Origin of the sequence: Streptomyces sp. NPDC048644 (assembly GCF_043199105.1) — a bacterium.
Classification (GTDB): domain Bacteria; phylum Actinomycetota; class Actinomycetes; order Streptomycetales; family Streptomycetaceae; genus Streptomyces.
Genome location: NZ_JBICVO010000001.1, coordinates 693,661 through 749,426 on the forward strand (window position 1 = coordinate 693,661; position 55,766 = coordinate 749,426).

The following is a 55,766-nucleotide window of genomic DNA, read 5'->3' on the forward strand; positions in this document are numbered from 1 at the left end:
TGCTGTGCGCCCTGACCGTCGCGCTGATCGCGCTGGCCGGGTACGGCGGCGAGCTGGGCGGCCCGCTGCACGGTGTGTGGCAGGAGTGGCTGAACGGATGGCTGCGCCCGTTCCGCAACATCTACAAGTTCACGCCCGGCCTCGCCCTGGCGATCGTTCTGGGACTTGCCCATCTCCTGGGCACGGCACGGCCGTTCGTCGCCAAGGGGACGGGAATCGGGCACGCCCGCGGCGACACGCGGGCCACCCCGCGCCGCCCCCGGATGCCCCGCCTCCTCACCCTCCTCGTCGCCGTCCTCACCCTGCCGGCCCTCGCCCTCCCCTTCCTCAGCGGCAACATCCTCCAGCCCGGCGCCTTCACCAAGCTCCCGGCGTACTGGCAGCAGACCGCCGACTGGCTCAAGACCCACAGCCCCGAAAGCCGCGCGCTCGTCGTGCCCGCGACCGCGCACGGCATCTACACCTGGGGCTCGCCCATCGACCAGCCGCTCGACATCCTGGCCGCGTCCCCCTGGGCCCAGCGCGACTTCGTCCCGTTCGGCACGGCCGGCGTCCGGCGCGCCATGGACGCCGTGGAGCAGGCCCTGATGACCGGCTCCGAAGTGCCGGGTCTGCGGGACTACTTGGGGCGGGCCGGCATCCACGACGTGGTCGTGCGCAACGACCTCGACCCGGACCAGATGGGCTACGTGCCGCCGCAGACCGTCACCCGCACCCTGGAGGCGTCCGGCTACCGCAGGACGGCGTCCTTCGGTCCGCTGATCACCGGCGGCCGGATCCACTCCGACACCCCCGTACAGATCCAGGGCCTCTACCCGCGGCTGCACTCCGTCGAGATCTACCGGCCCCGCGACACGGCGCCGCCAGGACCCGTCACCACCCGGGCCGTCGCGGACACCGCGCAGCTCAGCGGCGGCCCCGAGGCGCTGCTCCAGCTCTCCGCCGACCCGGCGCTCCGCAACCGCCCCACCGTCCTCACCGGTGACCGGCACCCGGGCACCGGCACCCCGCCCCGCCAACTGACCGCCGACGGACTGCGCCGCGCCGACACCCGCTTCGGCCTGGTCAACAGCAACACGTCCTACACGTACACCGCCGACGAGAGAAACCACCCCGACAGCGTCCAGGACCCCGGGCGGCCACCCCGGCAGATCCTGCCCACCCCCGGCATCGGCCACCAGACCACCGCCGTGCTCCGCGGCGCGTCCTCGGTCACCGCGTCCAGCAGCGGCAACTGGCTCTTCCAACTGCCGCAGTACGACCCGGCGAACGCCTTCGACGGCAACCCGGACACCGCGTGGGCCGAGGGCAGCGCCGCCGCCCCCGTGGGCCAGTGGATCCGCATCGCCTTCACCGAGCCCACCGCCATCCCCGCCACCCTCTCCCTCACCCCGCTCCCCGGCGACGGCATGCGCGCCGCCCCCACCTCCGTACGGATCCGGACCGACCGCGGCAGCGCCGACAGCCAGTTGCGCCCCGACGGCACGCGGCAGCAGGTCAAGGCGCCGCCCGGCAGGGCGAGGTGGCTGAAGGTCACCATCCTCGGCTCGCAGACCCCGCGCGCCGGCCTCTCCGGCGCGGGCTTCACCGAGATCGGCATCCCGCACGTCCAGGTGACCCGGCTGCTGCAACTGCCCACCGACGCCGAGAAGTCGAAGGCACCCGACGAGACCGTCTCGCTGCACCGTGGCAGCGACCCCGGCGGCCTGTCGCCGGTCTCCGCCGAGGTCGGTCTGCACCGCCAGTTCCACACCGGCACGGGCGCCCGCTACGCCGTGTCCGGCACCGCGCTGGCCGTCCCCGGCACGGAACTCGACCAGCTGCTGGACCGGGTCGCCCCCGAACAGAAGGACCGCATCACCGCCACCGCCGACTCCACCAGCTTCGGCTTCGGCCAGTCGCTCAGCCCCCGCAACCTCGTCGACGGCGACCTGACCACCGCCTGGATCGCCGGCGACCGGCCCACCCTGCACCTGCGCTGGCCGGGCAAGAAGAAGGTCGACCAGATCGTGCTGGCCGCGGCGGGCGGCATCTCCACCCGCCCCGAGCAGATCCTCATCAACTCACCCGACGGCGCGGCCACCGCCGGTGTCGACGAGAACGGCCAGGCCCGCTTCGACCCGATCACCACCGACCGGCTCGACATCACCATCAGCAAGGTCAAACCGCTGACCCTGCACAACCCGGTCGCCGGACAGGCCCTGCAACTGCCGGTCGGCCTTAGCGAGGTCTATCTTCCGGCGCTGGACGCGTACCGCACCCCGCGCCCGGACGCAGGCAAGCGCTTCACGCTCCCCTGCGGCAAGGGCCCGATGCTGGCCGTCGACGGCACCTTGCACGCCACCAAGGCGTCAGGATCCGTCCGCGACCTGACCGAACGCCGCCCGGTCACCGTGCAGTTGTGCGCGGGCCCGGCCCGCGACGGACACCTCGACCTGCCCGCAGGGCGCCACCGCGTGGAGGCCGGCGACCAGGGCCCGCTGGCCCTGACGGACGTCACCCTCCACAAGGGGGACGACCCGGCGGCCGGCCCGGGTACCGCGGCCCCCGCCGCCGACCACTCCGCCACCCCCTCCCGCAAGGTCGCGGCGAACGACTGGTCGGGGGACCGCCGCACCGTCGCCGTCGGCCCCGGCAAGGCCGCCTACCTCCAGATGTACGAGAACGCCAACGACGGCTGGCATGCCACCCTCAACGGCCGCCCGCTGTCCCCGCTCCGCCTCGACGGCTGGCAACAGGGCTTCCTCGTCCCCGCCGGAGCGGGCGGCACCGTCCACCTGACCTACGAGCCGGCCACCACCTACGATCTCGGCCTGCTGGGCGGGGTGTTGGGCGTGCTGCTGCTGTTGGTATCGGCGCTGGTCGTTGCCGGACGGGGGCGCCGGGGAGCGCCTGCGGCCTCGGCGTCGCCGACCTCGGTGACCTCGGTGACCTCGGTGACCTCGCTGACGCCTGAGTCGTCCGAGCCGTCTGTGGCGCCCGGCCCGCCCGCGCCGTCCTGGCTTCTGGGCTGCGTGGCCGCCACCGTGGTGGTGGCCATGGCGGCCGGCCCGTACGCGCTGATCGTGCCGCTGCTCGCACTCCTGGCCCACTACCGCGGCCAACTGCTCGCGCCTCTGGCCTTCGTGACCATGCTGGCCGCCGGCGTGATCGCCGCATTCGGCGCGGGCGAACCGATCGCCGCCGACCAGGGCGCCTTCAGCGGCACCGCCCAGGCCCTGGCCCTGCTGTCCCTGTCGGCAGCGGTGGTCAGCGTACGGCCGGGACGACGCAACTCGGCTGCTGGAGATGACCAGTTGGGCGAAACGGATGAGGCAGGAGAGGGCGCGACGACAAGCGACGGAACGGCTGACGTCGGCACGCATGCTGAGAGCGCCCCTGGCGACACCGCGCCTGACGACAGCACGCCCGACGAGAGCGCATCTGACGACAGCGCACCTGACGACAGCGCTCCTGATGGCGGTGGCGGTGGACGCCATGGGTAACGAATCGCCCGCAACGGGCACGCCCACCGGCGAAACCCCTCCCGCCTCCCTCTCCCCCTCACTCCCCCTCCCTCTCCCCCGTCTCCCCTTCCCCGTCGTCGACGAGATCGCCCGGCACTGCCTGCGGGACGACGAACCGGAGACCGTCCACATCGAGGTGCATCTGCCGAGACGCCTGGATCACACCCGGCTGCGCGCCGCCTTCCACCAGGCACTCACCCGGCACCCCCGCGCCCTGGTGCGCCAGGCCACCGCCCGCTGGTGGCACCGCCACTACACCTGGCAGCTCACCGACGCCCCCGATGTGGACCCGGTCGCCTTCCCCCCACCCGCACACGACACCCTCGCCCGCGCCAGGCAACGCGCCCTCGCCGACTGCCCGCCCCTGCACGCCTCCCCGCCCGTGCGTCTGGAGGTGCTCGAATCCCCTGACCCGTCGGACGGCACCGTCCTGCTGGCCACCCTCAACCACACGGCCCTGGACGCCCCGGCCGGCCTCCGCATCCTGGCGACGACCGCCGCGCTGTACGACGGCGCGGACAACTCCCCCGCCCCGCCGCCCGCCCGACCCTCCGCCCCCATGGATTCCCGCCCCCTCCGCACCCTCACCGGAACCCCCGCACTCTCCCGCCCCACCCACATCGCCCCCAGCCACGGCCCCGGCCACAACAACCGCAGCGGCAGCGGCAACGTCGCCGACGACTCCAGCACCACCGCCCCCCACGCCCCCCACCACCACACCGACCTCATCAGCGACCCCGGCACCGCCAACGGCATGCTGCTCGCCGACCTGCCGGTACCGGCCCGCCCGCCACGCATCGACGGCCGGCCGCCCTGGACCGTCAACGACCAACTCCTCGTCGCCACCTGGCTGATGGCCACCCGCTGGAACCGTCTCCACGGCCGCCCCGGCTCCCCCGTCGTCATCACCATGCCCGTCGACGACCGCCCGCGCGGCGACGAGATGCCCATCGGCAACGGCACCCGGCTGGTCCCGGTCGGCTTCGGCCCACAGGAGCGGCGGGACGCCGACACTCTCGCCACCGACCCGCCCGCCCCCGAGGCCATGGCCCGGCTGCTGCGCGGCACCGCGGCCCGCACCCGTGCGCTGAAGTCCGCCCCCGGCGCCCCGCTCGGCCCGGTCGGCACCGTGCTGACCACTCCGGCACTCCCCGTAGGGGTACGCCGCGCCCTGACCCGGGCGCTGCGCACCGCCGCCGTGCCCTGGACGTCCACCACCCTGCTCTCCAACATCGGCCGGGTGCCCTACCCGCTGGACTTCGGTGCGGGCGGCCGTCCGACCGCGGTGTGGTTCTCGGCACCGGCCCGGATGCCGCGCGGGCTGACCGTCACCACGGTCTCGGTCGGCGACCGCATCCAGCTGACCCTGCGCTGGTCACACACCCTCCTCGACGCCGCCGCCGGCGCCCGGCTCGGCGCCCTGTTCGCGCGCTGCCTGGCCGCCACGTCCTGGCCCCACCCCCCTCCCGGCCCGCCGCCCGCACCGCAGGCCCAGGAAGGAGACGCCCGATGACCCGCCCCCGGACCCCTCCCCGCCCCCCGGCCACACCCCCGTCACCGTCACCGTCATCCCCCTCCCCCTCCCCCTCCCTCTCCCCCTCGCCCCCACCTCCCCATCTGCCCCGCCAACGCCCGCCCTCCCTACGGGACTTCTACGAGAACCCGGACGTGCCCATCGCCTCCGGTGAGGCCCGCAGCCTGCGGCAGGCACGACTGCTGGCCCGCGCGCTGGGGCCGGCGCGCGGGACCGCGGCGGCCACCGTCCTGGACGTCGGCTGCGGCGACGGCACCGCGGCAGCCGCCGCCACAAAGGTGCTGGCCGGCCACCGCCTCATCGGCGTCGACTGGTCGCAGGACGCGCTGCGCCGCGCCGCGCCCCGCATCCCCCATGCCGTACGCGGCGAACTGACCGACGGCGGCCTGCCGTTCGCGACCGGCTCCGCCGACGCGGTGCTCTTCAGTGAAGTCGTGGAACACCTCGTCGACCCCGACGCGGCCCTGGACGAACTGCACCGGGTACTGCGCCCCGGCGGCCACCTGATGCTCTCCACCCCCAACCTCGCCGCCTGGTACAACCGCGGACTGCTGCTCGCCGGAGTCCAGCCCGTCTTCTCCGAGGTGAGCCTGCGCGGCATCCACGGCAGGCCGGGCAGCCAGGTGGTCGGCCATCTGCGTCTCTACACCGCCCGCGCGCTCCGCGGCTTCCTCACCTCATCCGGTTTCGACGTCGTACGGATCGCCGGGGCGCCGTACCACGACGTGCCGCGCCCGCTGCGCCCCCTCGACCGCGCCGCCTGTCACCTCCCGTCCCTGTCGTCGATCCTGCTCGCCCATGCCCGGCGGAGAAGGGAGTAGCGCGGTGCCGTGGTGGGGCGTGGCGTCCGCGCTGCTCGCCAACGTCCTGTACAGCACCGGCTTCGTGCTGGAGAAGCGCGCCCTGTCCGCGCTGCCCGCCCTGAGCGCCCGGCAACCCGCCCGGGTCGTACGCCACCTCATCGGCAGTCCCCTGTGGATCGGCGGCGCTCTCTCCCTGGCCGCCGGCTTCGCCGCCCAACTCGCCGTCTACCGCGCCCTCCCCCTTGCCGCGGCCCAGGGCCTCTTCGTCTCCGGGCTCGTCCTGCTGCTTCTGCTGTCGTCCGTGGTGCTGGGCGAACGGACCAGCGGGCGCGAGCGGCAGGGCATCGTGGCGATCCTCGTCGCGCTGGTGATGGTCGTCGCCTCGCTGCGGGGCGGCGACGCCGAAGCAATCGCCCGCACCGCGCCGCCCGGCACCCTGCTGGCCCTCGCCGTGCCGTCCCTGGCGGCCGGACTGCTGCTCTACCGCTCGGCGGAACGACGCGCCAGGCGCCGCCACCGGCTGCCCACCGCCGGTGTCCCCTACGGCGTGGCCGTCGGCCTCCTCTACGGCGTCAGCTCACTGGCCATCAAGGGCGTCTCCGGCCTGCTGACCTCCGGCGATCTGCTGGGTGCCGCCGCCGGGCTGCTGCGCTCGCCCTATCCGTATCTCCTCCTGTTCACCGGAGCCACCGGTCTCGTGCTGTCCCAGACCGCGTTGCAACGCTGTCGCGCCTCCCTCATCGTCCCCGTCTGCACCACCGTCACCTGCGTGTTCACCGTGGCCTGCGGAACCGTCGCGTTCGGCGAACCGCTGCCGTCCGATCCCGTACGGCTCGCGCTGCGCCTGGGCGGCACCGCCGTCGCCCTGTCCGTCCTGCTCGCCCTGCCCCGTCACGACACCCCCGCCCCGCACCCCCAGGCCACACCGACCGAACACCAACCCCCCACCGGATTACCGGAGTTGACCCATGACACCCGATGACCCGCTGCTACCCCTCCTCGCCTGCCCGCTCGACAAGGGCCCGCTGTCCCTGCTCTCCGACGGCGCCGCCCTCTACAACCCCCGGCTGCGCCGCCGCTACCCGATCCTGGACGGCATCCCCCAGCTCCTCCCCGTATCGGGTGAGGAGGTCACCGAAGCGGAACACACCGGTATCCTCCGGCGCCTGGCGCCCACACCAGGCACGCCACCGGCCCCCGCCGCCGACCAGGAGGCGCGGTCGTGACGCTCGCCGCCCGGCTGGGCCCGCGGCTGCCGCCCCGACTCGTGTCGGCCGTGGCCGCCGGTCTCTATCCCCGTTTCGAACCCGAGCTGCGGCGGCTGGCCGACTTCTGCCCCCGCGGCGGCACCGCCGTCGACGTCGGCGGCTGGTACGGCCCCTGGACACGGCGGCTGGCACGGCGCGCGCAGCGGGTCGTGACCCTTGAGCCCGTCCCCCACCTCGCCCGGCTGATCGCCTCCGTCACCCCGCCGCACGTCGATGTCGTGCCCGCTGCCGCCACCGACCACGCGGGCTGCGCCACGCTCTGGCTGCCGCCCGGCGGGCGCGGCGACCGCGGGGTCTCCTCGCTGGTACGCCGCGAGCTGCACCGCACCACCCTGGACGTGCCCTGCCTCCCCCTCGACGCGCTGGAACTCTCCGAGGTCACCGTCATCAAGATCGATGTGGACGGCGCGGAACTCGCGGTGCTGCGCGGGGCCGAGGAGACCATCGCGCGGGAACACCCGGCGCTGTTCGTCGAGTTGGAGTCCCGCATCCAGCCGCTGACGCCGGTCCTGGACTGGACGGCGGCCCGCGGCTATCGCGGCTGGGTCCTGCCGCACGACCACTGGACCCCACTGGCCGACTTCGATCTGCCCGCTCATCAGTCCCGCACCTCCCACCTCGCCGAACACGGCCTGCTGCGCCGCTCCCTCGCCCCGCACCGCCGCTACGTCAACTCCGTGCTGTTCCTCCCCGACGGCGACCGCCCCGGACCTCCCGGCGCCCCCACCGTCCACGACCATGTCCATCATGAACCCCACCACTGACAACGACCCTCCGCACGACCCCGGCACCCCCGCCGACCTGCCAGGACCTCTCGCCTTCCAGCTCGTTCTGCTGCGCCGGATGGCCGACCACCAGCCCGGCGCCGTCGAGGACGCGCTGCGCGAACTGGGGGCATCCCGCGCGGATCTGCGCGAGGCCAACCGCCGCTGGCAGGCCCGGATGCACGCGCCCCGGGCCCGCGGCGGCGTCCAGCCCTACCGCGCCCTGCTCGGCGCCCCCGAATCCGTCGGCGCCCGCCGGATCGGCGACCTGACCTGCGAGGCGCTGCTCTGGCCCGTGCCGCTCTGGCCCGACCTGCGCTTCGAGGTCCTCACCGCACCGGGCGGCACCGTCTGGAACGCCTGGCTCGTGCGGGCCCCCGGCGCCGCGGCCCCCGACCTGCGCACCACCGCCGACCTCGCGCCCTGGTCGTGCACGGTCGACGAGGCGGCCCGCGCCTTCGCCCCGGCCCGTCCGATGGAGGGCAGCGCGCCCACCCGGTGGCGTCTGGGCTGTACGGTCCCCGACCCGGCGGGCGAACTCCGCGACATCGTGCTGGAGTTCACCTGGGGACTGCTCCAGCGTCACATCGACTGACCGGCGGCCCGCCCCCGCCGACCCACCGGACACGCCCGAATCCCCGGAGCCGCCTGCCGGTTGTACCCCGCACCCGTCCCCCGACCGGACCTCCCCAACGGGCACCTGCGCAGGCGCCCCCACAGGATGGCGATGAGTGGTCCTTGCGAACGCTCCACCCATACCGGCCCACAGGGGAGGAAACTTCCATGACCATAAGCCTCGCCCAACTGCGCCGTTGCTCGGTGGCCGTCGACCTCGGATCGGCCAGGACGCGGGTGTACGTCAAGAACCAGGGGCTGATCGTCGACGAGCCGACCGTCGCCGCCGTGAACATCCGTACCGGCGCGCTGCTGGCCGTCGGCGCCGACGCCGCCGTGATGGACGGGCGTACGCCGGACTACATCCGCGTGGTGCACCCGGTGGCCAACGGCACGGTGGTGGACATCGACATGGCCCAGCGGCTGCTGCGGCAACTGGTCGGCGACAAGCTGCGCAGGACCTGGCGGCGCCGGCCCACGATGCGGGCCGCGGTCTGCCAGCCGTACGGCAGTGAGCCGCTGGCGCAGCGGGCCGCCGTGGAGACGCTGAGCGGTCTCGGGGCGCGGCGGGTCGAGCTGGTGGACACGCTGGTCGCCGCCGCGGTCGGCTGCGGTCTGCCGGTGGAACAGCCCGAGGCGACCATGGTGGTGGTGTGCGGCGCGGGCACCACACAGATCGCGGTGCTCTCGCTCGGCTCGATCGTGGCGGCCGAATCGGTCCCGGTCGGCGGCAATGCCATCGATCACGCGGTGCTGCAGCATCTGCGTCTGCACCACGAGTTGACGCTCCCCGGGCAGTCCGTCCGCCCGCTGCACCTGATGCTCTCCGGTACCGGCGGGCTCACCCAGGGCTCGACGGAGGTGCACGGCCGCGACGTGGTGAGCGGCCTGGCGCGGTCCGTTCAGGTGGACACGGAGCGGGTACGGCACGCCATCGCCACCCCGCTCACCGCCATTCTCGACGCCATCGGAGCGGTGCTGCGGCGCTGCCCGCCGGATCTGGTCGCCGACCTCGGGGAGCGCGGCATCGTGCTCGCCGGCGGCAGTGCCCTCATCCCCGGTCTGGAGCCGATGATCCAGCAGGCCACCACGATGCCTGTGCACATCGCCGACCGCCCCGACACCTGTGCCGTGCAGGGGCTCGGCGCCATGATCGAGGGCAAGGTGGAACCCCTGCACCTCGATTCGATGGCTCCGTAGCCACACGGGCGGGCGCGGCCCGCCCGGGGCCCCTACAGCGTCCGGGCGTTCCAGGCCACCACGGCGGGGCGGCCGTGTTCGGTCCCCAGGACGCCGACCGCCCCGGTTCCGAACGTGAACAGCGCGCCGCCGGAGGCCGGGAGTCCCAGCCTGCGGGCGGTCAGCACCCGCAGGAAGTGGGCGTGCGCCACCAGCGCCACGTCCCCTTCCTCCGCGGCCAGCTGCGGCGCGATCCGCTCCAGCACCCCGTCGGCGCGGGCGCCGACCTGATCGGGTGACTCCCCGGGGTGGCCGGCGGGTCCGGGGACGGCGCCGTGCGTGAACAGGAACCAGTCGGGCCGTTCACGGTGGATGTCGGGGGTGGAGATGCCTTCGTAGCCGCCGTAGTCCCATTCCCGCAGACCGTCGTCGATCTCGGGTGTGACGAGGCCGGCCAGTTCGGCGGTGCGCAGCGCCCGCGCCATCGGGCTGGCGTAGACGTGCGCGATCTTCCGGCCGGCGAGGAGTGGCCGCAGGGCGCGGGCCTGCTCCTCGCCGTCGGCGGTGAGCGGCAGGTCGGTCCAGCTGGTGTGACGTCCCGTCCGGCTCCACTCGGTCTCGCCGTGCCGGATCAGCAGCAGCTCACTCACTCGCCCTGCGCCTGCTGCCCCTGCTCGTCCTTCTGGGCCTCGGCGACCGATGCGCGGACCTCGTCCATGTCCAGGCCGCGGGCCTGGCCGATGACGTCCTCCAGGGCGGCCTCCGGCAGGGCACCCGGCTGGGCGAACACGGCGATGTTGTCGCGGACGATCATCAGCGTCGGGATCGACTGGATCTGGAACGCGGAGGCCAGCTCGGGCTGCGCCTCGGTGTCGACCTTGGCGAAGACCAGGTCGTCGTGCTTGTCGGACGACCGCTCGAAGACCGGCCCGAACTGCTTGCACGGGCCGCACCACTCGGCCCAGAAATCGATCAGGACGAAATCGTTGCCGGAGACGATGTCGTCGAAGTTTTCCTTGGTGAGCTCAACCGTGCTCATACGTGCTTCCCTGCTTCCGGTCTGTCGTGGATGTCCAGTCGGTATCCAGCTGCGGCAACGGGATCAACCCGTGACGTATTCCGCGCACCGGAACCGTCCCGCTCCCCTGCCCACCGAACGCCGTCCTAGACATCCCGATCGAGTGCGAAAACACACGTCCTGAAACACCCGCCCGACCGCCCGCCCGCGCCCCTGGCCGGCCCTCGGGTCCGGTACGCAGCCCCGGGAATCCCCGCGGGGCCGGACGACTCCAGGAACCGCCCGGCCGGCCGTCGAGCACGGCGGCTCACTCCTCCGCGGACTCCGAAGCCCAGCTGCCCAGGGTGATCTCGGCCGTGATGCCGGGCCCGAAGCCCGCCATCAGCCCGCGGTCGCCGTCGAACGACGATGCCTCGTCGAACAGCCGGCCCATGGCGTCGAGCACCACCGCGCTGGCTATGTTGCCGTACTCGGTGAGCGTGGCCCGGCTGAAGCGGAACGCCTCCGGAGGCACGTCGAGGAAGAAGCTGAGGTCGTCCAGGATGCGCGGACCGCCTGCGTGGATGATGTAGAAGTCCATCTTCCCGGCGTTCCACTGGTGGTCTTCCGCCGCGGTCTGCAGCGCCGGAGCGAGCGGCTCCATGGTCCCTGGCACCCGCTTGTCGAGCTGGAAGTGGAACCCCGTGGAACGGACCGCGTAGGAGATCCACTCCTCGGTGTTGGGGATGATGTACGAGCTGCTGCGTTCCAGGCGGATTCCGGTGCCACCGTTGCCCCGCAGCACCGCGGCGGCGATCCCGTCACCGAACAGGCCGTTGGACAGCAGGGATCCCACTCCCAGGTCGGTGGGCTGGTAGCACAGCGAACAGAATTCGCAGGCGACGATCAGCACGTTGGCGTCCGGGTACGCACGGCAGAAGTCGTGGGCCCGGTTGACGGCCGCACCGCCCGCGGCGCACCCGAGTTGGGCGATCGGCAACTGGCGCGTATCCGGCCGGAACCCCATCGCGTTGATGAGCCACGAGGTCGGCGGCGGCATCATGAAGCCGGTGCAGGAGACGTAGATGATCAAGTCGATCTGATCCGCCTCCACTTGCGCCTGGTCGAGCGCCTGCCGTACCACCGCCGGTACCCGTTCCTTGGTGTGCTCCTCGTAGATGATGCTGCGGGCGTCGAACCCGGGGTGCCGCAGCGTCTCTTCGATCGGCTGGATCAGGTGCCGCTTCTGCACCCCGGTGTGTTCGATCAGCCGGAGTACCAGGCCGAGTTGCGGGTGATCGGCGTGCAACCGCCGCGCCAGTTCGAGGGTTTCCTCGTTGGTGATGACGTGCTCGGGGACTGCGATGGCCGGCTTGCAGAGAACCGCCATGGAACTCCTCCTAGCGGACGGTGCTCCACACGGCTGAGCCCCAGGAGTGGCATGCGGGGTGTGCGCCGGCCGAAGGTCGCTTCGGCGGCGTACGCGCGAAATGGCGCGAGACGGCCCGTTGGCGCTTTCCGCGCCGCGTTCGACGTCCCTGTAGGGCGGGGACGGGCCGACCGTCGAAAGGCTGAGTTCTCGCCGTATGGGCAATTGGTGTGGCTTTGGTTGGCCCTCGCCTCACGTTACGGCAGTCAGGTGATGGCTGCATGTCGGACGGCATGCAGCCGCCGTATGGCGGTGCGGCCCGTTCCGGTTGCCGTCTTCCGGGGGCTGACGCGTCATCCGTGGCGGCCGTTTCCCCGGGCACCCCGAGGCCGCTCGCGGGAGCGGGCCGCCCGGAGCCGGATGCCGGTCGGCATACGCACGACCGCCACCGGCTCACGGCTGCGGAGATCCCGATGACCTGCCGCGGCTACCCGCCGTCCGGCCGGCGGGCCTGGCACACCGGTGTCGCCGGGGATTCCGCGGTCACCAGATGACGGGCAGGGCGAGCGGGTAGCGCCAGATCGACGTCTTGTTCCACTGCACGTCCGCGGCCGGCTTCGCCAGCTCCAGGTCGGGGAATCGCTCCAGGAGGGTGCCGAGCGCCACTTGGAGTTCGGTGGCGGCGAGCGGCGCGCCGAGACAGTGATGGCCGCCCCACCCGAAGGTCATGTGGTTCGGGCCGACGCGCTCCAGATCCAGCTCGTCGGGCCGCTCGAACTTCCTGGCGTCCCGGTTGGCCGTCAGGTAGGAGACGTGCACGACGTCCCCCTCCCGGATCTGGACCCCGCTCAGTTCCACGTCCTCCAGGGCGATGCGGGGGATGCCGACGCCCTTACGGAAGGGGATGAAGCGCAGCAGCTCCTCAAGGGCCTGCGGGAGCATCTCGGGCCTGGCGCGCAGCATGGCCAGTTCCTTGGGCCGGGTGAGCAGCGCGTAGGCGATGTTCCCGATCTGGTACGTGGTGGTGTCCTGGCCGGTGATGAGCAGCACCATGGCCATCACGGTCAGTTCCCGGTCGTTGAGCAGTTCGTCGCCGTCGCGGGCCGTGGCCAGCGCGCTGATCAGGTCGTCGCCCGGGTTCGCGCGCCGCTCGGCGGTCAGCTTCGCGAAGTAGGCGCGCATGTCGGCCTTGGACCGTACGGCGTTGTCCCGGTTGTCGACGCTGGTGTTCATCATGGTCCGCGCGTGTGCGCGCAGTTGCGCCCGGTCGCCCTCGGGGATGTCGAGGACCTCGCAGATCGTGGTCAGCGGCAGCGGCGCGGCCAGGTGCTCGAACAGGTCGGCGGGGGAACCGTGCTCCTCCATCCGGTCCAGCAGTTCGTCCACGACGTGCTGGGTACGGACCTTCATGCGGTCCATGTGGCGCGGTGCGAAGCCCTTGGAGATGAGGCTGCGCAGGCGGCTGCTGGCCGGCGGGTCCATCACGTTGATCGCCTCGTCCTGAACGATGGGCTCAGGAGTCATGCGCGGGAAGTTCCGGCCGATGACGGCGCTGCGGCTGAAGCGCCGGTCGGTGGTCACCGTGCGCACGTCGTCGTAGCCGGTGACGAGCCAGGCTTCCCCGTCGCCGTGCGGCAGCCGGATGCGGGAGACGGGCGCTTCGTTCTGGAGCTCTCTGAGCTGCGGATCGAATTCGAGGGCCTCGGCGTAGTCGAACGGACAGTTCCGCGGGGTGGACGCTGGTTCCATACGGGGCTCCAGATATGGGATCTGATGGGTGGTTCGCCACCTACTGGGACGGACGGGGCAGAGGTACCCGATCGCCCCTTGGGGCACGCACCGTATCGACCCAATTGCCCCATATGAAGTGAACCGCCCCACAAAGGGGCGGTTCACCGGAAATCCACTTTTCCCCTTCGTCTTGTTCAGCCGGCCGGCACGACGTTGGTGAGATCCACCGCGGGCCGCAGGGCACGGGCGAGTTCGACAGCGTCACCCACGGCCCACACGTGCGTGAAGAACAGCCGGGGGTATTCCGACAGGTGGTGGTTGTGCAGCTCGACGAGCTTGATCCCGCCGCGCAGCAGCGTCCTCAGTACGTCCTGGACCTCATCGGCGACCATGGCGAAGTCGCCGCTGAGCGCGGCCCGGCCGCCGCCCAGCGGCTGGAAGTTGAACGCGCTGGTCGACCCGAGGCCGGAGGGCAGGGCCAGATGGCCGTCGACGATGGTCTCGCGGCGGAGGAAGAGGCACTTGAAAAGCCCGTCCTCGATGGACCCCTTGATGCCCAGCACGGCTTCGATGGCGGCGGTGTCCAGGTCGACGGGGACGTGCTCGGGCGGCCTCGCGGGCGGCGTTCCGGTCCGGTCGAATCCCGCGCGCAGGCCGCGCGCCAGGGCCACCGGGTCGTGGCCGTGCGCGTGGACGTGGGTCCACCAGAGGTCAGGGGTCTGGGCGAGCAGATGCTTGTGGAGCGCGGTCTGCTCGATGCCGTGCTCCTGCCAGGCTTCGCTGACCTGCTGGATTTCGTCCTCGGTGACCACCACATCGCCCATCAGCATCGTGCTGCCGTCGGCGTAGCGGACGAAGGCCACGTGCGTCCCCAGTGCGAGGCCCGGTGTGACGTGGACGCCGTCGGAGAACACGTAGAGGTCCCGGCGCGGGAAGCCCGTGTGGTAGATCAACCCCCGCAGCATGTTGCCGCCGCGGCCCAGCGCGTGCGCCACGCCGCCCCAGTCCGTTTCTCTGGTGTGCACCGGTTCGACCGCCCAGCGGTCCGCACCTGCCGTCCTGGCGGGCCGTGCCTGCGCGGCGGCCGGTCCCGCCCCGGCCAGCACCGGCGCCGCCGCCGCTGCGGCCAGCAACCGCCGCCGTGAGGTGCCCGCCTGAGTGCGCGTGCCCTGTTGCCGTTCTCCAGCCGTCATCCGATCTCCTCCATGGCCAGATGAAAACATGGGATAACGGCGGAAAAGGGGATTTTTTGACCGAGTGGGCCGTAGTTGGTCACTCCGGTGGTGTCGCGTTCCGCTTCCGGCGGCGGAGCAGGAGTGGCGGCGCGTGCCGGGGCGGGGGACGCTCGGAACGCCGTCCCGACCGGCGTGGCAGGTGTCCGACACCGGGCAGGTGGCGTGCGCAATCCCTTCCCCGGAGGAGACGCGAACCATGGCCGACACCTCGACGATGCGCGATGACGGACGGGCCGGCCGGCGTTCCTGGCAGGTCATCGACGGTTCGCTGGAGCCGCTCGACTACCCGGGTCCGACGGATATGCGGTTTCCGGAAACCCTGGCCGCGCACGCGATCGAGAACTTCTCCCGCCCCGGGGACTGGGTTCTCGATCCGTTCTGCGGCTTCGGCACCACGCTCACCGTGGCCGACCGGCTGGGCCGCGAGGCCGTCGGCTTTGAACGCGACGGCGGGCGCGCCGCCTTCACCAAGACGCGCCTGCCCGACCCGTCACGCCTGCTCGTCACGGACGCCGAGCACGCGACCGCAGGGGCCTGGCCCCCGTTCTCGCTGCTGCTGACCAGCCCGCCCTTCACCAGCTTCCGCACGTCCCGGGGGCGGGACGACCGCGAGACCCATCTCGGCGACGCGCGCCGGATCTTCGCGGGGCTGCGGCGCTTCCTCGCCCCGGGTGCGACGGTGGCCGTCGAGGTGTCCCAGTTGCGTCGCCCGGAGTGGCGCTGGACCCGCCCGCTGGTGTGGGAGTTCGGCATGCTCCTGGGCGAGCTGTTCCACTTCAGCGAGGACATCGTCTTTGTGCAGACGGGTCCTGACCATGCGGCTCCCGGCTATCACCACACCCACGTCCTGGTGTTCCGCCACGAGCCGTGACCGCTTCCAGGAGGTCGCCCGCGATGCGGGACGCCCCGTCCGCGGGGTCGGGCGGGGCCGGCGGACGGGGGCCTGTTCCGGTACGCAGCACGGCTGTGAGGCCCTGTGCGACGGAGTGCGCGTCCGCATCGGCCACCGCCGCGTTCAGCCGTGCGGCGGCGGCCTCCAGGTGCACCCGTTGATCGTCGAAGTCGCGGACGCCGGGCACGACCACGGTCGGCACCCGGGACCGCACCAGTTCCTGGACGGTGTTGTACCCGGCGTGGGTGATCGCGGCGGTGGCGTGCCGGTAGATGTCGAAGCCGGGGCCCAGGTAGGGAGCGACCCGTACGGGTCCTGGCAGTCCGGGCGGCACGAGGACCTGTCCGTCGAAGTGCGGGCCGGTGAGCACCAGGACGTCGACGCCCTCGGGGACGCCGCGACGCGCGAACTCCCGTACCCCGTTCAGCGCGGCGTTGAGGAAGCCGGGGGCGTCCGCGTGCCCGCCGCCGCCGGCCACCACGGCGATCTTCATCGCTGACGTGTCCGTGGGCCAGGGGGAGCGGGTGCCGAGCAGGCGGCGCACCACGTTGGGTACCCCTACCAGGCGGACCCCGTGTGCCACGTCGTGCCGTCCGGGATCGCCCAGCAGGTAGATGCGGCCGATGGCGGGCGTGTGGCGGGCGACCCACGCGGCGGGGTCGGGCCGGTTGCGCTGGAAGCGGTGGACCAGGAACTGGGGGCAGCTCAAGTGGGCGGCGCGCTCGTACAGTTCGCGCTGCACCGTCACGTCGTGCAGTACCGCGTCCTCCGCCCGCAGCGCCTGCGCCACCAGTGCCTGGGCGAGGCGGTGGTCGACGGCGGGGCCGGTGCCGTGCAGCGGCTCGCCTACGAGGCTCTCGGCGTCGGTGGGCAGGACGGTCTGGGGGAAGCCGTGATCGTCGATGAGCCGCTGGTGGCGCTCGGTGAGCAGCAGGGAATCCCAGCCCCGGGCGCGGAGTTCGGTGTGGACGGCGATGAGGCGTGACACGTGGCCGAGGCCCCGGCCCCAGGTGAAGGAGACGACGCGGCGGGTCACGGCAGCTCCCCTGCGAGTGTGGCCGGCGCCCGGTGTGCGGCAGCCAGGTGGCGGAGGGCTTCGGTGTCCTCGCCGACGGGGCGCAGTGGCGTCACGGTCGCGTAGCCGGCGGCCAGGAGAGGCGCCTCCCCCGCGTCGTGGTACGCGGCGGGGTGGTGGGTGGCGCGGAGGAGTTCCGGGCCGAGGCGCTGGATGCTGAAGCGGGTGTCCCCGTGTGCGCCGAGGCCGGCGCGTACCACTCCGGCCAGCCGGTGCGCGGGCACGTTCGGCACGTTGAGGTTGCACAGCAGCGGTGTCCGCTGCCGGTCCCGCGCGCCGGGCAGGACGGCGGGCAACAGGACCGCGAGGGCGTGGAGCGCGGTGTCCCAGTGGTAGGGCGCGCCGTGGCCGAGGGAGACGGCGACGGCCGGCCGCCGGTGGCAGGCGGCGGTGAGCGCGGCGCCCACCGTGCCGGAGTGCACCACGGCAGGTCCGGTGTTGGCTCCGGGGTTGATGCCGGCCAGGACCAGGTCGGGTGCGGGACCGAAGGCACCTTGGCAGGCGGCGGCCACGATCAGCCCCGGCGGGGCTGCCACCGCGTGGACGGGAACCCCCGCCAGTCCTGCCAAGGTGCTCGTACGGGTGGGCACCAGCCCGTCCGGGGCGACCGCGCGGCTGGTCCCGCAGCCGCTCTCGTCCCCTTCCGGGGCCGCCACGACCACGTCGAAGTGCTGGTCGCGGAGGTACCGGGCCAGGCGGCGCAGGCCCTCGCCCGTCACCCCGTCGTCGTTGGTCACCAGGACTCTGGTGCCTGCCGTCATGGGGTGCTCCTCCCCCGCTGCCGCCGGGATGGCCGGTGCATGCGGATCAGCCGCCGATCATGGACATGCTGCGGTCGGGGCGGACGAAGTCGGGGTGGTTGATCTTGTGTCCAGGCCACTTGTGCCAGAGAGCTTCGCGGATCAGCCGCTCCAGTGCCGCGTCGTCGGCGCCCGAGCGCAGCGCGGCGCGCAGGTCGGTCTCCTCCAGGGCGAACAGGCAGACGCGGAAGGCGCCTTCAGCGGTGGTCCGCATGCGGTTGCAGCTGCCGCAGAAGGGGCTGGTCACCGAGGGGATGAAGCCCAGGGCTCCGGGGGCGCCGTCGGCGAACCTGAAGGAGGTGGCCGGCTGGGGGGAGTCCTGCTCGACGGGGGTGAGGTCGAAGGCGGCGGAGACGGCCGCCAGCGTCTCCTCCGCCGGCACCACCTTGTCCCGCTCCCAGGTCTTTTCGGCGTCGAGCGGCATGTACTCGATGAAGCGCACGTCGTAGCCGCCCTCCCGGGCCAGCCGCGCGAAGTCGACCGCTTCGTCGTCGTTGGTGCCGCGGATGACCACGCAGTTGATCTTGACGGGGTCGAGTCCTGCTTCCTTGGCTGCCTTCAGGCCCGCCGACACCTTGGCGAAGGCGTCCCGCCGGGTCATCTCGGCGTAGCGGTGGCTCAGCAGCGAGTCGCAGGAGACGGTGATGCGGCGCAGCCCTGCCTCGCGCAGCGGCGCAGCCAGCCTGTCCAGCAGCAGTCCGTTGGTGGTGATGGACACGTCCACCCCCTCCAGCGCGCACACCCGCCGCACGATCTCGGGAAGCTCGCGGCGTACCGTCGGCTCCCCGCCGGTGATCTTGAACTCGCGCACGCCCAGGGAATGGAAGAGGCGGGCCAGGCGGTCGATCTCCTCGACGGTGAGGATCTCGTCCTTGTCCAGCCAGGGCAGCCCCTCGGCCGGCATGCAGTAGGTGCAGCGCAGGTTGCACTTGTCGATGACCGATATCCGCAGGTCGCCTGCGATGCGGCCGAAGGTGTCGATGAGCGGGCCCTGTGTGGGGGCGGGGCCCGGGTTACGCCAGTCGGGCTTCTGCGACGTCATGGCTGCTCCTTTTCGGTGCGGGGGCGGATGCTGCGTCCGTGACCACTTCCCTGAAGCGCTCCAGTACGTGGTCGGGGGACATCTCGGAGGCGTCGAGGTGGTGCACCGGTACGCGCGACGACAGTTCGGCGGCCACGTCCTCGAAGCACTGCGACACCAGGGACACGTAGGAACTGGTGAAGGAGCGCTCCAGGACGCGGTTGCGGCGCCGCATCCGGCGCATCAGCACGTCCGTGCGGGCCGTCAGGTGCACCACGGCGGCCGGCGGCGGCAGCGCCGAGGTGATCAGGTGGTGGTAGCGGTAGTAGGTCTCGTACTGCTGGGCGCTCAGCGCGCCGCTCAGCCGCATCGCCTTGGCGTAGGCCAGCGAGCTGTGGACGTCCTGGTCCAGCACGCTGCCGCTGCCGGTGCGCAGGTTCTGGAGCACCCGCAGCAGCAGGGTCTCCATCTGGCAGAGCAGCGCCGAGCCGCTGTCGCCGCGCAGATAGCGGGTCAGGTAGTTGTCCCGGCCCCTGCCGCGGCTGACCGGGACGATGTCCCGCACGTGTTCGGTCTGCGGGGCGCGGGCGGCATGCCGCTTGAGCAGCGTGCTCTTGCCCACGGCCGGCGGGCCCAGGACCACGATCGAGGCCGGCGGGCTCTCCCGCCACAGGGCGGGGACCGGATCGATCAGGCGCCGTGCCGCGCGCTCGGCCTCGGCGACGGGCATGGCCTCTTCGGCCGCCAGACCGGTGAGCCGGGGCAGCTCCTTTCTGAGGCAGTGGGCGGTGGCCGCCTCCAGCTCGTCGTCCGTGAGGCTCGCCGGCGCCCGCCACCGCATGTGCGGGCCGGGTTCCCGGTAGGTGCCCGCGCCGCGCCGCCACGTGAAGACCCGGAGGTCGTAGGGGCCGTCGCCGCGGGGTCCTGCCGGGAGGTACAGCTCGGTGAGGTAGTCGAGGCGGGCGGCGGGCACGTGGTGCCGGCAGGCGCGGCCCGCTGCCGCCGCGGCGGCCTGCCGTGCGGTGCTGCCGGGAGCGACCACGGCCCAGGGGAGGCGGGCGCGTTCGGCAGCCGTGGGCGGGCCGGTGAGCAGGACCCGGTCCCGGCCGTCGAGGATCAGGCATGCGGCGCGGCGGTGGGTGGGGCGGTGCCCCGGTGGCAGGTGGGTGAGCATCGCGGTCCTCACGACTCGGTCGGCAGCAGGCGGGGATCGGGGTGGTGCGGTGCGGCGCCCGGCGGGCCCGGCTCCCCGTCCGGCGGCCGGGTGCGGGCCCAGTGCGCCAGGGACAGCAGGGCCACCCGCTCGGCGAAGGCGACCGGGTCCGCCTCCCGCCCGGCGCGTACACAGGTCTCGCGGGGTGGCAGCAGCCAGGAAAAGCGCACGTCCCCGCAGGTCAGCGCGGTCCGTACGGCGGCTTCCCGGTACGGCGGCGAGCCGGGCAGGCGGGCCCTGATCCGGAAGTCCGGCCGCTGCGGCGGCTCTCCGCCGGGGAGGTCGGCGGCTTCAGGACCGGCCTCGACCAACCCGTGCAGCAGGCAGCCTGGCGACTCCTCCACCTGGAGGGGACGGCCTGACCTGCCCGCCCCCGCCATCGGCGGCACCCCGAGCCACCAGCACCTTTCGGCCGCGAGACGCCCGTCGGCCGCCGGTGGGGGCGGGGCGTCGATGATCTCCCCGCGCCACCCCCGGCGCGCCAGGTCGGCGCGCAGGCGGGCGGCCGATACGGGAAACAGCGAGGCCGCGCGCCATCGGGGTACCCGCGTCCCGTCGGGCAGTCCGGGCAGCACGCGCCACCGGCGGATGGGCGAGGCTTCGATGTTGGCCAGCAGCCCGCGGTAGGAAGCGGCGGGGAACCGCACACCGCCGCCGAGGTGCGGCTGCGCCTCGACCAGGCTGGTCAGCAGCAGGAGCCCGGTGCCGTCGTCCGGCTGGATCTGCGGCGCCGGCCACGGGGCACGGCCGAACACGCCGACGTAGCAGGACAGGCCCCCGTCGGTGAGGGTGCCGGAGGCGCGGCCCGGGTCGTCGCCGCTGGCCAGACACCGGTCGATGCGGGTCCACACGGTGTGCTGCCCCGGCACGTCACGGCGTGGCTGTCCGGAGGGTTCGGGAGCGGTCCTGGGGCCGTGGGCGCGGGTGGTGGCGGGCGGCCGGACGGGGTGCCCCCGCAGGCAGGCGTCGATCTCGCGGTCCAGCTCCACCAGCGGGGATCCGACGCGGGCGCGGAGCAGCAGGGCGAACAGGCCGATGCCGGACGGCGTCACCGCGCCGTCGGCGGGCAGCGGATCGTGGCGGCTGGTGATCAGCGCGGGGCCGGGGGCGGGGTCGGCGGCGAGTCCTGGCCTGATCTCGCGCAGCCGGCCGCCGTACTGCGCCGCGGAATAGCCGAGACGGCCGGTGAGGAGGTCGTCCAGGTCACTGGCTGCCACCGCCACCTCGATGTCCGGCACGTCCCCCGGCGGTTCCGCGCCGAGGGTGCCGTCCGGCCGCAGCCGCACGCTCCGTTCGGCCACAGGCAGCGCGCACGGATCCACCACGACGAAGCGGTAGACGGTCTCGCGCAACCGGCCTCCGGCGCCGTCGGCCAGTTCGCCGAGCGCGGGCACCGGTGCGGGGGAAGCGCCGGTGTCGTCACCGGGCGGGAGGCCCAGCAGCCGGTCGAGCAGAGGTTCTGGCGGGACGGAGCGGTGCTCCGCGGCGAGCGGACCTGTCCAGGCGCCGGGGCGGTAGGTGCGGTCCCGCCGCTCGCCCGTGGCCAGGACCCAGGGCAGTGCGTTCCTCTCCCGCCGCACGACCGCACCTGACGTCACGCTGATCCGGTCCCCCGGGGCGACGCGCAGCACCTTCCGCGCCGGATCACCGGCGCGCAGCGCCTGGTCCACGAGGCCGGGCGGTACGGGGAACTTGTGGCCGTTGAGCCACGCCGCATCGCCGAGCCCGTACTGGCCCTCGGGCAGCGGGACCACATGCGCAGGACGGGCCAGGTCAAGCAGCGCCGTCAGCGGATCCGCCCAGTCCGCGTCCGCTCCCGGCACCTCCCCCTCCACACTGCGGGTCTCCATGATCGGCTGACATGGCGTCAGGAGCAGGTCCGGTGCCCCGGAGGCGAGCAGCCGCTCCACCCAGGCAGGGGTGACCAGGCTGTCGACCATGTGCCACACGAAGCAGTCCGGCGTACGGACCGCCAGGCCGTGCTCGGGACCGGCGAACGTGGAGGGCGTCCACATCAGCTCAAGCCCCGGGCGCGGGTGCAGCGTCATCCAGTCGTGCACCACGGTCGTGTCGGTGAAGCCGAGCCGCCACAGGGTGTGGGCGATCCGCGGATCGTCGGGGTGCAGCACCGGCAGCGTCCGGTCCAGGCAGTGGAGGGAGGCGATGTCGAAGTGGTCGCGGTGGGAGTGGGAGATCCACACCGCGTCGGGCCGCGGCAGGGCCCGGGGCGGCAGCCGCCGGGCGGGGGCGAATCCCATCAGGCCACCGCGGTAGCTGTCGTGCAGGTGCGGATCGCACAGCAGGGTGAAACCGCACGCGCGCACCAGCACCGTGGCGTGCCCCGCGACCTCGATCGTGACGGACATACCGGCGCTCACCCGTTCCGCAGCGGCCGGCCGGGGCCGCTCGCGGCGCCCCGGCCCTCACCGGCGGCGAACTGCGGTGCGCCGAGCCGCAGTTGCGCCGCCAGACCGCGGAACGCGCGCCCCCGGCAGTACAGCGCGGCCTTCTCACCGGCCGTCATCTGCGCGAGCGTGCGCCCGTCCCCCTCGTCCGGTACGAACACGGCGTCGTAGCCGAACCCGGCGTCACCGCGCGGCCATTCGGTGACCTGCCCCCTGGCCATGCCCTCGCCGACCACCCGCCGGCCGTCCGGATGGCACAGCAGGGCCACCGTCCGCACCCGTGCGCCGCGCCGCGCCGCTGCCACGTCCGCCAGCTGCGCCAGCACCTTCGCCATGTTCTCGGTGTCGGACGCGCCGTCGCCCGCGTAACGGGCGGAGCGCAGCCCTGGCGCGCCGCCGAGGGCGTCCACCTCCATCACGGTGTCGTCGGCGATCGCGGCGATCCCGGTGGCGAAGGCCACCGCGGCGGCCTTGAGATAGGCGTTCTCCTCGGCCGTCGCCCCGTTCTCGACGACGTCGGGGAGCCATGCGGGCCTGGGCAGCAGATCCAGGCGGCCGTCCAGCAAGGCGTGGATCTCTGCGGCTTTGGCCGGGTTGGCGGTGGCCAGCACTGCTTGCAGCATGCGGAGCTCCCTCTCTGGAACAGAAGGTGGGGTTACGGGGCGTCCTGCCGTCCCGGCAACGTCGCCGGTTCCGACCTGCTGTGCCCCATGGCGAGGTATCCGCCGTCGACGGGGAGATCGGTGCCGGTGATGAAGGTCGCGCCGGAGCCGCACAGGAACAGCACGGCGGCGGCGACTTCCTCGGGCTCCCCCACCCGCCGCAGCATGTGGTGCGCGCCGAGCACCGGCCCCCAGCCGGCCCGGTCGCCGCCCGTCATCCGCTCGACCTCGGGGGTCCACACCAGCCCCGGGGAGACGCTGTTGACCCGGATGCCGTCATCGGCGAGATCGAGTGCCTGACAGCGGGTCAGCGCCAGCAGCGCTCCCTTGCCCGCGCTGTAGGTCCACTGCCCCGGCTGCGCGATGTGCCCCGAGATCGACGCGACGTTGACGACCGACGCGCCATGGGCCGCGCGCAGCAGCGGCGCCAGCGCGGCCGTCATCAGGGCGCTGCCCTTGACGTTGGTCCCCAGACTCAGGTCCCACTCGTCGGGTCTGGCCCGCTCGCTGCGGGCCAGGAACGTGGCCGCGCAGTTGACCAGGGCCCGCACCGGCAGCCCGGCGGCCCCGGCGGCCCCAGCCGCCGCGCGGCAGTCCGCCTGGAGCGAGATGTCGCCCACCACCGCGGTCGCCGCGCCCTCCAGCTCCTTGGCCGTGCGGCGGAGCGTCCCGGCGTCCAGGTCCACCACGACGACGTGTGCCCCGGCCGCGGCGAAGGCGTGCGCCGTGGCCCGTCCGATGCCGGACGCCCCTCCGGTGACCACACAGGTCGTGCCGGCGAAGTCCCGCACCGGTCGCTGTGCGGCGGGCGATGCGCGGTCAGGGGTAGGTGGCGCTGTCATGGCCTCTGTCCAAAGCTCGACGGTGCGGCGCTCCGACATGAGCGAGTCGCCCACACGTACTCATGGTGATTGGATCGACACACACCGCAACTTATGGGGGGCGCAGGGCCAGGACCCGCTGGACGAGGGAGACGGAGATGAGCAGGCATGCGGCACCCCCGCCCCGTCTCGCACTGCCCCCGGAAGACCGCCTTCGCTCCCCTCGTACAGGGTGGACGCGGGCGCACTGGGAGGCCGTCGCCGACCATCTGCTGGACTCCCTGCGGCCGTACGTCAGCCCGCACGGAGCGGCCGTGCACCTTCCCGGACCCGCCAGTTGGTCCGGTCGGCGGACCGACGGCCTCGAAGGGTTCGCCCGCAGCTTCCTCCTGGCCGCCATCCGCCTGGCCGGCGCCGGAGGCGCGGACCCGGCCGACCGGGCCGGGCGCTGGGCACGGGGACTGGTCGCCGGAACCCGCCCCGGTGGCCCGGAGGCGTGGCCGGCCCTCACCGACGGCAGCCAGCAGATCGTGGAAGCCGCCGGGATCACCCTCGCCCTGCACCTGTCCAGGCCATGGCTGTGGGACCGGCTCGCCCCCGCCGAGCAGGACCGCGTCGCGCACTGGCTCTCCGGCGTGGTCGGCCGCCGCACCCGGGACAACAACCACGTGCTCTTCCAGGTCGTCACGGAGGAGTTCCTGCACTCCATCGGCGCCATCGGCGACCGCGGCGGCATCGAGTCGGGGCTCGCGCGGGTCGAGGAGTGGTACCGCGGCGACGGCTGGTACCAGGACGGACCACGCCACCGCAGCGACTACCGCGACACCCGTGACGGAAAGATCCGCTCAGGGCCAGGACCCGGCTACGACGCCGGTGACCGCTTCGACTACTACAACGCCTGGGGATTCCACCTCTACACCCTGCTGTGGGCACGCATGGCCGGCGCCCGCGGTGCCCAACGCGCCGCCGTCTACCGGGAACGGCTCCGCCTGTTCCTGCGGCAGTACGTCCACCTCTTCGGCGCGGACGGCGCCCCGGTCCACCACGGCCGGTCACTCGCCTACCGGTTCGCCTCGCTCGCCCCCGTCTGGCTCGGCTCCTGGGAAGCGGACGAGCCGCCGCTGCCGCCCGGACTCACCCGCCGTCTGGCGAGCGAGACCCTGCGCCACTTCGTCAGACACGGCGCGCCTGACACCCGGGGGCTGCTGCCGCTGGGCTGGTACGGGCGGTTTCCGCCGGCCACGCAGGCGTACAGCGGCCCCGGAGCGCCGTACGCCGCGAGCAAGGGCTTCCTGGGACTGCTCATCCCGCCCGACCACGCGGTGTGGACCGCGACCGAACGCCAACTGCCCATCGAGGAAGGCGACTTCACTCTCCCCATGCCCACCCCCGGCTTCCTCGTCCACGGCACCCGCAGGGACGGCCTGGTGCGGCTGCTCAACCACGGCAGCCACTATCTGACGGCCCCGCCGTCCGCACACCGGGACGATCCGCACTACGCCAAGCTGGCCTACTCCTCACGCACAGGACCGGAAGTCGGCGAAGCCGCACCCGAGCGGTTCGACAACCACATCGCCCTGATCTCCCCCACCGGGGCCGTCTCGCGGCGGGAACGCATCCACCGCGTGCCCGTGCCCGGCACCTGCATCGCGTCCTGGCACCACCCGCGGACCGACGGCACCGCACCGCCCGGCGCATGCCGCATCGACAGCGTGTCCGTCGTGTGCGGCCGGTGGGAGGTCCGCGTGCACCGCGTCACCGCGCCCGCAGGCTGGACGGTCCGCGAGGGCGGCTACGCGCTCGCCGACCGCACACCCCCCACCCCCCACACCGCGGGAACACACGCCACGGCACGGCGCACCGACGGCCTCACCAGCGCCGTACTCGGCCTGCACGGCTGGAGTTCGGCACACGTACGGAGCGGGACCGGCACCAACGCCTTCGGCCCCCATTCAGCGGTCCCGTACGTCTGCGGAGCCACGAGGCCGACGGGCGACGGCCTCTACGTGTCAGCCGTCCTGCTGGGCGAATGCCCCAAAACCACCCTCGCCGAGGTGCTCCCGCAGCGATGCGCGGTAACCGTCGACGGCCTCACGGCCCGCCTCCGAGCCCCCGGACAAGGACAGTTGCTGATCAGCCCCGGCGCACCGCAACCGGTCGTCGCCGACTCCGGCGGCCACCGCTCCGCCGCCGACACCTGGCTGGACGAGTGAGTCCGACGGACCGGAGGGGGGCACCCGTGTCACATTGCTCCGAGCTGTTCCGTCAGAGGGGGGCAGGCATCAACAACAAGGAGTCGCCATGCATGCTCGCTTGAACCTCCTCGGCAACACCATCGCAGCCCGGTCCCTGCGCCACATCATCTCCGCGGACAAGGTGCTCGCGGACTCGACGCTGCCGACCGCGACGCAGGAGCTGGTGAAGCTCCGCGCCAGCCAGATCAACGGCTGTGGCTTCTGCACCGACATGCACACCAAGGACGCCACGCACGCCGGGGAGACCTCGACACGCCTCAACCTGGTCGCGGCCTGGCGCGAGGCGAAGGTGTTCACCGACGCCGAGCGCGCCGCCCTGGAACTGACGGAGCAGGGCACCCGCACCGCCGACGCGGCCGGCGGCGTCACGGACGACGTCTGGGCGAATGCCGCCAAGCACTACGACGAGGACCAACTCGCCGCCCTGGTGCTGGGGATCGCCATCATCAACGCCTTCAACCGCGTGAACGTCATCGTCCAGCAGCCCGCCGGCGACTACCAGCCCGGCCAGTTCGGGTAAGCGCCCGACGGGCGACCCCACGCTCGGCCCGTAGCCGTCAGCCTGCGGCCAGGACCTCCACCCCGAGCGCCTTGAGCCGCTCGACGACCGGGTCGTGGAGGTCGGCGTCGGTGATCAGCCCACTGACCTTCTCCCAGGGCAGGACACGGAACCGCGATGCCGTGCCGATCTTCTCGGACGAGGCGAGGACGTAAGTCTCCGCGGCCCGCGCGGACAAGGCTCGCTTCATCGCCGCTTCATCGGCGTCTCCGGTGGTCAGCCCCACATCGGGGTGCACACCGGTGACGCCGAGCAGGCAGAGGTCGGCGGAGACGTTCTGCGCCGCCTCGACCGCGGCGGCACCGCAGGTGACCGCCGAGTGCTTGAAGACGCGACCCCCGAGCAGGAAAAGCTCCGCGTGCGGATGGTCGAGCAGGGCCGCGGCGATCGTCGGACTGTGGGTGATCACGGTGCAGGCAAGATCCTGCGGGAGCGCGTGGGCGACGGCGAGTGCGGTGGTTCCGCCGTCGAGAATCAGCGCACCGCCCGGCCGCACCAGTCCGGCGGCCACCGAGGCGACCTTCCGCTTGCCGCCCGGGGCCACGGTCTGCCGGGCGGCATAGCCGACCACCGCCGGCGAAACGGGCAGCGCGCCACCGTAGACCCGCTGGCACAGCCCTTCGGAGGCGAGATCGCGCAGGTCGCGCCGCACGCTGTCCTCGGAGATCCCCAGTGCGACGGCGACATCCTTGGCGACGATCTTGCCCTCGCGAGCGAGCAGACCCAGCAGGTGATCGCGCCGTTCAGCAGCCAGCATGCACATTCACTCCCGTTCTTGCACGTTTCTGCATGTACGGTAACACCCACGACCGACGAAGCAGAGACCCCGCCGCACCCCGCAGGAGACCGCGTGACGAGCCGCCCCGGCATCGACATCCCCGACCACCGTGGCCGCACCGGCCTCGACCGGGCCGGACGCGGCCTGGACCGCAACCCCGACGTCGTGATCCGCGACGTCGAACTCACCTCCCAGGGCTGGCACGTCCTGCGCCGCACCACCTTCAACTACCGCCGCCGCGACGGACGTTGGGAAACCCAGCAGCGCGAGACCTACGACCGCGGCGACGGCGCCGTCGTCCTGCCCTACGACACCGAACGCGGCCTCGTCCTGCTCACCCGCCAGTTCCGCTACCCGGCCTACGTCAACGGCCACCCCGACGGCATGCTCATCGAAGCCGCCGCAGGACTGCTCGACGCGGACGACCCGCCCGCCGCCATCCGACGCGAGAGCGCCGAAGAACTCGGCGTCACCCTCGGCCCGCTCACCCACGTCCTCGACGCCTACATGAGCCCCGGCTCCGTCACCGAACGCCTCCACTTCTTCGCCGCCCCGTACACCCCGGCCGACCGGACCGGAACCGGCGGCGGACTCGAAGAGGAAGGCGAGGACATCGAGGTCATCGAACTCCCCTTCACCGAGGCCCTCACCATGACCCGCGACAGACGCATCACCGACGGCAAAACCGTCCTGCTCCTCCAATGGGCAGCCCTGAACGGCCCTTTCACCGCCACAGCGCCCCCGCATGACAAAGCGAACGAGGAACAGCAAAGGAACCTCAGCACCCAATAACGCAGGCCACCACCCATAGGCCGGCATTCAGCAGCGGGACTTCCCGCTCGCGCGCTCCGCCGTCGCCCGCTCCAAGTCCCAGGACCTGGACGGCTGGGCGCTGCGGACGGGACTGCCACCGGTGGCGGCGAGGGCCGCCCCCCGGCCGTCGCGCAGGCCGCGGAAGTCGGCGTCCCCCCTGACGCGCCCTCGCGTCCACTGTGCGTCCACCGGATCTTGGTCTGAACGAATGAACGAGGGCCGCCACTTCGCAGTGGCGGCCCTCGTTTCACGTTTCCGCAGGTAGAAAGGTTCTTCGCCCTGAGTGCCGCGGTGGGGCGGGTGGGACTCGAACCCACGACCGACGGATTATGAGTCCGCTGCTCTAACCGGCTGAGCTACCGCCCCCGTCACGGCGCGTCGCGCACATTTGTGCGCGCCGTCTGCCGCAGCATAGCCGCTCATACGATCTGTTGCCCGTGTGGGTCGTCGTCCGGTGACCATGCACGCTCAAGAGGACTTCGATCACGGGGTGTTCGGTTCCATGGCGCACGAAAAAGGACCCCTTCCGGGGTCCTCTTCCTTACTGCTCCCCCGACTGGACTCGAACCAGTAACCCTCCGGTTAACAGCCGAATGCTCTGCCAATTGAGCTACAGGGGACCGAGCTCCCCCGACTGGACTCGAACCAGTAACCTGCCGGTTAACAGCCGGCTGCTCTGCCAATTGAGCTACAGGGGAATGCTCTGTGTGCCTCGAATGCACCGCTGTCCGGGCTTCCGGACGGCGCGCGTTCGCTGCGACACATACATTAGCGCAAGCAGGGGGGTGCTCCGCCAATCGGTATCGCCACGGGTGATCATCAGGCCCGCAGGGCAGGCGCGGCACAGCCCAGTGATCCGGTGCGCCCGGCACCGGACGGGATCGAGCGTCATCGGTACGCGGCGCCGTGGCAGGGGTGGCACGGGGCGGCTGCGGCGGGTGCGCGCCGGTGAGAGGAAAGGGTGGAGCGATGCGCTACCGGCTCACGTTCATCGCGGGACTGGCCGTCGGATACGTGCTCGGCACGCGGGCGGGCCGGGAGCGGTACGAGCAGCTGCGCAAGGGGGCCCGGCGGATCTCGCAGAATCCCGCGGTCCGCAACACCGCGGAGTCCGCGGCGATGGGCGGCAGGGAGGCGGCGTCCAAGGCGTTCGACAGGGTTTCGGCCAAGGTCGGCGACCGGCTGCCGCACTCGGTCACCGACCGGGTCAGGTCGCTGCGGGAGCAGCGCACCCCTGACCCCGACGACTGGGGCACCAGCAACACCTGAGGCGCCCGGCGCGTCCCGGCCGTCCCCGGGGTATGCCCTGGCGCCCCCGCCGTCCGCCGGATGGGGCATCATCTGGGGCCATGGGGAAAGTCGCCGGGTTGGACAGTTCGTCCGAGAGCACACGGATCGTCGTCTGCGATACGGACACGGGTGCCGTCATCAGGCAGGGGTACGCGCCACACCCTGCCGAGAAGGGGCCTGAGGTCGACCCGCAGGCGTGGTTGATGTCACTCGGCGAGGCCGCGGGCAACGGGCTGCTGGAGGGTGTGCAGGCGATCGGCGTCTCCGCGCAGCAGCACGGTCTGGTGCCGTTGGACGCCGAGGGCAATCTCGTGCGGCCCGCGCTGCTGGGCAACGACAAGCGGGGGCAGAGCGCCGCGGCCGATCTCGTCGACTCGCTGGGCGGGCGGACCGCGTGGGCGCAGGCGATCGGGGCGGTGCCGCAGGCCACGCATCCGGTGACGAAGCTGCGCTGGCTGGCGCGCACCGAGCCGGCGAACGCGGCCAGGATCGCCGAGGTCATGCAGCCGCACGACTGGCTGGCGTGGCAGCTGCTGGGGCGCCCGGCGCGGCGTACGACGGACCGTGGCGGCGCATCGGCCACCGGGTTCTGGTCGGCGGCCGACGAGGCGTACCGGCCTGACCTGGTGGAACTGGCGCTGGGCCATCAGGTGCGGCTGCCCGAGGTGCTCGGCCCGTCCGGGACGGCCGGGTTCACGCCCGAGGGGCTGCTGATCTCGGCAGGTACGGGCGACACCATGGCGGCGGCGTTCGGGCTCGGTGTCGGGGTCGGCGACGCGGTGGTGTCGCTGGGCGCGTCGGGGTCGGTGTTCGGCATCCACCACGAGGCGCTGGTCGATCCGGACGGCACGATCACCTCGTTCGCCGATGCGACGGGGCGCCATCTTCCGGTGGTGCACACCAGCAACGCGGTCCGTGTGCTGCGCGGTACGGCGGAGATGCTCGGCACGGACCTGGAGGGCCTGTCGGAGCTGGCGCTGAAGTCGTCGGCGGGTGCGTACGGCATGGTGATGCTGCCGTATCTGGAGGGTGAGCGGACGCCTCATCTGCCGCATACCGCCGGGTCGTTGCACGGGATGCGGCGGGAGAGCATGAAGCCGGAGCATCTGGCGCGGGCCGCGGTCGAGGGCATGCTGTGCGGGCTCGCCGACGCGCTGGATGTGCTGCGCGGGCGTGGTGTGGCGGTGCGCCGGGTGTTCCTGCTGGGCGGGGCGGCCGAGCTGGGTGCCGTGCAGGCGGCGGCGCCCGCGCTGTTCGGCGTGCAGATCGTGGTGCCGCAGCCGGCCGAGTACGCGGCGCTTGGTGCGGCGCGGCAGGCGGCCTGGGCGCTGGGCGCGGCGCACGGCACGCTCGCCCCGAACGACGGCGGCTGGGTGGAGCCGCCGCAGTGGCCGGCGGCGGCGAGCCAGGTCTTCGAGCCGGGTGAGGAGCTGCCGGTGGGCCAGGCGGTGCGCCAGCAGTACACGGCGGTGCGCGATGAGGCGTATCCGGGGGTGTTCGGGCAGCAGGGCTGAGCCGGGCGTGACGGTGCGGTCGGTGGCCGGTGCGCGGTCTCAGTCGAGGTAGCCGCGCAGCTGGTCGGCGAAGGCGTGGTCGCGGAGTTTGTTGAGGGTCTTGGATTCGATCTGCCGTATCCGTTCGCGGGTGACGCCGAAGATCCGGCCGATCTCCTCCAGGGTGCGGGGGCGGCCGTCGGCGAGGCCGTAGCGGAGCTGGACGACCTTGCGTTCGCGTTCGCCGAGGGTGGACAGGACGGTGTCGAGGTGTTCGCGCAGCAGCAGGAAGGCGGCGGATTCGACGGGTGAGGCGGCGTCGCCGTCCTCGATGAGGTCGCCGAACGCGACCTCGTCCTCCTCGCCCACGGGGGCGTGCAGCGAGACCGGTTCCTGGGCCAGGCGCAGCACTTCGCCGACGCGTTCCGGGGTGAGGCCGAGCTGGGCCGCGATGTCGTCGGGGGTCGGTTCGTAGCCGCGTTCCTGGAGCATCCGGCGCTGGACGCGGACCACGCGGTTGATCAGTTCGACGACGTGGACCGGGACGCGGATGGTGCGGGCCTGGTCGGCGAGGGCGCGGGACATCGCCTGGCGGATCCACCAGGTCGCGTAGGTGGAGAACTTGTAGCCGCGGGCGTAGTCGAACTTCTCGACGGCGCGGATCAGTCCGAGGTTTCCCTCCTGGACGAGGTCGAGCATGGTCAGCCCGCGGCCGATGTAGCGCTTGGCGACGGAGACCACGAGGCGGAGGTTGGCCTCGATCATCCGGCGCTTGGCCATCCGGCCGATGACGACCAATTTGTCGAGGTCGAAGGCGAGTTGGGAGTCCAGGTCGGGGGTGCAGGCGAGTTTTTCCTCGGCGAAGAGGCCCGCTTCGACGCGGCGTGCGAGGTCGACCTCGTCGGCGGCGGTGAGCAGCGGGATCCGGCCGATCTCGCGGAGGTACTGGCGGAAGAGGTCGGATGACGGGCCGCCGGTGTCGGGGCGGGGCGGCGGCTCGGGGGCGGGGCCGTCGGCGATCGTTTCGGCGGCCGGCGGTTCGGCCTGCTGCGGCACGGTGGCCGGGCGGGCGCCCGACGCCACGTCCCCGGTCTGCTGGGGCAGGGCCTTCTCGGGCGCGGCCTGCGGGGCGCCGGCCGGCGCTCCGGGGAGACTCTGGGTCTGCACGGGGGCGACCTCCAGGGTGATCGCCGCAAAGGCGGCGGAAAGGCCGGGAGCGGTCGCGGCCGAGCCGCTGTCCGTCCCGTACGACGCGAGTGGCTGCGCGGGAGATGCACGGCCCGGGTGACCGGGTGTGCCGCGCTCCGAACTCTCAGGCACCGCTTTCAGTGTGGGGTACGACACAGGCCCGCCACGAGGGGCGTGCGTCCACTTTTTGCGTTCGTTCCGTGACCGGCCGGCTACGTCGGGGTGTCAAGGGCGGGCGCGGTGCGCGGCCGTACGCGCCCCTGGGGGTCACCTCAGAGGGCGGCGTAGCCGCGTTCGCGGAGGGACTGGCCGTACTGCTGGAGGACCCAGAGTTCGTTCTGGACGGCGTTGAGGTGCTCGGGGTCGGCGCGCGGGCCGAGGCGCTGGAGGGTGCCGCGGATTTCGGTGACGCGCTGGTTGACGGCTGCCAGGCGGACGGCGACGAGCTGTACGCCGGCGTACGCCTCGTCGGGGTCACGGCGGGTGTGCAGGGGCTCGACGAAGAGTTCGGTGACCATGGCGCGGACGGTGTCGTCGGGGGCGGCCTCGCGCACCCGCTGGACGTAGCCGTCGTCGGCCGCGCCGGCCGTGGCGCCGCCGGCGTCCTCGATGCAGCGGCGGACCGTGGCGTAGGGCGGGGCGGTGAACTCGTCGATGCCGTAGGCGTCGAAGGCCGGGGAGACGAGGTCGGGGCGCTGCAGGGCGAGCTTGAGCAGTTCGCGTTCGACGCGGTGGGCGGGGCTGCGGAGGTTGAGGGCGGGGCCGCGGGGGCCGGCGGCCCGGGGCTCGGGCTCGGCGGCGCGTTCCTGGCCGCGGGGGGCTCTGCGGCCCTGGTCCTGGCCGCCGCCCCGGCCGCGTTCGCGGGCCCAGCGGGCGAGCTGGCCGACGCGGCGGACGACGAACTGGGTGTCCAGGATGCCGAGCATGCCGGCCAGTTGGACGGCGGATTCGTGCTGGATGGAGCTGTTCTTGATGTGCGCGACGATGGGCGCCGCTTCGTCGAGGGCGGCGGCGCGGCCGACGGTGGTGTCGAGGTTGTGCCGGGAGACGAGGTGCCGCAGCGCGAACTCGAAGAGCGGGGTGCGGGACTCGACGAGGTCGGTGACGGCCGCGTCCCCCTTGGCGAGGCGGAGGTCGCAGGGGTCCATGCCGCCGGGGGTGATGGCGATGGAGGTTTCGGCGGCGAATTTCTGGTCGTCCTCGAAGGCCCGCAGGGCGGCTTTCTGGCCTGCGGCGTCGCCGTCGAAGGTGAAGATGACCTCGGATCCGGAGTGGTCCATCAGCAGCCGGCGGAGGATCTTGATGTGGCCTTCTCCGAAGGAGGTGCCGCAGGTGGCGATGGCGGTGGTGACGCCGGCCAGGTGGCAGGCCATGACGTCGGTGTAGCCCTCGACGACGACGGCCCTGCTGGTCTTGGCGATCTCCTTCTTGGCGAGGTCGATGCCGTAGAGGACCTGGGACTTGCGGTAGATGGGGGTTTCGGGGGTGTTGAGGTATTTGGGGCCGTTGTCGTCCTCGCGGAGCTTGCGGGCGCCGAAGCCGACGACCTCGCCTGAGATGTCGCGGATGGGCCACATCAGGCGGCCACGGAAGCGGTCGATGGGGCCGCGGCGGCCGTCCTGGGAGAGGCCGGAGAGGATCAGTTCCTTGTCGGTGAAGCCACGGCCGCGCAGGAAGCGGGTGAGGTGGTCCCATCCTGCCGGGCTGTAGCCGACGCCGAAGTGCTGGGCGGCGGCCTGGTCGAAGCCGCGCTCGGCGAGGAAGGCGCGGCCGATCTCGGCCTCGGGGGAGTCCAGCTGCTCGGTGTAGAACTGGGCGGCGGCTTTGTGCGCCTCCACCAGGCGGGTGCGTTCGCCCTGCTGGCGGCCGGGTGCGTAGCCACCCTCTTCGTAGCGCAGGGTGATGCCCGCCTGGGAGGCGAGGCGTTCGATGGTCTCGGCGAAGGAGAGGTGGTCGATCTTCATGATGAAGTCGACGGTGTCGCCGCCCTCCTGGCAGCCGAAGCAGTGGTAGAGCCCCTTGGCGGTGCTGACGTGGAACGACGGGGACTTCTCGTCGTGGAAGGGGCACAGGCCCTTGAGATTGCCGCCGCCGGCGTTGCGGAGCTGGAGGTACTCGGACACAACGGCGTCGATCGGGACCGCGTCCCGAACCGCCTTCACGTCGTCATCGTTGATCCGTCCTGCCACGCGTGAATTCTACGGCCGGGGTCGGACAGTCCCCTCCACGCCTCCGGTTCAGCGGACGGCCGGGGCGGTGGCCATCAGCTCCACGAAGCGTTCCAGGCCGATGTTGCCGCCGGAGACGATCACGCCGATCCGGGCCGGCAGCGGGTCGACGCGGTGGGCGGTCAGGGCGGCCAGCGCGCAGGCGCCGCTGGGCTCCGTGACGATCTTCAGCCGTTCGAAGGCGAACCTCATGGCGGCGCGGATCTCGTCGTCGCCGACCAGGACGACGGAGTCGAGCAGCTCGCGGTTGATCGCGAAGGTCAGCTCGCCGGGGGTGTCGACGGCCTGTCCGTCGGCGATGGTGCGCGGGACGGGGATCGTGACGGGCCGGCCGGCCTCCAGGGAACGGCGGGTGTCGTCGCCTGCCTCGGGCTCCACGCCGATCATGCGGATGCCGGGGACGAGCGCGGTGGCGGCGGTGGCGCATCCGGCCATCAGACCGCCGCCGCCGATCGGGGTGAGCAGCGCGTCCAGCGGCCCGGTCTCCTCGATCAGCTCCAGGGCCGCGGTGCCCTGCCCTGCCATGACGTCCGGGTGGTCGTAGGGCGGGATCAGGGTGAGGCCGCGGTCCGCTGCGAGCTTTTCGGCGAGTGCGGTGCGGTCGCCGGTGTAGCGGTCGTAGGTGACGACCTCGGCGCCGTAGCCGAGGGTGGCGTCCCGCTTGGAGCGCGGGGCGTCCTCGGGCATGAGGATGACGGCGGTGGTGCCGAGTTCCCTGGCGGCGAGCGCCACGGCCTGGGCGTGGTTGCCCGACGAGTACGCGGCGACCCCGCGGGCGCGCTGCTCGGGTGTCAGGCGGGAGAGGGCGTTGTAGGCGCCGCGGAACTTGAAGGCGCCCATGCGCTGGAAGGACTCGCACTTGATGAAGACCTCGGCGCCCACCAGCGCGTCCAGGGTGCGCGAGCGCAGTACCGGCGTGCGGTGGGCGACACCCGCCAGTCGCGCCGCGGCGTCACGGATGGCGTCGAGGGTGACGGCCGCGGCGGGGCCGGTGGGCTGGTCGGTGCCTGCGGGGCCACCGGTGCTGAGGCTCATGGCCTCACGCTACGGCAGCAGCGATTCCAGCGGAACCTCCGGATTCGCCAGTGCTTCGGCGTCCAACGGGTGCCCGGAGCGGATGAGTTGCTGGATGGGGCCCGCGACGTCCCAGACGTTGACGTTCATCCCGGCGAGCAGCCGGCCTTCGGCGAGCCAGAAGGCGGTGAACTCGCGTTTCGCGACGTCGCCGCGGCAGACGACCTGGTCGTAGGAGCCGGGCGGGGCGTAGCCGGAGTACTCCATGCCGACGTCGTACTGGTCGGAGAAGAAGTACGGGACGCGGTCGTAGCTGACCTCCTGGCCGAGCATCGCGCGGGCCGCCGCGGGGCCGCCGTTGAGTGCGTTGGCCCAGTGCTCGACGCGTACCCGGGTGTCCAGGAGGGGGTGGTCGGCGGCGGCGACGTCGCCTGCCGCGTAGATGTGCGGGTCGGAGGTGCGCAGCGCGGCGTCGACGGCGATGCCGCCGCCCGTCGCGCGGTCGGCGATGACCAGTCCTGCCTGTTCGGCGAGTGCGGTGCGCGGGGCGGCGCCGATCGCGGCGAGCACGCCGTGGGCGGGGTGTTCCTCGCCGTCGTCGGTGCGTACGGCCAGCACCATGCCGTCCTGGCCGACGATCTCGGTGAAGCGGGCGCCGAAGTGGAAGCGGACGCCGTGTTCGCGGTGCAGGTCGGTGAAGAGGCCGCCGAGTTCGGGGCCGAGCACGGTGTGCAGTGGCGTCGGTTCGGCCTCGACGACGGTCACTTCGGCGCCGTAGGAGCGGGCGGCTGCGGCGACCTCCAGGCCGATCCAGCCGGCGCCTGCGATGACGAGGTGGCCGTTGTCGCGGCCCAGGGAGGTGAGGACGCCGCGGAGGCGTTCGGCGTGCGCGAGGCGGCGCAGGTGGTGGACGCCCGCGAGGCCGGTGCCCGGGATGTCGAGGCGGCGCGGTTCGGCGCCGGTGGCCAGCAGCAGCTTGTCGTAGACGATGAGGGTGCCGTCGCCCAGGCGTACGGTCCTGGCCTCGGGGTCCAGGTGGACGGCGGGCTGTCCGAGGTGCAGTTCGATGTGGGCCTGGGCGTACCAGCCGGGTTCGTGGACGAAGACGCTGTCGCGCTCCTCCTTGCCGAGCAGGTATCCCTTGGACAGCGGCGGGCGCTCGTACGGGTGGTCGCGCTCGTCGCAGATGAGGATCACCCGGCCGGTGAAGCCCTCCGCGCGGAGGGTCTCGGCGGCTTTTGCGCCGGCCAGGCCACCCCCGACGATGACGAACGTCTGGTGTGCTTCGACCACTTGCTTCCTCCTCGTTCTCGGTGCCGTACGCCCGCTCACGCGGCCGTGCACGTCCCCGATCGTCCCCCGGTGATGTGTTCCCCCCGGTATGTGCTCCCCCGTTCCTCCCGTCTACCTTCCCTTCTGCCCCGGCGTCACCTGAGGTGTCGCCCGCGGCGACATCCTGGGTGTCCGATGCTGCCCGGCGCCGGATCCGTGGCGCCGGTGGTGTCCGAGCGTCCCGCACGGAACGTGGGGACGGAAGGGGTTCCGTCCCTTCCGGGTCACCCCTGGTTGTCCCCCGGTGTTTTGGGGGGCCGGGTGAGGCGGGTGTGCAGGCTACGGGCCGAGGCGTCGGTGAGGGCCGCGATCTGGTCGATGACGGCCCGCATCCGGGCGGTGTCGTCGTCCGCCGCGTCGAACAGCGACCGGAACTGCGGGTCGAGGCCGACGGGGGCCCGGAACTGGAGGGTGTCGGCCAGTTCGGCGATCACGATGCGCTGCTCGGCGCGGAGCGCTTCCTGGTCGGGCCGTTGCATCACGTAGCGGTCGGCGACGGCCTTGAGAACGGCACATTCCAGTCGGGTTTCGTCCGGAACCACCAGGGTGGCGCGGTAACGGGTGAGGCGCCCGGTGCCGTATGCGGCGCGGGTTGCCGACTCCGCTGCCAGGCAGAAGCGGCCGATCAGTTGGCTGGTGGCGTCCTTGAGGCGGGCCTGGGCGAGCGCGGAGCCGTCGTAGCCGTGCGGCCACCATTCCTGGTCCAGGAGGCGGTCGAGGGCGGCGGCCAGTTCCGCGGGGGCGGCGCCCGGTGCGTAGCGTGCGGCGGCGACGTCGAAGATCTCGGCGCGTTCGGGGTCGGCGAGCAGCAGGCCGGGGTCGAGGTGCCCGGCGTGCAGGCCGTCCTCGACGTCGTGCACGGAGTAAGCGACGTCGTCGGACCAGTCCATGACCTGCGCCTCGAAGCTGCGTTCCGTCGCGGGGGCGCCCTGCCGGAACCATTCGAACACCGGCAGGTCGTCCTCGTAGACGCCGAACTTCGGGGAGCCGGGGTCGGTGGGGTGCGCGCCGCGCGGCCAGGGGTACTTGGTGGCGGCGTCGAGTGCGGCGCGGGTGAGGTTGAGGCCGACGCTGACGGCGCTGCCGTCGGGCGCAGGACTGAACCGCTTGGGTTCCAGGCGGGCCAGCAGCCGCAGGGACTGGGCGTTGCCCTCGAAGCCGCCCCAGGGCGCGGCGACTTGGTTGAGCGCCTGTTCGCCGTTGTGCCCGAACGGCGGGTGGCCGAGATCGTGCGCCAGGCAGGCGGTCTCGACGAGGTCGGGGTCGCAGCCGAGTGCGGCGCCGAGTTCGCGGCCTACCTGGGCGCATTCCAGGGAGTGCGTGAGCCGGGTGCGCGGGCTGGCGTCCCAGAGGTGGCTGAGGCTGCCGGGGGTGACGACCTGGGTCTTGCCTGCGAGTCTGCGCAGCGCGGCGGAGTGCAGGACCCGGGCCCGGTCGCGCTGGAAGGCGGTGCGGCCGGGGCGCTTGTCCGGTTCGTCGACCCAGCGTTCGGCGTCGGACGGTGTGTAACCGGGGACGTCGTGCGCGCCGGGCGGGCGGCCTGGCGGGGCGTCGCCGCGCGCGGCGGGCCCTGCGGCGGCCGGCCCGCCGGTGGCGTCGGGGCCGGCGCCGCGGGGGTCCGCGTCCCGGCCGGTGCTCGGTGGTGTGCCCGTCATACTGCGACGGTAGCCGCCCCGGTGCCGTAGGGGCCGGAAGCGCTACGCGCCAGGAGCACCTGGTCGTAGCGGTGCAGTACGAGGCGGGCCAGCGCGGGGTGGTCGCCCAGGGGCGCCGCCGCGGTCCCGGGGGCGTCGGCCGCGCACTGCGCGGCGAAGCGCCCGGGGGCGGTGAAGCAGGAGGCGACGGCGATCCCGTGGTGGCCGCGTGCGGTCAGTGCGCGTACCGCTTCGGCGACGGTGGGGCGGGCCGCCGACGCGTAGGCGGGCAGGACGGGGATGCCGCCGAGCCGGGCCGAGAGCAGCTGTGCGACGGCGGCGGTGCCGACGGCGGAACGGGGGGCGCGGGAGCCCGCGGCGGCCAGGATGACGGCGGTGTGGCCCGGGGCGGGGCGGTGGTGGGGCGCCGCCTGTGGGGCGGGGCGCGATTGCCCGGCCTCCGGGGTGAACCCGGCTTCCGCCAGGCGGCCGTGCAGCGCTTCGGCGAGCAGCGGGTGCGGGCCCAGGGGTTCAGCGATCCGGCCGGTCAGGTGGGGCGCGGTGGCCAGCGCGGCCGGCAGGTCGTGGGTGACGTGGTGACCATGGCCGAAAAGCAGCGGTACGAGGACGGTGTCGCCGCGCAGTCCGTCGAGTGTCCCGGCGAGCAGCGGCCGGTTCAGCTCGATGTGGCCGAGCCGGACGGGCAGGCCGGGGCGCAGCGCGCGGACCCGTGCCAGCAGCGCGCGGACGGACCGCAGCGCGCGGGGGTCGCGGCTGCCGTGGGCGACCGCGACGAGCGTGGGGGCGTGCGGCGGCCGTGCCACGGCCCTGGCCTGACGTGCGCCCCGGCTCACGGCCGTTCCCTGTGGCCGGGGCGGGCGCGCGGCCGGGCCGGTGGCCGCGGCGGGTGGCTGCTGTGCTGTCGGCGCCGTCATGGCCCGAGCCTCGCGGCCGGGTGTTGCCCCGTCGTTTCCCGGCGGGGAACTCCGGGTGACCGACGGCCCGCTGCGGGCGGACGGGCCGGTGCGAGGGTCCGGTCACCTGCCGGAAACCGGGGGTGTCCCGGGCGTAACGGGCGTGCGGGAGGCCGGTTCGGGGACACGGTCCGTTCCCGTCCGGCAACGGGTGCGTTCCCCGGCGCACGGCGGGGCCCCTGCGCCCGGGAGGCGCAACGCACGCCGGGCGACGGCCTGTTGGGGCCACCGGGCGGGGCGCTCGGGCCGTCCCGCCCGGTGGCGCGCGCGTGGCCGTGACCGCCCGGAAGGCCCTACGCCTGGTGCGCGTCCACTTCCTTGAGGTACTTCTCGCGGGTCGCCTCGTCCAGGAACGCCGCGCGGAACGAGTTGCGGGCCAGGGTGCGCAGCGTTTCCTCGTCCAGCCGGAGTGCGTCGCGCACGGCGGTGAAGTTGTCGTCGGCGTAGCCGCCGAAGTAGGCGGGGTCGTCGGAGTTGACGGTGACCAGCAGCCCGGCGTCCAGCATCGCGGGCAGCGGGTGGTCGGCGAGGTCGTCGATGACGCGGAGCCTGACGTTCGACAGCGGGCAGACGGTGAGCGGGATCTGCTCGGTCACCAGGCGGGCCACCAGCCGCTCGTCCTCCATGCAGCGCACGCCGTGGTCGATGCGGTCCACGCCGAGGAGGTCCAGGGCCTCCCAGACGTACGCGGGCGGGCCCTCCTCGCCCGCGTGCGCCACGCACTTGAGGCCGGCTTCCCTGGCGAGCGCGTAGACCTCCTGGAACTTCGACGGCGGGTGCCCGACCTCCGCCGAGTCCAGGCCGACGGCGGCGATCCGGTGGAGGTGCGGGCGGGCCGCCTCGAAGGTCGTCAGGGCCGATTCGGCGCTCTCGTCGCGCAGGAAGCACATGATCAGGCGGGTGCTGATGCCGTACTTCTCCTGGGCGGTGTCCAGGGCGCGGGACAGGCCGTCGACGACGGTGCCGATCGGGACGCCGCGGGCGGTGTGCGCCTGCGGGTCGAAGAAGATCTCGGCGTGCCGTACGCCCTGGGCCTGCGCGCGGGCGAGGTAGGCGTCCGCGAGGTCGGCGAAGTCGTCATCGGTGCGCAGGACGGCCATCAGCGCGTAGTAGAGGTTCAGGAAGGACTGCAGGTCGGCGAAGGAGTAGGCGCGGCGCAGTTCGTCCTCGGTGGCGTAGGGCAGGGTCACGCCGTTCCGCTCGGCGAGGGCGAACGCCAGCTCGGGCTCCAGGGTGCCCTCGATGTGCAGATGCAGCTCCGCTTTGGGGAACGGCTTCTGGCGGGCGGGGGCTGCGGACGGGGAGGAAGACACGCGGGTCACACCTGTTCTGCGGTTCGGGAAGGGCCCTCCTTACGGGAAGGCCCCTCCGTGCGGGAGGGATTCCCGGTACCGGAAGGGTCCTCGTTTCGGGAGGAGCCCTCCAGGTTAGCCGGGCCGCCGGCCGGCCAGTCGCCGCCCTCGACGGGGGTGCCGGTGGCGCGCAGCCGGGTGGCGAGCGGCTCGGCCGCGAGGTACACCCAGGCCCGTACGGTCCGGCCGTCGGAGCGGGCCGCCTCGGTTTCGACGCGTTCGTAGAGGTTGTCCCGGCCGCCGGGTGTGTAGCCCTCCAGGAGGTCGAGGGTGCGGCGCACGCCGTCGTGGTCGGCGGCGCGCGGGGTGATCAGGGCGCCGTGGATCCGGGCGTCATCGGGGCCTGCGACGGCGTAGGGGTAGCCGGGGCCGTCGTAGAGCAGGGCGCCGCTGATCGTGGCGGGCTCTTCCGACGCGGTCCTGCCGCGCAGGGTCCGTGCGTGGTGGCGCCCTCCGGGGCGCAGCGTTCCGTAGACGAAGAACGGCAGGCGGTCGGGGCCGGGGGTCATGACGGCACGTATCCGGGCCGGGCGGCTCGTCCGGCCACCGGCTTCGTCGTCTCCACGGGCTGCGCGCGCACGGGATCGGCTTCCTCTCGTCGGGTGCGCCCCCGGGCGGGGCGCCTCCCCGGGGCGGCGGGTGCTTCTCCTGCAACCATGCCAGGCCGTGCCGCGTCGCTGCCCCTGAGACGGAGCGACCGCCGGCACGGGATGCGGCCGGGCGGGGTGGAACAAAGGAGCGGGGATGCGCGGGCCTGGGCTGATGCGGCGGATACGGCTGCCACGCACCCGGCGGGGGTGGCGGCGTGCGTACCAGGTCGTGGTGGTGCTGACGGTGCTCGCGCTGGCGCCCGCGACGTGGCTGAACACCTCGGCCGGCCCTCGGATGCGCACGGTCGCCGCGGCTCCGCACGCGCCGGTCGCCGTGGTGTTCGGGGCCGGGCTGTGGGACGGCGAGCCGTCGCCCTACCTGGCCGACCGGCTGGATGCCGCCGCCCAGCTGTACCGGCGCGGGACGGTGCGGGCGATCCTGGTGACCGGCGACAACAGCCGGGACGACTACGACGAGCCGGGCGCGATGCGCGGCTATCTGGAGCACCACGGCGTGCCCGCCCGCCGGATCGTCGGCGATCAGGCGGGCTTCGACACCTGGGACTCGTGCAGCCGCGCGCACCGGATCTTCGGCGTGGACCGTGCGGTGCTGGTCAGCCAGGACTTCCACATCCGGCGGGCGCTGGCGCTGTGCGCTGCGGCCGGTATCGACGCGTACGGGGTCGGCGTCGCCGCGCCGCGCGATGTGACCTGGGCGTACGGCGGCGTGCGGGAGATCTTCGCGGCGGGCAAGGCCGCGGCCGACGCGGCGCTGCGGCCCGACCCGCACTTCCTGGGCCCGCGCGAGAAGGGCCTCGCGGCGGCGGTGCGGTGACCGGGGCGACGGCTGCGGCGGCGCGGGCGCCCCGGGAGGCTCAAAATCCCGGGGGACGCAAGGTCCGAGGCTCAGAGTCCCGGGGCCTCAAACCGCCCGCCGCCGCCCGGTGTTGCACCCCGCGCCTCGCGCCCGGTCCCGTGCGGCCGTGCTGTGCGCTCAGGCCATGGTGGCGCGGGTGTACAGGGTGAGGAGTTCGATTCCGTAGTACGGGCTGTAGGAGGTCCGGTCCGCGTGCGGGCCGGACGGTCCGCCGCCGTTGAGGCCGCCGATGTTGCCGATGATGCGGCCGGTCCTGGTGTCCTCGTCGAAGTGGGTCAGCCAGGGGCTGCCGGATGTGCCGCCGTAGAACCCGCCGCATTCCATGCGCAGTTGGCGGTGGCCGGTGAGCCGGGTGGTGCGGGTTTCGCAGCGTACGGCCCGGTCCTCCGGGTCGTTGCGGACGGACGGGTAGCCGATGACGGAGACGTCGTTGGTGTAACCCGGTGTCGGGGAGAGGGTGTTGCCGCCGGTCACCGCTTCGATCCGACGGCCGCGCCGGTCCGGGGCGACGGTGGCGAACGCGAAGTCCAGGTCCGATCCGTCGCCCGTGGTGCCGTGGCCCGGGTAGGTGAAGGAGCCGGTGATCGCCCACACTCCGTACGGCTGCTTGGCCGCGCCGGAGCGGTACTGCGGGACGAACGCGGCGTTCGAGCCGGGGTTGCAGTGGCCCGCGGTGAGGATGAGGTTGCGGTGCGGGCTGCGCACCACGCTCGCGGTGCAGTAGTGGGCCCGTGAGTCCTTGTCCACGGAGAACAGCACACCGACGGACGGGATGCCGTCGAAGTGCCGGGCGTGGGGCGCGGCGTCCGCAGCGGGTCCGGTGCCCTGCGTGGCGGCGTCGGCGACCGGCTTCCCGGTGGACGGCTCCTTCACGGACGGGCCCGGGGAGGCGTCCCGGTGCGGGGCGGAACGGGGAGTGACGCTTCCCCCGGGGACGGCGGCGGCCATCTTGCGGGGAGTCCAGAAGTCGGCCGCCTCGGTGGTGTTCCAGGCGGGGTCGGCGGATGCGGCGAGTATGCGGGGGGAGGTTTTGGAGGCGCCGGCCTTGGTGTCGGTGTGGCTGGAGGTGCTGGGATGGCTTGGAGTCGCGGCCGTGGCGCCGGGTGGTGGTGCGTCGCCCGGGGCGGCGCCGGCCTGGCTCAGGGAAGCGGTGGCCAGGCACAGTCCGAGCCCGGTGCCGAGCGCGGCGGCGGCCACCCTCATCCGTCGTCGTGTCATGTCAGCGGGTCTCCTCTGCAACCCAGGCCAGATACCCGGCTGCTCCGCGGGCCACCGGAGTGGCGATGATCTCGGGGGTGTCGTAGTCGTGCGCCGCCAGGATGTGGGCCTCCAGCGCGTCGTAACGGGCGGCCGTGGTCTTGAACAGCACCTGCCACTCCTGGCTGGTCTCCACGGCGTTCTGCCACCGGTACACCGAGGTCACCGGTGCGCTGATCTGCACACAGGCCGCCCCCCTGGCCTCGATGGCACCACGCGCCAGCTCCTCGGCCTTCCGTTCGCTGTCGGTGGTCGTCATCACGGTCAGGTAGCGGGTCGGCCCCTCGTCGGGGCCTGCGGGCTCGTACGGGTCGGTCACGGATGCGCACCCTTCGGGCTCGGGACAGCGGCGGGGATCGTGGCCGCGGCTTGGCTTCGCTTGGCCGGCTTGGCTTGCGCTTGGCGACGAGAACGATCATGCGCAGGGTACGGGCGGCGATGAGGGGAGGTCGACGCCGACTCGGGCCACCAGACGCTCCTTATCGCGCTCTTGGGGCGATAAGGAGCGGTCACCGTCGGTCCGGGGAACGGAGGGGTGGGTGAGGGGGGTGACGCGGGTGGGGTCCGATACGGGGCGGGGGCGGCCCGCATGTGGGGGCGGGCGGCCCGGAGCGGCGCGGCCCGGCGTCGGTCGCTCCGCACCGGCTACGGGATGCCGGTCGAGCAGGAGGAGTCGGCTGCGCGGCGCCGTCCCGTGCTCCGGCTTGCGTCGGCCGTGGCGCGGTCCACGATGGAATGGGAGGCCACGCCGCCGGCCCCGGAATCGGAAAGGCCGCACCATGGACGACGACCGGAACGACCTGAACGTTCTCGTCCGCGATCAACTCGACGACGCCAAAGCCTCCGCACACGGCCGCAGCGCGCACTTCTTCCTGCACGACGGGCCGCTGCGGCAGACCGTGATCGCCCTGATCGCGGGCTCCTCGCTCGACGAACACAACGCACCGCCCGCGGCCAGCCTCCAGGTACTGCGCGGCCGGGTACGGCTGACCGCGGCGGGCGGGAACCGGGAGCTGCGGGCGGGTGAGATCGTGCCGATCCCGCACGAGCGGCACGGACTGCGCGCCGTCGAGGACTGCGCGGTGCTGCTCACGGCGGTCACGGCGGTAGCCGAACCGGCGCCCTCGACGACCGGCTCGGCGACCGCGCTGGGCTGACGGGGGCGGTCGGCCTGCCACGCCGGCGCGGTTGCGGGCGACGGGTGCGGTCGCGAGCGACGAGTGCGGCCCCACCCCCCTCCCATCCCAATCTCAAATAATCCCTTTCCAGTCTTCACATCTTTCTGAATTTTCCATAGACTCCAGACATGACCAGCTCGAAGGTGCAAGCGAAGGTGCCGCTGACCGGGGCGCAGGAAACCCTGCTCGCCACGCTCTACGGCAGGGCGATCGACAGCCGCTCCAAGCGGCCGGTCCTCGGCGACCCGACGGCCGTGGACGCGGTGCGGCGCATCGACTACGACTTCTCCAAGGTGCGGATAAGCGCAGGTGACGCGGGTGCCGTCGCCCTGCGTGGCCGCCAGCTGGACGAGTGGACGGCGCAGTTCCTCGCGACGCACGAGCAGGCCACGGTCGTCCACCTCGGCTGCGGACTGGACAACCGCGTCCACCGGCTCGATCCGGGGCCAGGCGTGCGGTGGTTCGACATCGACTACCCCGAAGTGATCGACCTGCGGCGTCAGTTGTACCCGGAGCGGCCCGGCTGGACGGGTATCCCCGCGTCCGTCACGGATCCCGGCTGGACGGCGAGCCTGCCGTCGGACCGGCCGACGATGATCGTGGCCGAGGGCCTGCTCATGTACCTGACCGAGGCGGACGGCACAGCGCTGCTACGGCGGCTGATGGCGCATGCGCCCAGCGGGGAGCTGGCCTTCGACGCCTTCAGCCCGTTCGCCATCCGGACGCAGCGGATCAACCGTGTCGTCACCGACGCCGGGGCGACGCTCCACTGGGGCACGACACCGGCCGGCATAGCCCGGCTGAGCCCGAGGCTGGAGCTGCTGGAGACCATCAGCGCACTCCAGATACCCGGCCGGGAGAAGCTGCCGGCCGGGTACCGGATGATGGCCCGCCTCGCGGGCCTGGTCCCCCCGGTGCGCAACATGGCCCGGATGTATCACTGCCGGCTCCACTCGGAGGCAGCAGGCGTCGCGGGGTAGCCCCTCCGTGAAGTCCGGAACAGCGCAGTGGGAGCGCGCGGGAGGTCAGCCCGCGAACCACTGGTCGAAAGCCAGCTTGCACAGCAGGGCGACGACCACGACCACCAGCACACCCCGCACGAATCCGGCACCCCTCTTCAGCGCCATCCTGGCGCCCACCATGCCGCCGATGAGGTTGAACAGCGCGAGCAGAGCGCCGAGTTGCCACAGGACGGTGCCCTGGAAGGCGAACATCGTGAGCGCCCCGATGTTGGTGCACACGTTGATGACCTTGGCGGTGGCGGACGAGGTGACCAGGTCCATGTGCAGGACGGCGGCGAGCGCGACGATGAGGAACGCGCCGGTACCGGGGCCGATCAGGCCGTCGTAGAAGCCGATACCCAGCCCGGCGAGGAGGACGGCCGCCAGCACCCGCTGCCGGGTGACGGGCCCGGACGGCGCGGGGGCGGTCCCGAAGGCGGGGCGCACGAGCACGAACGCGAGCACGGCGAGGAGGATGACCATGATCACCGGTCGCAGCACATCGCTGTTGATACCGGCGGCGAAGAACGCCCCCGTGAGCGAACCGGCAAGCGCGGCAAGGCCGATACGCAGCGCGATGCGTACGTCGATCGGGGTTTTGCGGAGATAGGTCACGGCGGCTGCCGTTGTGCCGACGATGGCGGTGGACTTGTTGGTGCCGAGGACGAAGGCGGCGGGGGTGTGCGGCAGTCCGACCAGCAGCGCGGGGAGCAGCAGCAGTCCGCCTCCCCCCACGACGGCATCGATCCAGCCGGCGGTGAGAGCCGCCAGACACAGCAGGGACAGGACGGTGAGCGATATGTCAGCGGGCACCAGGTGATCCTACGAACGCGCCAGGTCGTTCCCACCCGAGCTGGGGGTGCTACGGACCGGATACGGCCGAGGATTTGGTGGCGCGGGTGCGACATCCGTAGTAGAGGGAAAGGGCGCCAGTAGGAGGGAACGTCGGCGGTCGCTGCGCGGGGCGCGATCGGTAGACCGGTAGGGCGGGCTGCGGCTGCGGCTGCGGCTGCGAGCCGAGGGCAATCCGCAGGTCCCGGCACCCATGCTCAGTCGCATGTCCTCCCCTTCAGGAACCGCCGGTTCGAGAACTGCTGGTTCAGGAACTACCGGTTCAAGAACTGCCGGGTGAAGAACTGTCGGGTGAAGAACTGTCGGAATCCGGGTGGTTCCCGGGCTACGTGGGAAGAGGTGGGTGATGACTTCAGGCGATTGCCTCAGGCGATGACGTCGGCGGTCGCGGGCAGCGCGGCGGGCGGCACGACTGGGCCGGGACGGGGCGGTGCGGCGGGCCGCAGGGCGTTGCTCGCCGCCACCGCGGGCGGGATCGTCGAGTCCTTCGACTGGACGCTCTACGCCGTACTCGCGCCGTACTTCGCCGTGCAGCTGTTCCCCCACGACGATCCGGTGACGGCGGTGCTGGGCGCGTATCTGGGCTTCGCGGTCGGCTTCATCGTCCGGCCCTTCGGCTCGTACGTGATGGGGCGGATCAGCGATGCGCGGGGGCGGCGTTTCGGGCTGATGCTCGGCATGGCGCTCACCTCGGTGACGAGTGTGCTGGTCGCGGTGGTGCCGACGGCAGGGGTGATCGGGGTCGGTGCGCCGGTTCTGCTGGTGCTGTTGCGGCTGGTGCAGGGCGTGTCGATGGGCGGCGCGAATTCGAGCGCCGCCGCGTATGTCGCCGAGACCGCGCCGCGCCGGATGCGCTTCGTCTACAGCGCGATCTCCTACTCCGGTGTCGTCGTCGGCAACATCCTGTCGTTCGGCGTGCTGACGGTGTTGCTCGCGACTCTCGGAACGGGCGGCGTGACCGCGGGCGGCTGGCGGATCGGCTTCCTGGTGGCGGCGGTGCTGGGGCTGACGGCGCTGTGGATCCGGCGCGGCGCCGAGGAGAGCGGGGAGTTCACCGAGCAACGGGCGAGCGGTGCTGCCCGTACGGGTGCCGGGCGGCGCGCGTTGTACCGGGCGCAGGTGCGCAACAGCGTGGCGGTGTTCCTGACCACATTCGGCGTCACCGTCGGGTACTACTTCGGGACCACGTATCTGCCCCAGTACGCACACCAGTTGGGGGTGGTGTCGGACACCGAGTCGGCGGTTTCGATGCTGTTGCCGCTGCTGGTGCTGATCGGGGCGATGGTCGGTGTCGGGTGGGTCGGCGACCGGCTGGGTGCGCTGCGCACCTTGCGCGCGGGGCTGGGCGCGCTGGCCGTGGGGACGGTGCCGCTGATGCTGGCGCTTGCGCATCGGGCGCTGCCGATGTGGCTGGTGACCCTCGTCTACCTGGTGCTGATCGCGGCTCCGCTCGGCCTGGTGAACGTGCTGTTCGCGGGGCTGTTCCCGGTGGCGGTGCGGGTGGTGGCGATGGGAGTGCCGTCCATGGTGGCGACGGGACTGTTCGGCGGCACCTTTCCGCTGCTGGCGCAGGCGCTCGGCAGGGCCGGACAGTTGTCGCTGGTCCCCGTGTGGGCCGCGGGCGCGGCGGCGGTGTCCTTCGGCGCGACGTTCCTGATCCGGTTGCCGAAGGGGCGCAGGGAGGGGGGTGGCCGGTGACTGTGGTGGGCCGGTGTGGCCGGTGACTGTGGTGGTCGGAGTGGCCAGTGACCGGAGTGGCCGGAGAGTGGCCGGAGTGAGGGGGTGGGGCGGGGCGGGGGGGAGAAGGGGGGAGGGAGAGCCCGGTGCCCGCCCCTCCCCCAGGCACCCCTCCCCTCCCCTCTCCTCCCCCGCGTACTCAGGAGAAGGTGCTGGAAGAGCTGGCCGGGCTGCCGCTGGAGGTGCGTACCGGTGACGGGGTCAGTTCGGTGACCGCCGTGCTGCGGGGCGGACGGCCGGGCCCTGTAGTACTGCATATGGACGCGCTGCCGGTGTCCGAGCGGACCGGCCTGCCGGGCGGGACTTGACGGGCGCGGATCGGGTCTGCGCGGCGTTCTCGCGGGCGGTGGCCGCCCGCGGTGTGCGCAGCCCGTACCCGTCATCACCAGCCGCGTTCCTGCTCGGCCGGCAAGGCGTCGTACCGGTCGGTGAACTGGCCGAAGAACTCGTCGCTGCGGTCGGAGGCCGAGGCCGCGAAGCAGGCGGTCCGCCGGCTCGAAGGCCAAGGCCGCCGGGGCGTGGAGGCCCGCCTCCAGCCGCTTCAGGTCGAGCACTGCCCGACCCTACCCAGATGTGCGTTGAGCCTGAGCTTCCGTCAGCCGGGAAAGGCGATCCCGGAACGCATAACGATCTACCGCTGGAGTAACTAAGCTGATGTCAGTTCTTTTTTAGTATCCCAACTCCTGGCAGGAGAACGGTCGATGAGTCGTTATGCCCGGTTGGCATTTACCGAAGGTGTCCGGCATGTCCAGGAGGAGAAGGGCAGCGCTCCGGCCATGCAGCGTCTGCTCAGGGGGGACACCGGGGAACCGGATCCGCTGGGCCCCGCAGAAGCTGCCTTCATCGAGTCCCGCGACGGTTTTTACCTCGCCACGGTGGGCGAGACCGGTTGGCCGTATGTCCAGTTCCGCGGAGGGCCTCCCGGGTTCGTCCACGTGCTGAACGAGCGGACCCTGGGTTACGCAGAGGTGCGAGGGAATCGCCAGTACATAACAGGCGGCAATCTTCGCACCAATAATCGAGTTTCCATGTTCTTCATGGACTACGCCAGCCAAACTCGACTGAAGGTTTTCGGCCACCTGGAGCCCAGGACTCCATCCGACATCCCGGGGATTGACGTCCAATTGAGCGCTGCGCGCACCGAAGGGCACCCGGAGTGCTTGATGATCGCTCACATCGAGGGATTCGCCTGGAACTGCTCCCAGCACATCACTCCACGATTCACCCGGGATGAGGTCACTCGCGCCCTGGGCCCGCTCTACGAGCGGGTCGCGCAACTGGAGCAGGAGAACGAGGAGTTGAAGTCGCGGCTCGAAGAGCGGGGTTGAGGCGGACGCGAAGCATCAGGGGCGGCGGGCGAGCAGGATCTCGGCGATTGCCTTGGCCTGGAGGGCGGGAGCGGCGGAGCGGATGCGCTGGGCCGTAACATGCGCGCCATCCATCAACATAAGGAATTGCTGGGCGAGTTGCCGTGGCTCCGGGTGGCCCGCCTCGGTCAGCAGGTCGGCGATGTATTCGGCCACCGCCTGCTTGTGCTCGGCGGCCAGCCGGTAGACGGGACTGTCGAGATCGGTGTCCTCGATCATCGCGTTGATGAAGGCGCAGCCGCGGAACTCGGAGGACGCGAATCGTTCGGCGAGGGCGTCGAAGATCGCCAGGGGAGCGCCGCCGCGGGCGGTGACGGCCTGCTCCAGCCAGGCGCGCCAGCGTTCATCGCGACCGCGCAGCACGGCCAGGGCCAGGTCCTCCTTGCTGGAGAAGTGGCGGTAGAAGGACGCGCGCCCCACGCCGGAGACCTCCAGCAGGCGTTCCACGCCCACGGCTCGCACTCCTTCGGAATAGAAGAGTTCATCGGCGGTAGTGAGAAGACGTTCACGAGCTCGGGTGGCCATACCTCTCACTCTAATCGTCTTGACATTATTCGGAACCGAGTGGTACCGTCCCGCAAAATGGTACTGATCGGTTCCGAATGTCTCAGCTTGCGCCCCTGAATGACTCAGTCTGTGCGCCTGGAGGAATGATCTGTGGTCGACAACGCTGCCAGTGACGGCAAGGACGCTCCCCCGAGGCAGGGTTGGCGCGCACGTACCGCACTTCTTACGTTAGGCGCCTTCGCGGTCGGTACCGATGGATACGTGATCGTCGGCCTGTTACCCCAGATCAACAACACGCTGCATGTCAGCAGTGCCGCATCCGGCCAGTTGGTGAGCGTCTTCGCCCTGGTGTACGCGATCCTGTCACCGGTTCTTGCCGCGGTTACCGGCAAATGGCCGCGGCAGCGAGTCCTCGTCGCCGGACTCCTCCTGCTCGCGGCAGGAAATGCGGTGACCGCTCTCGCAGACGATTACGGACTCGTGCTCGCCTCCCGGATCCTGGCGGGTTCCGGTGCCGCACTGTTCACCGCGAGTGCGGTGGCCACAGCCGCGTACCTGGCTCCCGGTGAGCGGCGCGGGAGCGCCATCGCCATGGTGACCGCGGGCTCGACGCTTTCCCTGGTCCTGGGCGCTCCGCTCGGTACGGTCATCGGCAATCAATGGGGCTGGCACGCGGCGATCTGGTTCATCGCCGGCATCGCCGGCGTTGTCGCCGCCGCCGTCGCCACCCTGCTGCCCAACATCAGCGTCGGTCAGGCCGTCCCGCTGCGACAGCGCCTTGTCCCGCTCGCCGACCGGCGAGTGCTGAAAGTCCTCGCGGTCACGCTGTTGGCGTTCGTCGGCATTTTCCTTCCCTTCACGTATATGAGCGCGATCTTCGCGCCCGCGACCGGTGGCAGCCAGGACCGGCTCGCTCTGCTGCTGATGGTCTTCGGCATTGCCGCGACGGCTGGAAATCTGACGGCCGGTCGGCTGGCCGACCGGTTCAACGCGCGGATCGTTGTCGTCCTCGCCACCCTGTGCATCACCTTGGTGTTCCTGACCATGCTGGCCGCGCGGGGAACCTTCACCCTCGTGGTCGTCCTGGAAGCGGTGGCCGGCTTCGTCTGCTTCTCGGTCATCGGACCGCAGCAGCATCGCATCATCGACTACGCGCCCGAAGGCGGCGCCCCCCTCGTCACCTCGCTCAACCTGTCCACCGCGTACCTGGGGAACTTCGCCTCCAGCGTTCTCGGTGCGGTCATCCTCTCCACCGCCAGTTCCGCGGCCTTCGTACTGCCGGTGGCCGCGGCCTTCGCGCTGGCCGCATGCCTGATCGCCATGTGGACCGCGAGGTCATCAGGAGTTACCGGCGGCAATCCCGCCGAGGAAAACCGCAGCGCCACAGCGACTGCGAAATGATCTCGCCGGCGACCTGCCGGCACAACCGAAGACGATCGAGAAACGGGGATAAGTGTTATGGCCAGCGTATCGATGCAAAGAGTTGAGGCCGCCGGAGTGCCGGTCGGCTACTTCACTCAAGGAACGGGACCTGAGGTTCTCCTCATACATGGTGCCGGCGGGCATCCCGAGTCGAGCTTTGCCAATCTTCTCGACCATCTGGCAAAGGATCGAAGGCTGATTGTGCCGGGCTACTCGGGCAGCAGCTTCACCCCCCTGCCCGAAGATGGCGAATTGAGCTTCGAGTTGCTGGCCGACCAGATGATCGAGGTGCTGCGCGCGACCGCACACGGCCCGGTGGACGTCATCGGGTTTTCCACCGGTGCGGGCATCGCCTCGGTCATCGCGGCGAAAGAGCCGGAGCTCGTCCGGCGCATGATTTTCTGCGGTGGATTCATGCACTACAAGGATCCACGGCAGCGCATGTTCATCAGGACCTGGCTCAAGCTCGCCAAGCTGGACGCCAACGGGTTCGCCGACTACTCCACCATCCACGCGCTCTCGGATCGCTATCTGGATTCCATCAGCGCAGACGAACGGTTTCAGATACGAATCGGCTTGATGCCGTCCGATGGGCTGGTCGCCCTGTGCAAACTCGTGAACGACATGGACCTCAGCGGATACATGCCGAAAATCACGTGCCCCACACTCGTGGTCGCGCCGACGGGTGATCAGCTGATTCCGAACCGGTATGCGCGGCAGCTGCGGGACGCGATTCCGGGCAGCAAGTACGTCGAGCTGGACTCGGGTCATCTGGTGGCCGTGGAAAAGCCGAAGGAGCTGCTCAAGATAATCGACGAGTTCCTCGGTCAGCGTTCTTGACGTCCGGGGCCGGCTGCACGAAGAGAGCCGGCATCGCCCAGGCGATGCCGGCCTCCTCGGTCACGCCGCCGCCCTCTGCTGCTCCACACGCTCCACACGGCTCCTCCAACTCACCGCACAGGACACGGTCTTAGAAATCTCTTAAACCCCTCGACTATCTCTGCACCATGGATTCCGAGACCACTCACAGAAGCGACGCGGGCACCGGGCACACCGGACCGGCCCGGCGGCCGGGCCCGCGCCTCGGCCGCCGTGCGACGCGCACGCTGGCCGCTTCCCTCGCACTGGCCGCCACCGCCTTCGGCGTCGCGGGTTGTGACAGTGCGGCGGCCGGCACCGTCGAGGGGCGGCACGTCGAACTCCCGGTGAGCGGCGGTACGGCCGTCGTCGACACCGGTTCGCTCGCCGTCACCGCACACGCCGACGACGGGCGGACGATGGCGCTGTCCGGCCCTGCCGCCGGCGACCTGGGCGCGCCGGGTCCGGTGCGGCGTACGGCTGCGGGGGCGCGCTGGAGCTATCCGGCGAAGGGGCTGAGCGTGACCGCGCGCGCCGATCACGGACGGCTGCGGATCGCGCTGCGCGCGGACCGCGACGGGTCGGTCACCTGGCCGGTGACCGGTACCGATCCGTCCGCTTCGTCCCTCCAAGTGCCGCGCGGCGAGGGCCTGGACGTCCCGGTGCGGGACGCGTTCTGGAACTCGGCCAAGGGCGGCCTGGCGGGCAGCACGGTCGACATGGGTGCCGATCTGGCCCTCCCCTTGTGGGGCTACAGCCTGGGCGACTCCGGTGGCGGGCACGGTGTCAGCTATCTGACCTCCACCGACATCGGTACGTCCCTGCGGTTCGCCTCCGCCGGTGGCCGGCTGCGGACCACGGCCTCGCACGCCTTCGACGCCGGCGACGGCACCCGTGCGTACGAGGTGTCCTTCGCACTGACCGACGGCAATCCGGTGGCGCCCGCGGCCGACTACCGTGCGCTGCTCGCGCAGCAGGGGAAGCTGGGCAGCCTGCGCGAGAAGATCCGGAAGAACCCGGCCAACGGCAAGCTGCTCGGCGCCTTCCACGCGTACCTGTGGGGTGACGCGCGCACCGCGGACGGAGTCGGGCGGCTGAAGAAGCTCGGCGTCGACCGGATGTGGCTGGGGTACGACGCAGGTCCCGGGCCGATGGACGCGGCGGCGGTGCGGGCGGCGAAGGGCGCGGGGTATCTGGTCGGCCCGTACGACTCGTTCGCCAACGGGCAGGATCCGAAGACCGCGGACAGTCCCACGTCCGTGTGGCCGGGCCGGGTCTATCCGGACTTCTGTGTGCGCCGGGCGGACGGCTCACCGGAGAGCGGTTTCCACGGCCGTGGCTGCTATCTCAGCTCGCGGGCGTTCGAGAAGGCCGAGCCGAGCAAGCACTATCTGGCGGACCGTACCCGGGCGATGGTCGCCAACGGCGCGGACAGTTACTTCCTGGATGTGGACGCGACGGGTGAGCTGTTCCGCGATCACGGCGCGGGCCACCGGATGACCAAGGAGGACGACCGCGCGATGCGGCTCGCCAGGATGCGGCGGCTTTCACAGCATCTGGTGCTGGGGTCGGAGAGTGCGCAGCCGTGGGCCAACAAGGTGCTGGCGTTCGACCACGGCGCGGGTACGCCGGTCGCCGACGGGCTGTGGAAGCTGGAGCGCGACAAGGAGGCGTGGGGCGCGTACTACCCGGAGAAGGCCCCGAAGTTCTTCTTCAAGCCGGTGCGGCTCCCGGCGGATGTGGCCACGGCGATGTACGACCCGAAGTACCGGGTGCCGCTGTACGAGACAGCGCTGCACGGTTCGCTGGTGAACGCCGAGCGCTGGGAGCTGTCGTACGAGAAGCTGCCGGCGCAGAAGACCACCAGGGCGCTGCTCGCGATGCTCTACAACACCCCGCTGAACTACGTGCTCGACGGGCCTTCGCTGAAGCGTGACGGCGGTGAACTGGCGTCGTTGCAGCGGTACTTCTCGCCGCTGCACCGGGCGGCGGGCACCGAGCGGATGACGTCCTTCCGGTGGCTGACCGGTGACCGGACGGTGCAGCGGACGGTGTTCGGTGACGGCGCGCTGACGGTGACCGCCAACTTCGGGGACGCGGCGTACCGGGGCCTGCCGGGTGGCTGTGTGGACGCGCGGCTGCGCGGGGACGAGGCGCCCCGGCGGCTGTGCCCGGCGCGGGCCGGGGGCTGAGGCGGGTCCGCGGGGCCGGACGGTGGCCGGACGGTCAGGCGTCCGTCCGGCCCGCGGTCTCCAGGTAGCGCAGCACGGCGAGCACCCTGCGGTGTTCGGTGTCCGAGGGCGGCAGGTCGAGCTTGGTGAAGATGCCGGCGATGTGCTTCTCGACCGCGCGCTCCGTGACGGTCAGCGCGGCGGCGACGGACCGGTTGCTGCGGCCCTCGGCCATCAGCGCCAGCACGTCGCGCTCGCGCGGGGTGAGGCGTTCCAGTGCCTGGGCCCGGCGGCTCGCCTTGAAGAGGCGGCCGACCACCTCGGGGTCGAGCGCGGTCCCGCCGGCGGCGACGCGTTCGAGTGCGTCGGTGAACTCGGCGATGTCCACCACCCGTTCCTTGAGGAGGTAGCCGACGCCGGCGAAGCCCTCGCCGAAGAGCCGGTCGGCGTAGGCGGTCTCCACGTACTGGGAGAAGATCAGGATCCCGGTGTCCGGGTGGTCGCAGCGCAGCGTGACGGCGGCCCGCAGGCCCTCGTCGGTGTGGCCGGGCGGCAGCCGGATGTCGATCACGGCGGCGTCGGGGCGGTGGGCGGCGACGGCGTCGAGCAGGGCCGCGGCGTCCTGGACTGCGGCGGCCACCACCACCCCGCGCAGGGCGAGGAGTTGGGCGAGTCCTTCGCGCAGGATCGCGGAGTCCTCGGCGATGACGACGCGCACGGCAACCTCTATGTCTGTGATGTCGGTGGCGGGCTGGGGAGGCGGACGGTGACCACCGTAGGGCCACCGGCCGGGCTGTCGCAGGTCAGTGTCCCGTCGACGGTACGGATCCGGGTGCGCAGGCCGGTCAGTCCGCTGCCCGCGCCGGGGAGCGCGCCGCCCCGCCCGTCGTCGTGGACGGAGAGCCGCAGCGCGGCGGGGCCGGTTTCGGTGCGGACGTCGATGGTGACGCGGTCGGCGCCGCTGTGTTTGACGGCGTTGGCGAGGAGTTCGGCGGCGCAGAAGTAGGCGAGGGTTTCCAGGGCGGGCGGCGGCCGGTCGCCGATGCGGGTGGTGACGGCGACGGGCAGCGGGCAGTCGGCGGCGAGCCCGGTGAGGGCGGCGTCCAGGCCCTGGTCGAGTACCGGCGGGTGGATGCCGCGGACGAGATG

The 55,766-nt window shown here is 72.2% G+C and carries 49 protein-coding genes, 3 tRNA genes and 1 pseudogene (2 of these 53 only partly in view); 23 read left to right on the forward strand and 30 right to left on the reverse strand.

The window, feature by feature from the left end; translation table 11 throughout:
* The 8 genes from ACGFNI_RS03120 to ACGFNI_RS03155 all read left to right on the forward strand — a co-directional run.
* Positions 1-3,485, forward strand: partial view of an alpha-(1->3)-arabinofuranosyltransferase family protein gene (locus ACGFNI_RS03120; protein WP_393680035.1) — the 3' portion only. 1,021 nt of this gene lie to the left of the window's left edge; only the last 3,485 of its 4,506 coding nucleotides appear in the window; the start codon falls outside the window, past its left edge; its stop codon occupies positions 3,483-3,485.
* On the forward strand, positions 3,478-5,019 hold the full coding sequence (locus ACGFNI_RS03125) for a condensation protein (RefSeq protein WP_393680036.1): 1,542 nt from the start codon (positions 3,478-3,480) through the stop codon (positions 5,017-5,019). Before ACGFNI_RS03120 ends, ACGFNI_RS03125 begins: the two co-directional genes overlap by 8 nt.
* Positions 5,016-5,861, forward strand: a complete 846-nt coding sequence (locus ACGFNI_RS03130) for a class I SAM-dependent methyltransferase (RefSeq protein ID WP_393680038.1) — start codon at positions 5,016-5,018, stop codon at positions 5,859-5,861. The genes ACGFNI_RS03125 and ACGFNI_RS03130 overlap by 4 nt, the downstream gene beginning before the upstream one ends.
* Positions 5,839-6,825, forward strand: coding sequence for a DMT family transporter (locus ACGFNI_RS03135; protein ID WP_393680040.1), 987 nt, complete (start codon positions 5,839-5,841; stop codon positions 6,823-6,825). Before ACGFNI_RS03130 ends, ACGFNI_RS03135 begins: the two co-directional genes overlap by 23 nt.
* Positions 6,812-7,069 (forward strand): Trm112 family protein, encoded by a 258-nt coding sequence (locus ACGFNI_RS03140; RefSeq protein ID WP_393680041.1) that lies wholly within the window; start codon positions 6,812-6,814, stop codon positions 7,067-7,069. The genes ACGFNI_RS03135 and ACGFNI_RS03140 overlap by 14 nt, the downstream gene beginning before the upstream one ends.
* Positions 7,066-7,875 carry an FkbM family methyltransferase gene (locus ACGFNI_RS03145; protein ID WP_393680042.1) on the forward strand — a complete coding sequence of 270 codons (810 nt, stop codon included), beginning with the start codon at positions 7,066-7,068 and terminating at the stop codon, positions 7,873-7,875. The genes ACGFNI_RS03140 and ACGFNI_RS03145 overlap by 4 nt, the downstream gene beginning before the upstream one ends.
* Positions 7,859-8,470, forward strand: a complete 612-nt coding sequence (locus ACGFNI_RS03150) for a hypothetical protein (RefSeq protein ID WP_393680044.1) — start codon at positions 7,859-7,861, stop codon at positions 8,468-8,470. The genes ACGFNI_RS03145 and ACGFNI_RS03150 overlap by 17 nt, the downstream gene beginning before the upstream one ends.
* Positions 8,471-8,658: 188 nt before the next feature.
* Complete coding sequence (locus tag ACGFNI_RS03155) at positions 8,659-9,690, forward strand: rod shape-determining protein (RefSeq protein WP_393680045.1); 1,032 nt, start codon at positions 8,659-8,661, stop codon at positions 9,688-9,690.
* A 32-nt stretch (positions 9,691-9,722) separates the two neighbouring features.
* Here ACGFNI_RS03155 and ACGFNI_RS03160 read toward each other — a convergent pair whose 3' ends face one another.
* The 5 genes from ACGFNI_RS03160 to ACGFNI_RS03180 all read right to left on the reverse strand — a co-directional run bounded on the left by ACGFNI_RS03160 (position 9,723) and on the right by ACGFNI_RS03180 (position 14,959).
* Entirely contained in the window at positions 9,723-10,319 is a 597-nt protein-coding gene (locus tag ACGFNI_RS03160; RefSeq protein WP_393680047.1) for a histidine phosphatase family protein, read from the reverse strand.
* Positions 10,316-10,708 carry a thioredoxin gene (gene trxA / locus ACGFNI_RS03165; RefSeq protein ID WP_393680049.1) on the reverse strand — a complete coding sequence of 131 codons (393 nt, stop codon included), beginning with the start codon at positions 10,706-10,708 and terminating at the stop codon, positions 10,316-10,318. Before trxA ends, ACGFNI_RS03160 begins: the two co-directional genes overlap by 4 nt.
* Before the next feature lie 286 nt (positions 10,709-10,994).
* Positions 10,995-12,056: a type III polyketide synthase gene (locus ACGFNI_RS03170; protein WP_393680050.1), complete on the reverse strand. Its 1,062-nt coding sequence runs from the start codon at positions 12,054-12,056 to the stop codon at positions 10,995-10,997.
* A 522-nt stretch (positions 12,057-12,578) separates the two neighbouring features.
* On the reverse strand, positions 12,579-13,784 hold the full coding sequence (locus ACGFNI_RS03175) for a cytochrome P450 (RefSeq protein ID WP_393680051.1): 1,206 nt from the start codon (positions 13,782-13,784) through the stop codon (positions 12,579-12,581).
* A gap of 176 nt (positions 13,785-13,960) precedes the next feature.
* Positions 13,961-14,959 (reverse strand): DUF1259 domain-containing protein, encoded by a 999-nt coding sequence (locus ACGFNI_RS03180; RefSeq protein ID WP_393680052.1) that lies wholly within the window; start codon positions 14,957-14,959, stop codon positions 13,961-13,963.
* A 238-nt stretch (positions 14,960-15,197) separates the two neighbouring features.
* Between ACGFNI_RS03180 and ACGFNI_RS03185 the strand changes: the two genes are divergently transcribed.
* Positions 15,198-15,872 carry a DNA methyltransferase gene (locus tag ACGFNI_RS03185; protein WP_393680054.1) on the forward strand — a complete coding sequence of 225 codons (675 nt, stop codon included), beginning with the start codon at positions 15,198-15,200 and terminating at the stop codon, positions 15,870-15,872.
* Here ACGFNI_RS03185 and ACGFNI_RS03190 read toward each other — a convergent pair.
* From ACGFNI_RS03190 to ACGFNI_RS03220, 7 genes are read right to left on the reverse strand one after another with little or no spacing between them, the layout of a single operon-like run.
* Positions 15,778-16,929, reverse strand: a complete 1,152-nt coding sequence (locus ACGFNI_RS03190) for a glycosyltransferase (RefSeq protein WP_393680056.1) — start codon at positions 16,927-16,929, stop codon at positions 15,778-15,780. The two genes, ACGFNI_RS03185 and ACGFNI_RS03190, sit on opposite strands and share 95 nt — an antisense overlap.
* On the reverse strand, positions 16,926-17,729 hold the full coding sequence (gene surE / locus ACGFNI_RS03195) for a 5'/3'-nucleotidase SurE (protein ID WP_393680058.1): 804 nt from the start codon (positions 17,727-17,729) through the stop codon (positions 16,926-16,928). Before surE ends, ACGFNI_RS03190 begins: the two co-directional genes overlap by 4 nt.
* Before the next feature lie 46 nt (positions 17,730-17,775).
* A complete protein-coding gene (gene moaA, locus ACGFNI_RS03200; protein WP_393680059.1) occupies positions 17,776-18,810 on the reverse strand; it encodes a GTP 3',8-cyclase MoaA in 1,035 nt (344 codons plus the stop codon).
* Positions 18,782-19,963 (reverse strand): deoxynucleoside kinase, encoded by a 1,182-nt coding sequence (locus tag ACGFNI_RS03205; RefSeq protein WP_393680060.1) that lies wholly within the window; start codon positions 19,961-19,963, stop codon positions 18,782-18,784. The genes moaA and ACGFNI_RS03205 overlap by 29 nt, the downstream gene beginning before the upstream one ends.
* An 8-nt stretch (positions 19,964-19,971) precedes the next feature.
* Complete coding sequence (locus ACGFNI_RS03210; protein ID WP_393680062.1) at positions 19,972-22,368, reverse strand: hypothetical protein; 2,397 nt, start codon at positions 22,366-22,368, stop codon at positions 19,972-19,974.
* A gap of 8 nt (positions 22,369-22,376) precedes the next feature.
* On the reverse strand, positions 22,377-23,030 hold the full coding sequence (locus tag ACGFNI_RS03215) for a non-canonical purine NTP pyrophosphatase (RefSeq protein WP_393680063.1): 654 nt from the start codon (positions 23,028-23,030) through the stop codon (positions 22,377-22,379).
* Positions 23,031-23,062: 32 nt separating this feature from the next.
* Complete coding sequence (locus ACGFNI_RS03220) at positions 23,063-23,911, reverse strand: SDR family oxidoreductase (protein ID WP_393680065.1); 849 nt, start codon at positions 23,909-23,911, stop codon at positions 23,063-23,065.
* 137 nt (positions 23,912-24,048) lie between these two features.
* On the opposite strand from ACGFNI_RS03220, the gene ACGFNI_RS03225 reads away from it, so the two are divergent.
* Together ACGFNI_RS03225 and ACGFNI_RS03230 are read left to right on the forward strand one after the other, a co-directional pair.
* Positions 24,049-26,103 carry a DUF2264 domain-containing protein gene (locus ACGFNI_RS03225; protein ID WP_393680067.1) on the forward strand — a complete coding sequence of 685 codons (2,055 nt, stop codon included), beginning with the start codon at positions 24,049-24,051 and terminating at the stop codon, positions 26,101-26,103.
* An 88-nt stretch (positions 26,104-26,191) separates the two neighbouring features.
* Positions 26,192-26,665, forward strand: coding sequence for a carboxymuconolactone decarboxylase family protein (locus ACGFNI_RS03230; protein ID WP_393680069.1), 474 nt, complete (start codon positions 26,192-26,194; stop codon positions 26,663-26,665).
* Between the two features lie 37 nt (positions 26,666-26,702).
* On the opposite strand, the gene ACGFNI_RS03235 is transcribed toward ACGFNI_RS03230, so the two are convergent.
* Entirely contained in the window at positions 26,703-27,461 is a 759-nt protein-coding gene (locus ACGFNI_RS03235) for a DeoR/GlpR family DNA-binding transcription regulator (RefSeq protein WP_393680070.1), read from the reverse strand.
* Positions 27,462-27,554: 93 nt separating this feature from the next.
* Between ACGFNI_RS03235 and ACGFNI_RS03240 the strand changes: the two genes are divergently transcribed.
* The gene (locus ACGFNI_RS03240) at positions 27,555-28,274 is read left to right on the forward strand and encodes an NUDIX domain-containing protein (protein WP_393680072.1); all 720 of its coding nucleotides are present in this window, start codon (positions 27,555-27,557) and stop codon (positions 28,272-28,274) included.
* Between the two features lie 313 nt (positions 28,275-28,587).
* Here the strand turns inward: ACGFNI_RS03240 and ACGFNI_RS03245 are convergent.
* The 3 genes from ACGFNI_RS03245 to ACGFNI_RS03255 all read right to left on the reverse strand — a co-directional run bounded on the left by ACGFNI_RS03245 (position 28,588) and on the right by ACGFNI_RS03255 (position 28,993).
* Positions 28,588-28,661: transfer RNA gene (locus tag ACGFNI_RS03245), tRNA-Ile, on the reverse strand.
* Between the two features lie 181 nt (positions 28,662-28,842).
* Positions 28,843-28,915: transfer RNA gene (locus ACGFNI_RS03250), tRNA-Asn, on the reverse strand.
* 5 nt (positions 28,916-28,920) lie between these two features.
* A tRNA-Asn gene (locus tag ACGFNI_RS03255) sits at positions 28,921-28,993 on the reverse strand.
* A 271-nt stretch (positions 28,994-29,264) separates the two neighbouring features.
* Here ACGFNI_RS03255 and ACGFNI_RS03260 point away from each other — a divergent pair.
* Both ACGFNI_RS03260 and ACGFNI_RS03265 read left to right on the forward strand, forming a co-directional pair.
* Positions 29,265-29,564 (forward strand): YtxH domain-containing protein, encoded by a 300-nt coding sequence (locus ACGFNI_RS03260; protein ID WP_393680074.1) that lies wholly within the window; start codon positions 29,265-29,267, stop codon positions 29,562-29,564.
* A gap of 80 nt (positions 29,565-29,644) precedes the next feature.
* Positions 29,645-31,099, forward strand: a complete 1,455-nt coding sequence (locus ACGFNI_RS03265) for an FGGY family carbohydrate kinase (protein ID WP_393680076.1) — start codon at positions 29,645-29,647, stop codon at positions 31,097-31,099.
* 39 nt (positions 31,100-31,138) lie between these two features.
* On the opposite strand, the gene ACGFNI_RS03270 is transcribed toward ACGFNI_RS03265, so the two are convergent.
* The 8 genes from ACGFNI_RS03270 to ACGFNI_RS03305 all read right to left on the reverse strand — a co-directional run bounded on the left by ACGFNI_RS03270 (position 31,139) and on the right by ACGFNI_RS03305 (position 41,309).
* Positions 31,139-32,398 (reverse strand): RNA polymerase sigma factor, encoded by a 1,260-nt coding sequence (locus ACGFNI_RS03270; protein WP_393680077.1) that lies wholly within the window; start codon positions 32,396-32,398, stop codon positions 31,139-31,141.
* A gap of 140 nt (positions 32,399-32,538) precedes the next feature.
* Positions 32,539-34,455, reverse strand: a complete 1,917-nt coding sequence (dnaG, locus tag ACGFNI_RS03275) for a DNA primase (RefSeq protein WP_393680079.1) — start codon at positions 34,453-34,455, stop codon at positions 32,539-32,541.
* A 48-nt stretch (positions 34,456-34,503) separates the two neighbouring features.
* Positions 34,504-35,529 (reverse strand): threo-3-hydroxy-L-aspartate ammonia-lyase, encoded by a 1,026-nt coding sequence (locus ACGFNI_RS03280; RefSeq protein WP_393680081.1) that lies wholly within the window; start codon positions 35,527-35,529, stop codon positions 34,504-34,506.
* 9 nt (positions 35,530-35,538) lie between these two features.
* Positions 35,539-36,801, reverse strand: coding sequence for an NAD(P)/FAD-dependent oxidoreductase (locus ACGFNI_RS03285; RefSeq protein ID WP_393680083.1), 1,263 nt, complete (start codon positions 36,799-36,801; stop codon positions 35,539-35,541).
* Positions 36,802-37,064: 263 nt separating this feature from the next.
* Entirely contained in the window at positions 37,065-38,495 is a 1,431-nt protein-coding gene (locus tag ACGFNI_RS03290; RefSeq protein ID WP_393680085.1) for a deoxyguanosinetriphosphate triphosphohydrolase, read from the reverse strand.
* On the reverse strand, positions 38,492-39,409 hold the full coding sequence (locus tag ACGFNI_RS03295; RefSeq protein ID WP_393680087.1) for a sirohydrochlorin chelatase: 918 nt from the start codon (positions 39,407-39,409) through the stop codon (positions 38,492-38,494). The genes ACGFNI_RS03290 and ACGFNI_RS03295 overlap by 4 nt, the downstream gene beginning before the upstream one ends.
* Positions 39,410-39,741: 332 nt before the next feature.
* Entirely contained in the window at positions 39,742-40,770 is a 1,029-nt protein-coding gene (locus ACGFNI_RS03300) for an adenosine deaminase (protein WP_393680088.1), read from the reverse strand.
* Positions 40,767-41,309, reverse strand: a complete 543-nt coding sequence (locus tag ACGFNI_RS03305; protein WP_393680090.1) for a gamma-glutamylcyclotransferase family protein — start codon at positions 41,307-41,309, stop codon at positions 40,767-40,769. Before ACGFNI_RS03305 ends, ACGFNI_RS03300 begins: the two co-directional genes overlap by 4 nt.
* A gap of 235 nt (positions 41,310-41,544) precedes the next feature.
* Between ACGFNI_RS03305 and ACGFNI_RS03310 the strand changes: the two genes are divergently transcribed.
* Positions 41,545-42,225, forward strand: a complete 681-nt coding sequence (locus tag ACGFNI_RS03310) for a vancomycin high temperature exclusion protein (protein WP_393680092.1) — start codon at positions 41,545-41,547, stop codon at positions 42,223-42,225.
* Between the two features lie 159 nt (positions 42,226-42,384).
* Here the strand turns inward: ACGFNI_RS03310 and ACGFNI_RS03315 are convergent, their stop codons facing one another.
* Both ACGFNI_RS03315 and cutA read right to left on the reverse strand, forming a co-directional pair.
* Positions 42,385-43,485, reverse strand: a complete 1,101-nt coding sequence (locus tag ACGFNI_RS03315; RefSeq protein WP_393680093.1) for a hypothetical protein — start codon at positions 43,483-43,485, stop codon at positions 42,385-42,387.
* A gap of 1 nt (position 43,486) precedes the next feature.
* Positions 43,487-43,783, reverse strand: a complete 297-nt coding sequence (gene cutA, locus ACGFNI_RS03320) for a divalent-cation tolerance protein CutA (protein WP_393680343.1) — start codon at positions 43,781-43,783, stop codon at positions 43,487-43,489.
* A 520-nt stretch (positions 43,784-44,303) separates the two neighbouring features.
* On the opposite strand from cutA, the gene ACGFNI_RS03325 reads away from it, so the two are divergent.
* Entirely contained in the window at positions 44,304-44,681 is a 378-nt protein-coding gene (locus ACGFNI_RS03325) for a cupin (protein ID WP_393680095.1), read from the forward strand.
* A gap of 149 nt (positions 44,682-44,830) precedes the next feature.
* Positions 44,831-45,682, forward strand: a complete 852-nt coding sequence (locus ACGFNI_RS03330; protein WP_393680096.1) for a class I SAM-dependent methyltransferase — start codon at positions 44,831-44,833, stop codon at positions 45,680-45,682.
* 45 nt (positions 45,683-45,727) lie between these two features.
* Here ACGFNI_RS03330 and ACGFNI_RS03335 read toward each other — a convergent pair whose 3' ends face one another.
* Positions 45,728-46,516 (reverse strand): sulfite exporter TauE/SafE family protein, encoded by a 789-nt coding sequence (locus ACGFNI_RS03335; RefSeq protein ID WP_393680098.1) that lies wholly within the window; start codon positions 46,514-46,516, stop codon positions 45,728-45,730.
* Positions 46,517-46,927: 411 nt separating this feature from the next.
* Here ACGFNI_RS03335 and ACGFNI_RS03340 point away from each other — a divergent pair, with 411 nt between their 5' ends.
* From ACGFNI_RS03340 to ACGFNI_RS03350, 3 genes and pseudogenes are all read left to right on the forward strand, one after another.
* The gene (locus ACGFNI_RS03340) at positions 46,928-48,253 is read left to right on the forward strand and encodes an MFS transporter (protein WP_393680100.1); all 1,326 of its coding nucleotides are present in this window, start codon (positions 46,928-46,930) and stop codon (positions 48,251-48,253) included.
* A 125-nt stretch (positions 48,254-48,378) separates the two neighbouring features.
* Positions 48,379-48,588 (forward strand): annotated as a pseudogene (locus ACGFNI_RS03345) (amidohydrolase); the annotation flags it as partial.
* 405 nt (positions 48,589-48,993) lie between these two features.
* Positions 48,994-49,620 carry a pyridoxamine 5'-phosphate oxidase family protein gene (locus ACGFNI_RS03350; RefSeq protein ID WP_393680101.1) on the forward strand — a complete coding sequence of 209 codons (627 nt, stop codon included), beginning with the start codon at positions 48,994-48,996 and terminating at the stop codon, positions 49,618-49,620.
* A 15-nt stretch (positions 49,621-49,635) separates the two neighbouring features.
* Here the strand turns inward: ACGFNI_RS03350 and ACGFNI_RS03355 are convergent, their stop codons facing one another.
* Entirely contained in the window at positions 49,636-50,184 is a 549-nt protein-coding gene (locus ACGFNI_RS03355; protein ID WP_393680102.1) for a TetR/AcrR family transcriptional regulator, read from the reverse strand.
* 132 nt (positions 50,185-50,316) lie between these two features.
* On the opposite strand from ACGFNI_RS03355, the gene ACGFNI_RS03360 reads away from it, so the two are divergent.
* From ACGFNI_RS03360 to ACGFNI_RS03370, 3 genes are all read left to right on the forward strand, one after another.
* Entirely contained in the window at positions 50,317-51,567 is a 1,251-nt protein-coding gene (locus tag ACGFNI_RS03360) for an MFS transporter (RefSeq protein WP_393680103.1), read from the forward strand.
* A gap of 57 nt (positions 51,568-51,624) precedes the next feature.
* The gene (locus ACGFNI_RS03365; RefSeq protein WP_393680105.1) at positions 51,625-52,428 is read left to right on the forward strand and encodes an alpha/beta fold hydrolase; all 804 of its coding nucleotides are present in this window, start codon (positions 51,625-51,627) and stop codon (positions 52,426-52,428) included.
* Positions 52,429-52,595: 167 nt separating this feature from the next.
* Positions 52,596-54,638 (forward strand): glycoside hydrolase, encoded by a 2,043-nt coding sequence (locus ACGFNI_RS03370; RefSeq protein ID WP_393680107.1) that lies wholly within the window; start codon positions 52,596-52,598, stop codon positions 54,636-54,638.
* Between the two features lie 34 nt (positions 54,639-54,672).
* Here the strand turns inward: ACGFNI_RS03370 and ACGFNI_RS03375 are convergent, their stop codons facing one another.
* Both ACGFNI_RS03375 and ACGFNI_RS03380 read right to left on the reverse strand, forming a co-directional pair.
* Positions 54,673-55,335: a response regulator gene (locus ACGFNI_RS03375; RefSeq protein WP_393680109.1), complete on the reverse strand. Its 663-nt coding sequence runs from the start codon at positions 55,333-55,335 to the stop codon at positions 54,673-54,675.
* 8 nt (positions 55,336-55,343) lie between these two features.
* A protein-coding gene (locus ACGFNI_RS03380) for a sensor histidine kinase (RefSeq protein WP_393680111.1) crosses the window boundary here: on the reverse strand, positions 55,344-55,766 show its end. Its footprint extends 903 nt past the window's final position; only the last 423 of its 1,326 coding nucleotides appear in the window; its start codon lies off the right edge, out of view — the gene reads right to left on this strand; its stop codon occupies positions 55,344-55,346.

Bases quoted from the DNA above. Each gene is read 5' to 3' on its own strand.
- ACGFNI_RS03125 (WP_393680036.1), top strand. From the start codon at position 3,478: ATGGGTAACGAATCGCCCGCAACGGGCACGCCCACCGGCGAAACCCCT.
- ACGFNI_RS03130 (WP_393680038.1), top strand. From the start codon at position 5,016: ATGACCCGCCCCCGGACCCCTCCCCGCCCCCCGGCCACACCCCCGTCA.
- ACGFNI_RS03135 (WP_393680040.1), top strand. From the start codon at position 5,839: ATGCCCGGCGGAGAAGGGAGTAGCGCGGTGCCGTGGTGGGGCGTGGCG.
- ACGFNI_RS03140 (WP_393680041.1), top strand. From the start codon at position 6,812: ATGACACCCGATGACCCGCTGCTACCCCTCCTCGCCTGCCCGCTCGAC.
- ACGFNI_RS03150 (WP_393680044.1), top strand. From the start codon at position 7,859: ATGAACCCCACCACTGACAACGACCCTCCGCACGACCCCGGCACCCCC.
- ACGFNI_RS03155 (WP_393680045.1), top strand. From the start codon at position 8,659: ATGACCATAAGCCTCGCCCAACTGCGCCGTTGCTCGGTGGCCGTCGAC.
- trxA (WP_393680049.1), bottom strand. From the start codon at position 10,708: ATGAGCACGGTTGAGCTCACCAAGGAAAACTTCGACGACATCGTCTCC.
- ACGFNI_RS03170 (WP_393680050.1), bottom strand. From the start codon at position 12,056: ATGGCGGTTCTCTGCAAGCCGGCCATCGCAGTCCCCGAGCACGTCATC.
- ACGFNI_RS03175 (WP_393680051.1), bottom strand. From the start codon at position 13,784: ATGGAACCAGCGTCCACCCCGCGGAACTGTCCGTTCGACTACGCCGAG.
- ACGFNI_RS03180 (WP_393680052.1), bottom strand. From the start codon at position 14,959: ATGACGGCTGGAGAACGGCAACAGGGCACGCGCACTCAGGCGGGCACC.
- ACGFNI_RS03185 (WP_393680054.1), top strand. From the start codon at position 15,198: ATGGCCGACACCTCGACGATGCGCGATGACGGACGGGCCGGCCGGCGT.
- surE (WP_393680058.1), bottom strand. From the start codon at position 17,729: ATGACGGCAGGCACCAGAGTCCTGGTGACCAACGACGACGGGGTGACG.
- moaA (WP_393680059.1), bottom strand. From the start codon at position 18,810: ATGACGTCGCAGAAGCCCGACTGGCGTAACCCGGGCCCCGCCCCCACA.
- ACGFNI_RS03205 (WP_393680060.1), bottom strand. From the start codon at position 19,963: ATGCTCACCCACCTGCCACCGGGGCACCGCCCCACCCACCGCCGCGCC.
- ACGFNI_RS03210 (WP_393680062.1), bottom strand. From the start codon at position 22,368: ATGTCCGTCACGATCGAGGTCGCGGGGCACGCCACGGTGCTGGTGCGC.
- ACGFNI_RS03215 (WP_393680063.1), bottom strand. From the start codon at position 23,030: ATGCTGCAAGCAGTGCTGGCCACCGCCAACCCGGCCAAAGCCGCAGAG.
- ACGFNI_RS03220 (WP_393680065.1), bottom strand. From the start codon at position 23,911: ATGACAGCGCCACCTACCCCTGACCGCGCATCGCCCGCCGCACAGCGA.
- ACGFNI_RS03225 (WP_393680067.1), top strand. From the start codon at position 24,049: ATGAGCAGGCATGCGGCACCCCCGCCCCGTCTCGCACTGCCCCCGGAA.
- ACGFNI_RS03230 (WP_393680069.1), top strand. From the start codon at position 26,192: ATGCATGCTCGCTTGAACCTCCTCGGCAACACCATCGCAGCCCGGTCC.
- ACGFNI_RS03235 (WP_393680070.1), bottom strand. From the start codon at position 27,461: ATGCTGGCTGCTGAACGGCGCGATCACCTGCTGGGTCTGCTCGCTCGC.
- ACGFNI_RS03260 (WP_393680074.1), top strand. From the start codon at position 29,265: ATGCGCTACCGGCTCACGTTCATCGCGGGACTGGCCGTCGGATACGTG.
- ACGFNI_RS03265 (WP_393680076.1), top strand. From the start codon at position 29,645: ATGGGGAAAGTCGCCGGGTTGGACAGTTCGTCCGAGAGCACACGGATC.
- ACGFNI_RS03280 (WP_393680081.1), bottom strand. From the start codon at position 35,529: ATGAGCCTCAGCACCGGTGGCCCCGCAGGCACCGACCAGCCCACCGGC.
- ACGFNI_RS03290 (WP_393680085.1), bottom strand. From the start codon at position 38,495: ATGACGGGCACACCACCGAGCACCGGCCGGGACGCGGACCCCCGCGGC.
- ACGFNI_RS03295 (WP_393680087.1), bottom strand. From the start codon at position 39,409: ATGACGGCGCCGACAGCACAGCAGCCACCCGCCGCGGCCACCGGCCCG.
- ACGFNI_RS03305 (WP_393680090.1), bottom strand. From the start codon at position 41,309: ATGACCCCCGGCCCCGACCGCCTGCCGTTCTTCGTCTACGGAACGCTG.
- ACGFNI_RS03310 (WP_393680092.1), top strand. From the start codon at position 41,545: ATGCGCGGGCCTGGGCTGATGCGGCGGATACGGCTGCCACGCACCCGG.
- ACGFNI_RS03315 (WP_393680093.1), bottom strand. From the start codon at position 43,485: ATGACACGACGACGGATGAGGGTGGCCGCCGCCGCGCTCGGCACCGGG.
- cutA (WP_393680343.1), bottom strand. From the start codon at position 43,783: ATGACGACCACCGACAGCGAACGGAAGGCCGAGGAGCTGGCGCGTGGT.
- ACGFNI_RS03325 (WP_393680095.1), top strand. From the start codon at position 44,304: ATGGACGACGACCGGAACGACCTGAACGTTCTCGTCCGCGATCAACTC.
- ACGFNI_RS03330 (WP_393680096.1), top strand. From the start codon at position 44,831: ATGACCAGCTCGAAGGTGCAAGCGAAGGTGCCGCTGACCGGGGCGCAG.
- ACGFNI_RS03340 (WP_393680100.1), top strand. From the start codon at position 46,928: ATGACGTCGGCGGTCGCGGGCAGCGCGGCGGGCGGCACGACTGGGCCG.
- ACGFNI_RS03350 (WP_393680101.1), top strand. From the start codon at position 48,994: ATGAGTCGTTATGCCCGGTTGGCATTTACCGAAGGTGTCCGGCATGTC.
- ACGFNI_RS03355 (WP_393680102.1), bottom strand. From the start codon at position 50,184: ATGGCCACCCGAGCTCGTGAACGTCTTCTCACTACCGCCGATGAACTC.
- ACGFNI_RS03365 (WP_393680105.1), top strand. From the start codon at position 51,625: ATGGCCAGCGTATCGATGCAAAGAGTTGAGGCCGCCGGAGTGCCGGTC.
- ACGFNI_RS03370 (WP_393680107.1), top strand. From the start codon at position 52,596: ATGGATTCCGAGACCACTCACAGAAGCGACGCGGGCACCGGGCACACC.